Origin of the sequence: Kocuria sp. JC486 (assembly GCF_011602805.1) — a bacterium.
Classification (GTDB): domain Bacteria; phylum Actinomycetota; class Actinomycetes; order Actinomycetales; family Micrococcaceae; genus Kocuria; species Kocuria soli.
In genome coordinates, this window is sequence record NZ_JAAOZS010000022.1 from 1 (window position 1) to 42,935 (window position 42,935).

At 66.3% G+C, this 42,935-nt stretch carries 39 protein-coding genes and 1 pseudogene; 21 read left to right on the forward strand and 19 right to left on the reverse strand.

Features of this window, described 5'->3' with window-relative positions:
* Nucleotides 1-252: 252 nt before the first annotated feature.
* A complete protein-coding gene (locus tag GWK18_RS10665; protein ID WP_245193214.1) occupies nucleotides 253-885 on the reverse strand; it encodes a YoaK family protein in 633 nt (210 codons plus the stop codon).
* 176 nt (nucleotides 886-1,061) lie between these two features.
* On the opposite strand from GWK18_RS10665, the gene GWK18_RS10670 reads away from it, so the two are divergent.
* The 15 genes from GWK18_RS10670 to GWK18_RS10740 all read left to right on the forward strand — a co-directional run bounded on the left by GWK18_RS10670 (nucleotide 1,062) and on the right by GWK18_RS10740 (nucleotide 17,959).
* Entirely contained in the window at nucleotides 1,062-2,183 is a 1,122-nt protein-coding gene (locus tag GWK18_RS10670; RefSeq protein ID WP_166835177.1) for an acetamidase/formamidase family protein, read from the forward strand.
* Entirely contained in the window at nucleotides 2,180-3,826 is a 1,647-nt protein-coding gene (locus tag GWK18_RS10675) for an AtzH-like domain-containing protein (RefSeq protein ID WP_209280940.1), read from the forward strand. Before GWK18_RS10670 ends, GWK18_RS10675 begins: the two co-directional genes overlap by 4 nt.
* Nucleotides 3,827-3,996: 170 nt before the next feature.
* Complete coding sequence (uraD, locus tag GWK18_RS10680; RefSeq protein ID WP_166835179.1) at nucleotides 3,997-4,866, forward strand: 2-oxo-4-hydroxy-4-carboxy-5-ureidoimidazoline decarboxylase; 870 nt, start codon at nucleotides 3,997-3,999, stop codon at nucleotides 4,864-4,866.
* 64 nt (nucleotides 4,867-4,930) lie between these two features.
* Nucleotides 4,931-6,340 carry a nucleobase:cation symporter-2 family protein gene (locus GWK18_RS10685; RefSeq protein WP_166835181.1) on the forward strand — a complete coding sequence of 470 codons (1,410 nt, stop codon included), beginning with the start codon at nucleotides 4,931-4,933 and terminating at the stop codon, nucleotides 6,338-6,340.
* A gap of 8 nt (nucleotides 6,341-6,348) precedes the next feature.
* Nucleotides 6,349-7,749: an allantoinase AllB gene (gene allB, locus GWK18_RS10690; protein ID WP_166835183.1), complete on the forward strand. Its 1,401-nt coding sequence runs from the start codon at nucleotides 6,349-6,351 to the stop codon at nucleotides 7,747-7,749.
* 137 nt (nucleotides 7,750-7,886) lie between these two features.
* Entirely contained in the window at nucleotides 7,887-9,071 is a 1,185-nt protein-coding gene (locus GWK18_RS10695; protein ID WP_166835185.1) for an alanine--glyoxylate aminotransferase family protein, read from the forward strand.
* Nucleotides 9,068-10,366 carry an allantoate amidohydrolase gene (locus GWK18_RS10700; protein ID WP_166835187.1) on the forward strand — a complete coding sequence of 433 codons (1,299 nt, stop codon included), beginning with the start codon at nucleotides 9,068-9,070 and terminating at the stop codon, nucleotides 10,364-10,366. The genes GWK18_RS10695 and GWK18_RS10700 overlap by 4 nt, the downstream gene beginning before the upstream one ends.
* Complete coding sequence (locus GWK18_RS10705; RefSeq protein WP_166835189.1) at nucleotides 10,363-11,205, forward strand: MurR/RpiR family transcriptional regulator; 843 nt, start codon at nucleotides 10,363-10,365, stop codon at nucleotides 11,203-11,205. The genes GWK18_RS10700 and GWK18_RS10705 overlap by 4 nt, the downstream gene beginning before the upstream one ends.
* Before the next feature lie 83 nt (nucleotides 11,206-11,288).
* Nucleotides 11,289-12,452 (forward strand): FAD-dependent urate hydroxylase HpxO, encoded by a 1,164-nt coding sequence (hpxO, locus tag GWK18_RS10710; protein WP_166835191.1) that lies wholly within the window; start codon nucleotides 11,289-11,291, stop codon nucleotides 12,450-12,452.
* Between the two features lie 202 nt (nucleotides 12,453-12,654).
* Nucleotides 12,655-14,256, forward strand: coding sequence for an NCS1 family nucleobase:cation symporter-1 (locus tag GWK18_RS10715; protein ID WP_166835193.1), 1,602 nt, complete (start codon nucleotides 12,655-12,657; stop codon nucleotides 14,254-14,256).
* A complete protein-coding gene (locus GWK18_RS10720; protein ID WP_348535931.1) occupies nucleotides 14,253-15,017 on the forward strand; it encodes an aspartate/glutamate racemase family protein in 765 nt (254 codons plus the stop codon). The genes GWK18_RS10715 and GWK18_RS10720 overlap by 4 nt, the downstream gene beginning before the upstream one ends.
* Before the next feature lie 145 nt (nucleotides 15,018-15,162).
* Entirely contained in the window at nucleotides 15,163-15,891 is a 729-nt protein-coding gene (locus GWK18_RS10725) for an alpha-ketoglutarate-dependent dioxygenase AlkB (RefSeq protein ID WP_166835195.1), read from the forward strand.
* A 73-nt stretch (nucleotides 15,892-15,964) separates the two neighbouring features.
* Nucleotides 15,965-16,519: a flavin reductase family protein gene (locus GWK18_RS10730; protein ID WP_166835197.1), complete on the forward strand. Its 555-nt coding sequence runs from the start codon at nucleotides 15,965-15,967 to the stop codon at nucleotides 16,517-16,519.
* A gap of 114 nt (nucleotides 16,520-16,633) precedes the next feature.
* The gene (locus GWK18_RS10735) at nucleotides 16,634-17,242 is read left to right on the forward strand and encodes a flavin reductase family protein (protein WP_233568897.1); all 609 of its coding nucleotides are present in this window, start codon (nucleotides 16,634-16,636) and stop codon (nucleotides 17,240-17,242) included.
* Nucleotides 17,243-17,410: 168 nt separating this feature from the next.
* The gene (locus tag GWK18_RS10740; protein WP_123826643.1) at nucleotides 17,411-17,959 is read left to right on the forward strand and encodes a YceI family protein; all 549 of its coding nucleotides are present in this window, start codon (nucleotides 17,411-17,413) and stop codon (nucleotides 17,957-17,959) included.
* Between the two features lie 367 nt (nucleotides 17,960-18,326).
* Here GWK18_RS10740 and GWK18_RS13485 read toward each other — a convergent pair whose 3' ends face one another.
* Entirely contained in the window at nucleotides 18,327-18,812 is a 486-nt protein-coding gene (locus tag GWK18_RS13485) for a cell division protein CrgA (RefSeq protein ID WP_233568898.1), read from the reverse strand.
* Between the two features lie 210 nt (nucleotides 18,813-19,022).
* Between GWK18_RS13485 and GWK18_RS10750 the strand changes: the two genes are divergently transcribed.
* Complete coding sequence (locus GWK18_RS10750) at nucleotides 19,023-19,661, forward strand: gamma-glutamyl-gamma-aminobutyrate hydrolase family protein (protein WP_166835199.1); 639 nt, start codon at nucleotides 19,023-19,025, stop codon at nucleotides 19,659-19,661.
* Between the two features lie 108 nt (nucleotides 19,662-19,769).
* On the opposite strand, the gene pknB is transcribed toward GWK18_RS10750, so the two are convergent.
* The 9 genes from pknB to GWK18_RS10795 all read right to left on the reverse strand — a co-directional run bounded on the left by pknB (nucleotide 19,770) and on the right by GWK18_RS10795 (nucleotide 32,274).
* Nucleotides 19,770-22,001 carry a Stk1 family PASTA domain-containing Ser/Thr kinase gene (gene pknB / locus GWK18_RS10755; protein ID WP_166835201.1) on the reverse strand — a complete coding sequence of 744 codons (2,232 nt, stop codon included), beginning with the start codon at nucleotides 21,999-22,001 and terminating at the stop codon, nucleotides 19,770-19,772.
* A gap of 2 nt (nucleotides 22,002-22,003) precedes the next feature.
* On the reverse strand, nucleotides 22,004-23,983 hold the full coding sequence (locus tag GWK18_RS10760) for a protein kinase (RefSeq protein WP_166835203.1): 1,980 nt from the start codon (nucleotides 23,981-23,983) through the stop codon (nucleotides 22,004-22,006).
* Complete coding sequence (locus GWK18_RS10765) at nucleotides 23,980-25,419, reverse strand: penicillin-binding protein 2 (RefSeq protein WP_166835205.1); 1,440 nt, start codon at nucleotides 25,417-25,419, stop codon at nucleotides 23,980-23,982. Before GWK18_RS10765 ends, GWK18_RS10760 begins: the two co-directional genes overlap by 4 nt.
* Nucleotides 25,416-27,128 carry an FtsW/RodA/SpoVE family cell cycle protein gene (locus GWK18_RS10770; RefSeq protein WP_166835207.1) on the reverse strand — a complete coding sequence of 571 codons (1,713 nt, stop codon included), beginning with the start codon at nucleotides 27,126-27,128 and terminating at the stop codon, nucleotides 25,416-25,418. Before GWK18_RS10770 ends, GWK18_RS10765 begins: the two co-directional genes overlap by 4 nt.
* Entirely contained in the window at nucleotides 27,128-28,711 is a 1,584-nt protein-coding gene (locus GWK18_RS10775; RefSeq protein ID WP_166835209.1) for a protein phosphatase 2C domain-containing protein, read from the reverse strand. Before GWK18_RS10775 ends, GWK18_RS10770 begins: the two co-directional genes overlap by 1 nt.
* Before the next feature lie 3 nt (nucleotides 28,712-28,714).
* On the reverse strand, nucleotides 28,715-29,209 hold the full coding sequence (locus GWK18_RS10780) for an FHA domain-containing protein (RefSeq protein ID WP_123826651.1): 495 nt from the start codon (nucleotides 29,207-29,209) through the stop codon (nucleotides 28,715-28,717).
* Nucleotides 29,210-30,052 carry a DUF3662 and FHA domain-containing protein gene (locus GWK18_RS10785; RefSeq protein WP_166835211.1) on the reverse strand — a complete coding sequence of 281 codons (843 nt, stop codon included), beginning with the start codon at nucleotides 30,050-30,052 and terminating at the stop codon, nucleotides 29,210-29,212.
* Nucleotides 30,053-30,243: 191 nt separating this feature from the next.
* Nucleotides 30,244-31,461 carry a phosphoglycerate dehydrogenase gene (gene serA, locus GWK18_RS10790; protein WP_166835213.1) on the reverse strand — a complete coding sequence of 406 codons (1,218 nt, stop codon included), beginning with the start codon at nucleotides 31,459-31,461 and terminating at the stop codon, nucleotides 30,244-30,246.
* Nucleotides 31,462-31,488: 27 nt separating this feature from the next.
* Entirely contained in the window at nucleotides 31,489-32,274 is a 786-nt protein-coding gene (locus GWK18_RS10795; RefSeq protein WP_245193215.1) for a hypothetical protein, read from the reverse strand.
* Between the two features lie 82 nt (nucleotides 32,275-32,356).
* Between GWK18_RS10795 and rlmC the strand changes: the two genes are divergently transcribed.
* On the forward strand, nucleotides 32,357-33,544 hold the full coding sequence (gene rlmC / locus GWK18_RS10800) for a 23S rRNA (uracil(747)-C(5))-methyltransferase RlmC (protein ID WP_166835217.1): 1,188 nt from the start codon (nucleotides 32,357-32,359) through the stop codon (nucleotides 33,542-33,544).
* Here the strand turns inward: rlmC and GWK18_RS10805 are convergent.
* The 3 genes from GWK18_RS10805 to GWK18_RS10815 form a co-directional block, all read right to left on the reverse strand.
* On the reverse strand, nucleotides 33,530-34,264 hold the full coding sequence (locus GWK18_RS10805) for a hypothetical protein (protein WP_166835219.1): 735 nt from the start codon (nucleotides 34,262-34,264) through the stop codon (nucleotides 33,530-33,532). The genes rlmC and GWK18_RS10805 overlap by 15 nt on opposite strands.
* A 176-nt stretch (nucleotides 34,265-34,440) precedes the next feature.
* Nucleotides 34,441-34,860 carry an SRPBCC family protein gene (locus GWK18_RS10810; RefSeq protein ID WP_166835221.1) on the reverse strand — a complete coding sequence of 140 codons (420 nt, stop codon included), beginning with the start codon at nucleotides 34,858-34,860 and terminating at the stop codon, nucleotides 34,441-34,443.
* 84 nt (nucleotides 34,861-34,944) lie between these two features.
* Nucleotides 34,945-35,817, reverse strand: coding sequence for a VOC family protein (locus GWK18_RS10815; RefSeq protein WP_166835223.1), 873 nt, complete (start codon nucleotides 35,815-35,817; stop codon nucleotides 34,945-34,947).
* An 80-nt stretch (nucleotides 35,818-35,897) separates the two neighbouring features.
* Here GWK18_RS10815 and GWK18_RS10820 point away from each other — a divergent pair, with 80 nt between their 5' ends.
* Genes GWK18_RS10820 through GWK18_RS10830 form a run of 3 tightly spaced genes read left to right on the forward strand, consistent with a single transcriptional unit; the run spans nucleotide 35,898 to nucleotide 38,331 of the window.
* On the forward strand, nucleotides 35,898-36,419 hold the full coding sequence (locus tag GWK18_RS10820) for a MarR family transcriptional regulator (RefSeq protein ID WP_166835225.1): 522 nt from the start codon (nucleotides 35,898-35,900) through the stop codon (nucleotides 36,417-36,419).
* Between the two features lie 53 nt (nucleotides 36,420-36,472).
* Nucleotides 36,473-37,483, forward strand: coding sequence for an ATP-binding cassette domain-containing protein (locus tag GWK18_RS10825; protein ID WP_166835227.1), 1,011 nt, complete (start codon nucleotides 36,473-36,475; stop codon nucleotides 37,481-37,483).
* Nucleotides 37,484-37,530: 47 nt separating this feature from the next.
* Nucleotides 37,531-38,331, forward strand: coding sequence for an ABC transporter permease (locus GWK18_RS10830; protein WP_166835229.1), 801 nt, complete (start codon nucleotides 37,531-37,533; stop codon nucleotides 38,329-38,331).
* 254 nt (nucleotides 38,332-38,585) lie between these two features.
* On the opposite strand, the gene GWK18_RS10835 is transcribed toward GWK18_RS10830, so the two are convergent.
* From GWK18_RS10835 to GWK18_RS10845, 4 genes are read right to left on the reverse strand one after another with little or no spacing between them, the layout of a single operon-like run.
* Entirely contained in the window at nucleotides 38,586-40,166 is a 1,581-nt protein-coding gene (locus GWK18_RS10835) for a TIR domain-containing protein (RefSeq protein ID WP_166835231.1), read from the reverse strand.
* A gap of 5 nt (nucleotides 40,167-40,171) precedes the next feature.
* Nucleotides 40,172-40,651, reverse strand: a complete 480-nt coding sequence (locus GWK18_RS13205; RefSeq protein ID WP_245193216.1) for a hypothetical protein — start codon at nucleotides 40,649-40,651, stop codon at nucleotides 40,172-40,174.
* Nucleotides 40,648-41,025: an HIT domain-containing protein gene (locus GWK18_RS13210; RefSeq protein WP_348535932.1), complete on the reverse strand. Its 378-nt coding sequence runs from the start codon at nucleotides 41,023-41,025 to the stop codon at nucleotides 40,648-40,650. The genes GWK18_RS13205 and GWK18_RS13210 overlap by 4 nt, the downstream gene beginning before the upstream one ends.
* A 49-nt stretch (nucleotides 41,026-41,074) precedes the next feature.
* Complete coding sequence (locus tag GWK18_RS10845; RefSeq protein ID WP_166835233.1) at nucleotides 41,075-41,560, reverse strand: TIR domain-containing protein; 486 nt, start codon at nucleotides 41,558-41,560, stop codon at nucleotides 41,075-41,077.
* A 181-nt stretch (nucleotides 41,561-41,741) separates the two neighbouring features.
* Between GWK18_RS10845 and GWK18_RS12950 the strand changes: the two are divergent.
* Nucleotides 41,742-42,017, forward strand: a pseudogene (locus GWK18_RS12950) (transposase); the annotation flags it as partial.
* A gap of 39 nt (nucleotides 42,018-42,056) precedes the next feature.
* Here the strand turns inward: GWK18_RS12950 and GWK18_RS10855 are convergent.
* On the reverse strand, nucleotides 42,057-42,845 hold the full coding sequence (locus GWK18_RS10855; protein WP_348535933.1) for a transposase: 789 nt from the start codon (nucleotides 42,843-42,845) through the stop codon (nucleotides 42,057-42,059).
* Nucleotides 42,846-42,935 lie beyond the last annotated feature (90 nt).

Sequence of the window (42,935 nt, forward strand, 5' to 3'; positions counted from 1 at the left end):
CTAAGGCCCATAGCGCTGATGGTACTGCACTCGTAAGGGTGTGGGAGAGTAAGACACCGCCGCAACACCACGCCACACCACACGGAAAGCCCCACCCACCAGGACGGGGCTTCCCTGCATCCCAGGACTCCCACAATCCAGAGACGGGGCCCCGTGTCTCGACCACAGAGAGAATCAGGGACGAGGTCCCGAAAATCGTGTATTCCCGGCCACGGAATACCGTCACGGGCCAACGTGTATGTCCTTTCTTCCTCAGGCGTCCCTCCCTGTGACGTGCCCAACCAGTGCACATACGGTGACGATGCAGCCCGCGACCACGAGCCCTGCTCCGAGTCCGAGCCAGAGCAGGAGGAGTGCTCCCGCGGCCGCGCCGGTGAGCATCAGCGCTATGGTCGCCACGCGGCGGGGGTTGTCCTTCCCGGTTCCGCCGGCCAGTTTTGAGTCTGCGGCGAGTCCCGTGATCGTGGAGGTGATGACCACGGTGGTGATGTCCTTGACTCCAATGGTGCGCGCCGCAGCCGCCTGTGCGCCCATGACCATGCCCAGAACGCCGGTGATGCCGCGCAGACAGGCGCTGGGTGGGGTGCCCCACAGCAGGAGGAGGATGCCCAGGGCGAAAGTGATTAGGCCGACAAGAGTGAGGACGACGGTAGTCCTCGGAGCCCAACCAGTCGTGAGTTGCCGCAGGACGCGGCCCGTGACGGTGGCGCCGACGAGAAAGCCACCGAATGCGACCAGCGGACCGATCACGGGAAGTCCCTCGGCGCCCATCAAGCCCATGCCCAGGATCACGACGTTGCCGGTCATGTTGGCGGTGAACACCCGGTCCAGCCCCAGGTAGCCCAAGGCATCGATGATGCCCGTGGAGAATGTGAGGCAAAGCATCAGTACCAGGTGGGTGCGTGATGTGTTCGGTCTGGCGTTTGCCGGTGGTGGCGCTGTGCTACTTCTTCCTGTCGCGTTCAACGTGTCGTTCATGGTTGCTGAGCGTATGAAACGTGGATTTCCGGCTGTCTCGTGCCGGTAACACAGGGGTAAAAACTCCTACCTACGGTGACGTCATGACATTTCGTGGACTCAGACCGGAGGGCACGCCCAACGGTGGTGCCGCGATTTTGCAACCGTGGTCGAGGCTGGAGGGTGCACTGGACTACGTGCCTGCCGAAGCCGAATCGGTGTTCTGGGGGAGGCTCCCCGGTGGGGTCGATCCGCCAGTGTTGACGGTGGATTCCGGGCAGGCCGTCACCATCGACACCTTGAGTCACGAGGGGCTGCTGGCCGATCAAGGCAGCGACCCCGTCGAGTTTTTCGGGCGACACGGTGTTGACCCTTCTCAGGTCCTGGAGGATGCGCGGCTGCTGGTGACAAAGCGTCGTCGTGCAGGGAAGACGGATGGTCCCCATGTTGTGACCGGGCCGATCCAGGTGCGGGGTGCGCGACCGGGTGACGTCCTCCGGATGACTCTGGAGAAGGCCACCCCCAGAGTCCCCTATGGGATCGTCTCCAACCGCCACATGCGCGGGGCACTGCCCGGGGAGTACCCCCGTGGGCAGGCGACCGTGAGTATTTTTGCGGACTTGGATCCTGAGGATCCGGGTACGGCACGCATGGCTCTGCGGGACGGCGGGCCGCCCGCGGTCAGGTTCCCCACTGCACCGTTCCTGGGAATCATGGGTGTGGCCACACCGGGGGATCGGTTGCACAGTGTGCCGCCGGGGGCTCACGGCGGAAACATCGACATCAAGCTGCTCACCGAAGGCGCCTCCGTTCTGGTGCCGGTCCAGGTACCCGGTGCGATGGCTTATGTGGGAGATCCCCATTTCGCCCAGGGCGACGGTGAAGTGGCACTGACCGCCTTGGAAGCATCCCTTCGTGTGGTTGTCAGATTCGAGATCATCGGCCCCGAAACAGTGGCTCGCGAGTTCGGTGCGTTGATCTCCCCCATGGTGGAGACTCCGGAGCTCCTGGTGCCCACGGGACTGGACAGCGATCTTGACGAGGCCGTGCGGAAAGCGGTGCGCAACGCAATCAGTCTGCTGGTGACCCGGTTCGGTATGAGTCCGGAGCACGCGTATGCGTACCTGTCGGCGGCCGCCGACGTGAACATTTCCCAGGTGGTCGACCTCGTGACGGGGGCGCACGTGCGAATCCGCAAGAACGACTTCCGGGAGGTGGCGGGGTGAGCCAAGATCGAGCGCCCGTACTGGGCGGCAGGGATGACGACGACCTCATGGACCGCTTCTGGGCCTACGAATCGGCGTTGATGAGCAACGACACACACGCCATGGCAGAGCTGTCCGAAAACTCAGCAGAGACCGTCCGCGGTGATGCAGCGGGCCTGTTGGTGCGGCACGGAACCATCACCGCGTTCCGTGCCAACCGTGGGGGAGCGCCCGCTCGATCAGTCCTGGAGATCCACCGAAGGAATCTGGCACCGGGTGTTGTCCTGCTCATCGCCGTCACGCAGTCACCCGACGGTGGGCGGGGGCAACAGACACAAGTGTGGCGACGCTCGGCTGAAGGTCCGTGGGGGGTCAGTGCTGCACACGTCTCGACACCCGCGCCCGCCATGGACACCCGGATCTGGCGTGTTGTGGGGGATCCCCTCGTTGGACCCGAGACCGAGCCGTCGTCGGACGGTCGAGGCCGGGAAGCTTCGCCCCCGCTGGCGGGTTGTTCCGTTGCGGTCAAGGATCTTTTTGCCGTTGCGGGTCACCGCATCGGAGCGGGGAGCCCGGCATGGCTGGCTGAGGCCGAGCCCGAGGCCCGGCATGCCCCCGCGGTGCGAGCACTGTTGGCGGCGGGAGCCCATGTACGTGGCCTGGCCAGGACCGACGAGTTCGCCTATTCGCTGGCCGGCACCAACACCCATTACGGCACACCCCCCAATTCCTCGGACCCGCACCGGATCCCCGGGGGATCGACGTCCGGTTCGGCCTCCGCCGTGTCCTCGGGGCAGGCGGACATCGGCCTGGGGACGGACACCGGCGGTTCGATCCGCGTGCCTTCCGCCTATCAAGGCCTCTGGGGGCTGCGCACCACCCACGGTCTGGTCAGTCGGGACGGGGTTCTGCCATTGGCCCCGAGCTTTGACACCGTCGGGTGGGTGACCCGGTCCGTCGACTTGCTGTCCCGGGTGACGCGCACCATGGTGCACGGTGCGCGCAGCCGCGGTTGGGACAAGGAGCCCCAGCCCGCCGACGGTCCGTTGGTCCTCCTGGAAGGACTATTGAAATTGGCCGACGACGACGTCGCGCAAGCTGTACGCAGCGCTTCCGACGCTGCGGGGGCCAGGTCGGACACGGGTCCCTCGGCCGCCCAGGGACAGCGGTGGCGCAGCGTGTTCCAGTCCGTACAAGCCGGTGAGGCCTGGGCCCAACACGGAGAGTGGATCGATGACCACTGGGACCGGCTGGCCCCGGACGTGGCGTCGCGATTTGCGGCCGCACGGGAGCAAACGGCCGATTCGCTGGCCCGGGCCCGTGTGGAGGCGGGAGCCGCACGTCGGTCCATCAGGGAACTGGCCGCCGGCCGGATACTTGTGCTGCCATCAGCCTCCTCCGTGGCCCCGTTGCAGTCCCAGGCCACGGCCGGGGGTCATTGGATCGAGGCTGCGCGGGCAGCGACGATGGCATTGACCAGTCTGGCGGGGCTGGCGGGACTGCCGGTGGTCTCCGTCCCTGTTCGAACGGCCGACGGCCTGCCCTGTGGATTGAGCCTGATCGGCCCGGAGGGTTCAGACGAGTCCCTGGTGCGACGCGCAGCTGAGTTGTGGGGCGATGAAACCTCAGTTTCATCCACGCACGACCAGAGGTCATTGGGGTGAGTGTCCTCCTGTACCGCCTCTGGTGTGCGTGAATGCCCCCACCTGGCGCCTTCAAGGATCGGAAACCTGGCGGATACAGTCAGGCAATCCGCCCGAAAAACTGGCTTCCTAGGGTGCTTTCAACGGGGCTGAAACGAAAGTTGCAGCCAAGGATACAGCTAGGGGACCGCATGGATCTGAGGACCTTCAACAGCGCAGATGAAGCTGCGGCCCGGCAGGTCCTGAAGGCCTGCGCGGACGTTCCGCGGTGGATCTCCGGGCTCCTTGCGCAACGTCCTTTTCCCTCTGCGGAGCACCTCTACGGGCGGGCCCTGAGCTTGGCCGAATCGTGGAGCGCGGACGAGGTCGGTGCCGCCGTGGCCGGGCATCCGCGGATCGGATCACGTCGCCTCGCGTCGTCGTCCGGCCCGGAATCGATGGCCTTCTCGGCAGACGAACAGAGCGGCATGAGTCGGGAGGATCGAGCGGCGTGGGCGGAGGCCAACCGTGTCTACGAACAGAAGTTCAACCAGATCTTCCTGATCCGGGCCGCAGGCCGAAGTTCAACAGAAATGCTCCAAGAACTCGAACGGCGTCTGACCAACGACCCCGCCACGGAATCGTCTGTACGGGCCACCCAGTTACGTCAGATCATGCTCTTGAGACTGCAGAAGTCGGTCACGGCCACCCAGGCGGACGGGGCCGGGGCAGGCGGTGAACTCACCGCCCGACAGCGATCTTTCGTGACCACCCACGTCCTGGACACCACGGTGGGTTCGCCTGCATCCGGCATCACCGTCCACCTGTTCGGCCCGGACGGGGAGCGGCTGGGCCAGGGCGTCACGGACCCCGAGGGCCGAATCAACCACCTTGGCCCCAGCGCCCTGGCCGGTGGTGTCCACCGCCTGGTTTTCGACGTACAGGACTACTGGCGCCACCGCGACACCCCTTCCTTCTTCACCAAGGTCGACCTGGCATTCGCCGTCGAAGAAGGCCAATCGCACTACCACGTGCCGTTGCTGATCAGTCCCTGGTCCTTCTCCAGCTACCGCGGTAGCTGAACACCATCACCCCCACGCAAAGCGGCCCGTACCGCACCGGAAGCACCCCTTGGAAGTTGGTCCCATGAGCACCACCACGCAAGAGCCCACCACTGCCCAGGCGCCTGAAGACGAACGTCTCCCGCTGGGGCGAACCCTTCTGTACGGGTTCCAGCACATTCTGACTATGTACGGCGGAGTGGTGTCCGTGCCCCTCATCGTGGGCGGGGCGGCGGGTATGTCCACAGCAGAGGTGGGGCTGCTGGTGGCCGCCGCACTGTTCGTATCGGGCGCAGCAACCGTCCTGCAGGCGTGGGGGCTGCCGTTCTTCGGTTCCCGGCTCCCGCTGGTCCAGGGAATTTCCTTTGCATCGGTCTCCACCATGACGGCGGTGGTCAGCGGCGACGGCGGCATCCAAGCCGTGTTCGGTTCCATCCTGGTCGCCGGACTCTTCGGACTGGTGATCGCACCCGTGTTCTCCAAAGTCGTGCGCTTCTTCCCTCCCGTGGTGACCGGGACCATCATCACCGTCATCGGTATCTCGTTGTTGCCCGTGGCCATCCGGTGGCTCATGGGCAACAACGTCCAAGATCCTGACTACGGGTCCGTGCACTTCATTCTCCTGGGCGCATTCACCCTGGTGGTGACCCTGTTGTGTTCCCGAGTCCCGGCAATCTCGCGAATGGCCGTCCTGATCGGCATCGTGGTGGGCTCCGTGGTGGCGGTGCCCTTCGGGTTGGCCGATTTCACCAAAGTGGCCGACGGTGCAGTCTTCGCACTTCCGCAGCCGTTGGCCTTCGGGACGCCGACCTTCCAGGCGGGGGCCGTCATCTCCATGGTCATCGTCATGCTGGTGATCATGACGGAAACCACGGCGGACATCCTGGCGGTGGGGGAGATTGTGGGCACCAAGGTTGACTCGCGGCGGGTGGCTGACGGGCTACGGGCGGACATGCTTGCCTCGACCCTGGCGCCCGTGTTCAACACGTTCCCCGCCACGGCCTTCGCCCAGAACGTCGGAGTGATCGCCATGACCGGCATCAAGTCCCGGTTCGTCGTGGTGGCCGGTGGCGGCATGCTGGTTCTCCTGGGTCTACTTCCGGTGTTGGGCAGAGTCATAGCCTCCGTCCCCTACCCCGTCCTGGGGGGGGTCGGCATTGTGCTCTTCGGGTCCGTGGCTGCATCAGGGATCCGAATGCTGACCCGGATCGATTGGGCCAAGAACACCAACCAGTTGATCGTGGCCACATCCATCGCCATGGGCGTGATCCCGATCGCCATGCCCACTTTCTACGACGAGTTTCCGGAGACCGTGGCCACGGTTTTCGACTCCGGGATCTCAGCCGCGGCAATCACCGCCTTTGCGTTGAACCTGCTTTTCCACCATGTCATGCCTGCCTCCTCCCACAAGGTTGACGACCGGCGGCACCTGAGTTCGCCCGCTGAATCTGCTCAGACGGTCGAGGTCGAGGGTCCGGAGGGAGACCGCCCGTGACGATGAGCATGGCTGACGATCAGTTCTTCACGGACAAGCTCGGAACGCATGTGCGGACCGTCGTGGCCGAGGCAGCGGTACTGCCGCAGGGCGTGCGCCCGGCGCTCATCACCATTGACGACGACGGACGGATCGGGTCCGTGACCGAGCTCGAGGCGGTGACGCGCGCGCAGCGGGAGCACGCCGACCTGGTGGTGGCCGGAGACCTGACTTTGATGCCGGGCGGAGTGGACACCCACGTCCATCTGAACGAACCGGGCCGCACGCAGTGGGAAGGCTTTGCCACGGGGACGCGGGCGGCGGCGGCAGGTGGAGTCACCACGGTGGTGGACATGCCCCTCAACTCGATTCCGCCGACCGTCTCCGTCGACGCCCTCGAAACCAAGAGGAGGGCCGCTCGCGGTCAGCTCACGGTGGACACGGGCTTTTGGGGCGGCGCGACGCCGTCGTCCCTGGGGCAACTCGAGAGCCTCTGGCATGCCGGTGTCGCCGGCTTCAAGTGCTTCACCGCGGATTCGGGTGTGCCGGAGTTCCCTCCCCTGGACTCGGACCAACTGGTGACGGCGATGCGCGAGATCGCCGCCTTCAACGGGCTGTTGATCGTTCACGCGGAAGCCCCTGAGCACCTGGTCGCCGAACCCGCTGCGTCGTCGAGGTTCCTGGATTTTGTGGCTTCCCGTCCCGAACGTGCGGAGGTGGAGGCCATCCGCACCGTGGTGGAGGGCGTGCGCCGGACCGGATGCCGCACCCACATCCTGCACCTGTCCGCGGCGGCCGCGCTCGACCTGGTCGCTGACGCCAAGGACGAGGGGCTGCCCCTGACGGTGGAAACCTGTCCGCACTACCTGACGTTGGACGCGGAGACGGTTCCGGATGCCGCTCCACAGTTCAAATGCTGTCCACCGGTGCGCGACGCGGGAAACCAGGAAGCGCTGTGGGAAGCCCTGGGGCTCGGCGTGATCGACGTGGTGGTCTCTGACCACTCGCCGGCCACCGCGGCCGAGAAGTCAGCCGGTGGCGGCGACCTCATGCGCGCCTGGGGTGGGATCTCAGGACTCCAGGTCGGTTTGAGCCTCACCGTCTCCGCGGCCCTGTCCCGGGGGTTAACACTCGAGGACGTGTCGCGGTGGACCGCACGGGGCCCCGCTGACCTGGCAGGGATGTCAGACCGTGGGCGCTTGACACCAGGTGCCTCCGCCGACTTCGCGGTCTGGGACCCAACCCATGAGTGGACGGTGGAGGTCAACCGGTTGGAGCACAAGAACCCCATCAGTGCTTATGACGGGATGCCTCTGAGGGGCGCTCCGGTGCTGACGATTCTGCGCGGCGCGGTCACCTCCGTGCGTGACCGCGAAGGTGCCGTCCTGACCCCGAGGCCCGGGGGACGGGAGATCCTCTTGAGGCACTGAGCTCAGCACAGTCACCGAGTCGACCACGCACCCGAACGGGTACAGGAACACGGGCAATGCCGCGTGCTCACACCAGGAGGAACTCTTTGCACACCATTCACCGGCAGGCGCCGGTCAACCCACCCCAGCGTCTTCTGATGGGCCCCGGCCCGATCAACGCCGACCCGCGGGTCACCCGGGCGATGTCCGCAGCGCTGGTCGGGCAGTACGACCCCTGGATGACTGACTCCATGAACCAGACCATGTCCCTGTACCGGGAGGTGTTCCGGACCGCCAACGAATGGACGTTCTTGGTCGACGGAACCTCACGCGCGGGCATCGAGGCGGCACTGGTGTCCCTGGTGGAGCCCGGGGAAACCGTTCTGGTCCCCGTTTTCGGTCGGTTCGGGCTGTTGCTCAAGGAGATCGGTGAGCGCATCGGCGCCCGGGTGGTGACCGTGGAGGTCGAATGGGGGCAGGTCTTTGACGCCGCCCGGCTCGAGGACGCGATCCGCGCGGAGAAACCCGCCGTGGTGGCAGTGGTCCAGGGCGACACCTCCACCACCATGAACCAGCCGCTGGAGGAGTTGGGAGCGATCTGCGACCGACACGGGGCCCTGCTCTACGTGGATGTGACCGCTTCCTTGGGCGGAAACCGGCTGGAGACCGATGCATGGGGGTTGGATGCGGTGACCGCGGGCCTGCAGAAGTGTCTGGCCGGGCCGTCCGGCTCCGCGCCGATCACGCTTTCGGAGGCGGCGGTGGCAAAGATCCGGTCGCGGCGGCACGTGGAGGCGGGGATCGCCGACGGCAGCTCGGCCGGACCCGGGCCGGTGATCCGCTCGAACTACTTCGACCTGGCCCAGATCATGGACTACTGGGGTCCACAGCGGCTGAACCACCACACGGAGGCGACGACCATGCTCTACGGGGCGCGGGAATGCGCTCGCCTCCTGGTGGAGGAGGGCATGGACGCTGCCGTGGCCAGGCATGCCCTGCACGGTCAGGCGATGGCTGCGGGCCTTCGGGCCATGGGCCTGGAGCTGTTCGGCGATCAGCAACACCGGATGAACAACGTGATTGCGGTCAAGATCCCCGACGGGATCGACGGTGACGCGGTCCGCTCCGGGTTGTTGAGCGACTACGGGGTCGAGATCGGAACCTCGTTCGGCCCGTTGCACGGTGTGGTCTGGCGCATTGGGGTCATGGGATACAACGCGCGGCGTGAGGCCGTGCTGACCACGCTCTCGGTGCTCGAATCCGCTCTCCGGACGGCCGGGGTCCCCGTGGTCAGTGGCGGGGGCACCGGTGCCGCGCTGGAGTTCTACCAGGAGGCGGCGTGAACAGCTGCGATCAAGCTCAGGCCCACCAGGTCATGGACCGGTGTGCTGAACTGGCCACGATTTCCGTCCTCTCGGACGGCATCGAACGGACCTACCTGACGCCCGAACACGCCAAGCACAATGCGCTGGCTGCCGAATGGATGCAGGCTGCGGGGCTCACCGTGCGGGTCGACCCGGCGGGAACGCTGATCGGCAGACTCGAAGGTGCCCGCCCCGGGCTACCCGCACTCGTCGTCGCGTCCCACTTGGACACGGTGCCGGATGCAGGACGCTACGACGGGATCCTGGGGGTTGTCTCAGGCATAGCCGTTGCCCAGCGGCTTCGGTCCCGAGCCGGGGAACTGCCCTTTGCGCTGGAGGTCTGCGCCTACGGGGACGAGGAAGGTGTTCGGTTCGGGGCCACGTTGTTGGGGTCCCGGGCGATGGCCGGGACCTGGGACCCCGAATGGCTGCAGTTGGAGGACCGCCACGGCATCCGGCTGGAACAGGCCTTCCGGGACTTCGGACTGGACCCCACGGAGGTCCCCACCGCGGCCAAACCTGCCCAGGACCTGGTGGGGTACCTGGAACTGCACATCGAACAGGGACCACTGCTCGAGGCGGCGGACCGGCGTCTGGGTGTGGTCACGGCCATTGCCGGAGCGCGACGGTTCGCCATGCAGATTCACGGGGATGCCCGGCACGCCGGGGGTACGCCCTACGACCGGCGTCGGGACGCCTTGGTCGGGGCCGCCATGGCGGTCCAGACGGTTGAACGCATCGGACGCGAATCGGGTGTGATCGCCACGGTGGGCCGGCTGCAGGCCCACCCCGGGGCCGTCAACGTGGTCCCCGGGTTGGTGGATTTCTCCCTGGACCTCCGTGCGGCGGACGACCTCGCGCGGGACCGTGCATGGGGCGAGATCCTGGCGGAGATCGAGACGACGTGCGGACGGCGTGGGCTGGAGCTGACCGTGGAGGAGATCCACTCGGCTCCGACCGTGACCTGCGCACCATGGCTCATGGATGCCGTGACCGAGGGCATACGCAGCACGGGTGATCAGTCCCCCATGGAGATCTGGTCCCGGGCAGGCCATGACGCGATGGCCATGGCCGCCGTGACCGATGTCGGCATGATCTTCGTCCGGTGCGAAGACGGCATCAGCCACCATCCGGGCGAAGCGGTGCTCCAGGACGACGTCGCGGCGGGGCTCGACGCCTTGGAAGCGGCTGTGTGGGCCGTTGCCCGTCGGGTGGAGATCGCCGCAGGCGACCACGCTTCCACACCGGAGGATCATGAGGAGGGTCTGAGATGAAGGCGAGCATTGCTGAGCGCATCACCGCTGGATATGCGGAGCTGACACCACAGGAGCAGCGGGCAGCGGACGTTGTGATGGCGCACCTGGACGATCTGGCCGTCTACTCCTCCGCGGAGCTGGCCGAGGTGGCCGGTGTGTCCCGGGCGACCTTCTCGCGGCTGTACCGACACCTGGGTTTTGAATCCTCCCAAGAAGTCAAGTCCTTGGCACGGGAGCGTCGTGCCCAGGGTGTTCCGGTGGCAACCGTCGAGGGGGAGCGGGCACCCGGTGACATCTTTGACGGTCATCTTCGGGACGAGCACCTGAACATGGCCGCCGCCTTCGGGCCGGAGAACCGCACGCACCTCCCGGCGGCGGCCGCTGCGGTGGCCTCCGCCCGGCGGGTCCTGGTTCTGGGGTGGCGCAATTCTTATCCGGTTGCCCTGCACCTGCGCACTCAACTGCAGCAGATCCGCGACGGGGTGGCTGTTGCCCCCACCCCGGGGCAGACGGTCGCGGAGGAGTTGACAGGGCTCGGGCCGCAGGACGTGGTGGTCGTGCTCGGGTTCCGACGTCGTCCCCGGGGATTCGAGGAGGCCCTCAAGGGCTGCGCGGAAGCACAGGTACCGCTGATCTTGATCGCGGACCCCAGCGCGCGTCACTTGGCGCACCACGCCCGGCACTGGATCGAGTGCCCCGTGGGGCGCTCCGGAGCCTTCGACTCATACGCGGCGGCCTTCTCCACGGTTGCCTGGCTCGCGGACGCCGTTCTGGCCGCGGGCGGGGCAACGGCTGCCGGTCACGTGGATCGGGCCACGGAGCTGTTCGAAACCCTCCGCGAGCTCGATCTGGGCTGAGCGCTGTTGCGCCCACGCGTGGAAACAGCTCGCCGTCGTGCACGGCGGAAGACACGAAAAGACTCGGGAAGACAGGAAGACACGTGAAGGTCATTGTCATCGGAGCAGGAATGGGTGGATTGTCGGCGGCGATCGCGCTGCGCAACGACGGTCACGACGTCGAAGTGTTCGAGAAGGTCCGCTCCATGCGGCCGGTCGGGGCGGCGATCTCGGTGTGGCCCAACGGGGCCAAGGCCCTCAACTTCCTGGGGTTGCGCGACCAAGCGGCGGCCTTGGGCGGGAACTTGCGGCGCATGGGGTACCGAGACGGCGTGACAGGGGAAGAAATGTGTCACTTCTCCATGGACCCACTGATCGAAAAGGCGGGACAGAAGCCGTATCCCATGGCGCGGGCTGCGCTCCAGGACATGCTGCGCCACGAGTTCGGAGTGGATCGAGTACACCTGGGCAAATCCTGCACGGGCGTGGAAGAGACCGGCGGCGTGGTCAGGGCGTTCTTCGAGGACGGCAGCACTGCGACGGCGGACCTGCTGATCGCGGCCGACGGCACCCACTCGCGGCTGCGGTCGTACGTCTTGGGGCATGAGCGCACCCGCCGGACCTACCGGGACTACGTGAACTTCAACGGGCTGGTGGAGATCGACCCGGTCATAGGCGCACCTGATTCCTGGACCACGTACGTCGGCGAAGGCAAGCGGGTGTCGGTGATGCCCGTGGCCGACAACCGGTTCTACTTCTTCTTCGACGTTCCACTCCCGGAGGGAACCCCCGATCGGCAGACGGAGAGGGTGGCGGAACTGCGTGAGCACTTCGGGCACTGGTGCCAGCCCGTTCAGCGCCTCATCGCCGCACTTGACCCCGCGAGGACGAACCGGGTGGAGATCGCTGACATCGAACCATTCGACCAATGGGTCCGTGGGCGGGTTGCGTTGTTGGGTGATGCCGCCCACTCGACCACCCCGGACATCGGTCAGGGGGGCTGCCAGGCCATGGAGGACGCAGTGGTCCTATCCCTGGCGCTGAAGACTTCCACCATCTCCGTCGAGGACTCGCTGCGCCGCTACCAACAGCGCCGTGCACATCGGGCGGGAGAGTTGGTGCTGCGCGCCAGGAAACGTTCACTGGTCACGCACGGAGCGAACCCGGAACAAACCGCCGCGTGGTACGACGAGCTGCGCCGAGAAGACGGGGCCACAATTCTGGACGGGATCTTCAAGAACGTCGCGGGTAATCCTCTGGATGCATGACGTGATGGAGGTTTCGGTGCGGTCGACCTCCGACGCACACCGCGGATCTCGAGGAATGTGAGGCCTCGGTTGCGGAGATTTAACACCGGTCACGGTCTCAGACATTTGGGTGAAACACTCATTGCCTTGACTTGAGGGGTAAGAAACACCGGTTTCGCGACTGTGTTCACAACGGTCACTGTGCTTCACGAAAGGCCCCACCATGAGCACCACAGAACCGCCTCGGCCGACCACGGTCGAGATTCAAACCGAGACCGCCGGTGGCGCTGTGGACACCTCCGTCCTCAGGCGCCGGAACTTTGATGAACGTCTGACCAATGACGACCTTGCTCCGTTGAAAGAGCAGAAATGGAACTGGTACAACATTTTTGCCTTCTGGATGGCGGACGTGCATTCAGTGGGTGGGTACGTCACCGCGGGTTCGCTGTTTGCCCTCGGGCTGGCCTCTTGGCAGGTCTTGATCTGCCTGATCGTGGGCATCCTGATCGTTCAGGTGTTCGCCAATCTGGTCGCTCGCCCCTCCCAGCAGGCTGGTGTGCCCTACCCGGTGGTGGCGCGGTTGGCCTTCGGCGTCCGGGGAGCCAACATCCCCGCCATCATTCGCGGTCTGATCGCCGTGGCCTGGTACGGCATCCAGACCTATTTGGCCTCCCACGCACTCGTCGTCGTGTTCCTGAAGTTGTGGCCCGCCCTGGGCCCGTACGCGGAGGTCCAACAGCACGGATTTGCGGGTCTCTCCACGCTCGGTTGGGCTGCCTACGGGGTGTTGTGGGTGGTTCAAGCCTTCGTTTTCTGGCGCGGTATGGATTCGATTCGCCGTTTCATCGACTGGGCAGGCCCCGCCGTCTACGTGGTCATGTTCGCCCTGGCGATCTACCTGGTCGCAACAGCGGGGTGGTCCAACACCTCCTGGACTCTCGGCACTGTCGAGTTCACCGGCTGGGAAGCGCTGCCGGTCATGGCGACCGCAACGGCGCTGGTGGTCTCCTATTTCTCCGGCCCGCTGCTGAACTTCGGTGACTTCGCCCGCTATCCCAAGACGTTTGGTGACATCAAGCGTGGGAACTTCTGGGGGTTGCCCGTGAACTTCACGTTGTTCGCGCTCCTGACGGTCACCACGGCCGCAGCCACGGTGCCCGTCTACGGCGAATTGATCACGGACCCCGTCGAGACGGTGGCGCGTCTGGACAGCGTGTGGGCCACGCTGTTGGGGGCACTCACCTTCACCATCGCCACCGTCGGCATCAACATCGTGGCCAACTTCGTGGCGCCGGCCTTCGATTTCTCCAACGTGGATCCGCGCCGCATCTCCTGGCGTACCGGTGGGATGATCGCCGCGGTTGGATCGGTCCTGATCACCCCCTGGAATCTGTACTCGAGTCCTCAGCTGATCCACTACACCCTGGACACCCTGGCGGCGTTCATCGGTCCGCTCTTCGGGATCCTGATCGTGGACTACTACGTCATCAAACGGGGCCGGATCATGCTCGACGACTTGTTCTCCATGAGTACCAACGGTCGGTACTGGTACCGCAGCGGGGTCAACCCGAACGCCGTGGTGGCCGTCATGAGTGCAGCCGCCGTGGGGTTGGTTTTCGTCCTGGTCCCCGGAATGGAATCCGTGGCTGCTTTCAACTGGTTCATCGGGTGTGCCCTGGGTGCTGCTGTCTACGCGGCAGTGTCCCTGTGGGGGCCGTGGCCCGAACGGCCGTCGGTTGACGACGACCAACTGCCGGTGGATCCGTTCCTGGCCCGTCAGGATGACGCCGCGTCGATGTCCGGCGAGCAGGTCGGGCAACCGTGAGCGGCGACACGGGCCGTCGCATCCTGGTCATCAATCCCAACACCACCGAGGTCATGACGGATGCCATCGGGGCAGCGGCACGCACAGCCGTGGGTGCCGGGACGTCGACCCGGGCGATCTCACCGACCATGGGCCCGGCCTCGATCGAAAGTCACTACGATGAGGCGCTCGCTGTCCCCGGGCTGCTGGAAGTGGTTCGGCGGGCTGTCGCGACGGAGTCGGCCGACGGATTCGTGATCGCCTGTTTCGGGGATCCCGGTCTGGACGCGGTCCGGGAGGTCGCGGCCGGTCGCCCGGTGGTGGGCATCGCCCAGGGTGCCATGCACATCGCCTCGCTCACGGGCCGCAGTTTCGCCGTGGTCACCACCCTCTCCCGAACCGCCGGTCGGGCTTGGGACCTGGCCGCAGCGTTCGGTTTCGACCGCAGGTGCGTGTCCGTGCGGGCCTGCGAGATCCCGGTGCTGGACTTGGACGACCCGTCCTCTGACGCGACGACGCGCATCACGGAGGAATGCCACCGGGCGGTTGTGGAGGACGGGGCCGATTGCGTGGTCCTCGGATGTGCAGGCATGGCCGGGCTGTGCACGCGGATCCAGTCGGAAGTGGGCGTGCCCGTGGTGGACGGTGTTGCCGCAGCGTGCGGTCTGGTGGAGATCATGCTTCGGATGGGGGTTCCGGGAGCGGCACGCGGTGAATTCGCCGAACCGCGGCCCAAGTCCTACTCCGGACTGCTCTCCGGGTTCTCGCTCCCTGGTCACTAGCCCGGGTGGTCGCCGTCCCCGATGGTGTCCCCGCACCCAATGGTGTCGCTGCGCGGTTGTATCGTGACCGAGAACGAGGCGGTGTCCGGTCCTGAACTCAGGATCGATCGCGACGTTCCGCAGGTTCGGGAAGGGAGGGGAAACGATGCGTCGGCCATCTTTGTTGCGCGGCCCGGGCGGCCCTGAACTCTTCACCGTGGACAGGCACGCGCGGGAAGTCGCTCCCGGCGCCGTCCACGTGCCCGACTGGCTGACGTTGACCGAACAGCAGGAACTCGTGGAGGCGACCCGCCGGTGGTGCACGGGCGAAGCGAGCCTGCGCCACCACCAGCTGCCCGGCGGCGGTGTCATGTCCGTGAAATCCACGGTCCTGGGTCGGCGTTGGTCCGAGGGTCGAACCGGTACCCGTCCGAGCACACAGACCTCCGCGGTCCTCCCGCAATCCCTGACCCGCTTGGGTACGGCGGGCGTGACTCGGGCCTACGGGCGTGACTCCCCCGAAGCGGTGACCTTCACTCCCACCACTGCTGTCGTGAACTTCTACGGTGGTGATGCCAGGATGGGCATGCACCAGGACCTCGACGAGTCAGGTCCGGATCCGATCGTCTCTGTCTCCCTGGGCGATGCCTGCGTGTTCCGGCTGGGCAATGTGGAGAACCGTGGGCGCCCGTATCAGGACGTTGAACTGCGCAGCGGAGACTTGCTGGTCTTCGGCCGCAGCTCGCGGTGGGCATTTCACGGGGTACCGGCTGTCAAGGTGGGTACTGGTGATCCGGCCCTGGGGATGCGCCACGGCGGTCGGATCAACATCACGATCCGGAGCACGAGTGACGTTCGGACCCGACCTGACCGGAGCCGACCTGACCTGACCTGAGTCGACCGCCGACCGTGGCAGTCGGCATCGGGCGGCGGGGGGGAGCACGGGCATCGGAGATCATGGAGGCGGTATGGAGCTCGAAGGACCGGCAGACGGCTGGGTGGAGAGCACGTCCGGGAGGAGTTTCGAGGACCGATATCGCGTATTGGCCTCGGAACTCGCCTCGGGCGTTGCGATCGTGTCTGCTCGTCACAGGGGTCGAGACCATGCAGTCACGGTCACTGGTTGGTTGGACGTCTCCTGGGATCCTCCCACCATGGCGGTGAGCCTGTTCGACGAAGCGCGCATCTGCGAGGCCGTCGAAGGTTCCGGGACCTGGGTGCTGTCCGTTCTCGCGCGAGACCAGGAGGGGGTTGCCACGTGGCTGGCTTCTCCCGGCAATCCTGTGGAGGGGCTGCTGAACACCGTGGCGTTCCGTCGTGCTGAAAGCAGTGGTGCGCCGGTGATTGACAGGTGCCTGGCGTGGTTCGAGGTCCGCACGGAGCAGGTGCACTCCGCAGCAACTCACCGAATCGTGATCGGCCGGGTCGTCGCCATGGGGCGGGGTCGGGCTCCGGGTGACGCTCGCCAAGCAGAGCAAGATCCGCTGGTCCACTGGTCGCGGTCCTTTCACGGTTTGCGGTGAGCGTTGCCCCTTGCGACCGTCTGTGACGGACCAACTCGACAATGCATGGGTGACATTGCCAGACTCGTTCGAGCGCCTGCGGGCTGGGGTCCTGCTGCGCGGAAGGAGGGGGTCATGACCGAACCGTCACGTACCGCGGCGGAGCCACCCGCCGGAAGTGGTGGTCCGAGCCACCCGTTGGCCGATTACGTGGTCCCTTCGCGTGACATGGGAGACCTGGCTGTCAAGAAGACGGAATTCAGCTCGGTGTTCGGGGATCACCCGGCAGGGGTCGCCGTCCTCACGGCGCGTGGGCCGGAGGGCCCCGTGGGGCTCACCGTTTCCTCCGTGTCCTCGGTGTCGGCGGAGCCGCCGATCATCGGTTTCTCCTTGCATGCTGGCAGCGGTTCGGCAGCGCTGGTGGCCCAGGCTGACTCGTTGCTCGTCCATCTTCTGGACGCCCCTCACATTGCTTTGGCCAGAGCCTTTTCCACCCACGGGGCGCCGCGTTTCGGCGACGCCATGGACTGGGAGTGGTTGCCCACGGGCGAGCCCTTGCTGGCGGGCGTGGGGCGAGTGCTGCGCGTTCACCCGCTGGTCAGAATCCAGGCGGGGCCGGCCCTGGTGTTCAACGCGGGTGTGACGCAGGTTCTGGGTGCCGAGGCCAACGGGGCACCACTGGTCTACCACCGGCGGCAGTTCCACAGTCTCTCGGGCGGTTCCGCCCTCGACTACTCGATCTGAACAGGACGTGTCTGAGGTCACGTCACATTTCTGCACAATTAGTTGACGCATCACCTACCGCGTCCTAATGTAAGTGACACATCAACTAATTGGTGTCGCGCCGGTGCCAACCACCGCTCCACGACATCTTCGACGTAGCAGCCCGTAGGGCTCAGAAGGAGAGACATCATGAGCACGCTTGATCGCCTGGTTCCCGGTACCTGGACTTTCGACCCCGCCCACTCGGAGGTCGGCTTCACGGTCCGTCACGCCGGCATCTCAAAGGTCCACGGCGTGTTCAAGGACGCCGAAGCGTCCCTGAACGTCGCCGAGGAGCTGGAGAACTCGGTCATCGAGGCCACCATCCAGACCACTTCCGTGGACTCCGGCAACGCCGATCGCGACGGCCACGTCCGTGGCGAGGACTTCTTCGACGTCGAGAAGTACCCCACCATGACCTTCAAGTCCACGGGCTTTGATCTGGCCGGCGGCGAGGGCACCATCACCGGTGAGTTGACCATCAAGGGCGTCACCAAGACCGTCGAGCTCGAGACCGAGTTCAACGGCGTCGTCGTGGATGCCTTCGGCGTGACCCGTGCAGGCTTCGAGGCCAAGACCACCATCTCCCGTAAGGAGTTCGGCTTGACCTGGAACGCTGCCATCGAGGCCGGTGGCGTGCTGGTTTCGGACAAGGTCGTCATCAACCTGGACGCAGCCTTCACCGCACCGCAGGCCTGAGTTCGGCGTCGGGTTCCGCCCGAGCACCCGCCCGGTGGTTTCCGGGCAAAGATTGTGGCCCCGCACCCTTCAAGGGTGCGGGGCCACAATTCGTCCAGGGGCCCGCTCGGTGCGTCTCAGGACAGGGCTCGGGTCAACCACCACACCAACGGGACGAGCACCAGCAGTCCGAGGGCGATGCGCCGGAGCCGGACTTCGAGTACGGCCGGGCTCAAACGGCCCTTGCCAGCCCGATCGCCGCTACGTTTGTCCTTCGCGATCTCGTCCTTGAGGGGGGCCGGTCGGGTGCCCCGCGCGTCATTGCCTTCCGGGGACGACGGAACCGACGGGTCTACGTGTTCCGACGGGCCAGTGGGATCGTGGGCGTTCAACGCCACCTCGTGGTCATGACCAGGCCGACCATCATCAAGCCGATCCCCACCGCCACGTTCCCGTAGCCGATGGAAGGGATCGGCCACGAGTAGTCGAGCAGGTACCACACGATCAGCCAGAGCAGGCCGATCAGGATGAGGCCGAACATGATGATCTTGTACCAGGCGGCGGTTTCATCGGTTCCGGGCCCGGTGCTGCGTGCCCCGCGGGTGATCTCGTCGGCGAGGTCCTCCGCCATGTCGTCGCGCTCAACCGAGTCATCCGCAGAGTCCTGGGGGGCGTCCTCGCCCGAGCCCTCCTTGGCAGTGGAGCGCTTGGTGCCGTTGCCCGTGTGCTGAGACCGCTCCCATTCCTTCCGCCGGTGCTCCGGCAAGGCTTCTGCCGCCAAGCGGGTGAGCTCGTCATCCACCTCCGGACGGGGATCGGGGTCCTCCGTGACGGTGCGCTTGCGCCCCAAAAGGCGCTTCTTGGGCTCGGACACTACGGGGACTCCTCCTGCGTTGTGGCAGCCCCACAGCTTGGATGGATGCATCGGGGGACTGCCGCATGCGACGACGACGGCCCCCATCCTATCGCCAGCCACCTTCACGTCCGCCGAGTGGGTCCTGGGCGGGCGCCGGGGACATCGGAGAAGGTCTCACGGCAGTAGGGTTGGTTCTCGAAATCCTTCCAGTTCACCCAGGAGGCCACCGTGACCGTGAAGATCCTCGTCGTCGACAACTACGACAGCTTCGTCTACACGCTCGTCGGCTACCTCCAGGAACTCGGCGCCGAAACAACGGTGGTACGCAATGACGCGGTTGACGATGCCGGTGCCACCTCCCTCGCCAACGAGCACGATGGAATTCTGCTCTCGCCGGGCCCCGGAGCCCCCGCGGATTCCGGCGTGTGCGGCTCGATGATCCGCCATGCCGAAGTGACCAGCAAGCCGTTGCTCGGGGTCTGCCTGGGGCACCAGACGTTGGCGGAGATCTACGGCGGAACCGTGGCCCACGCGGTCCAGCTCATGCACGGAAAGACATCGGAAGTCCTCCACGAGGACACCGGGGTCTTCGAAGGCGTGCCCTCGCCTTTCACCGCCACCCGATACCACTCGTTGAGCGTGGTCCCGGAGACCGTGCCGGATTGTCTCCGCGTCACGGCTCGCACCGACGACGGTGTGGTCATGGGGCTCAGTCACAGGACTGCTCCGTTGCACGGGGTGCAATTCCACCCGGAATCCGTACTGACCCAAGGCGGTTATCGCATGTTGGGCAACTGGCTCGAGCTGTGTGGCCTGGACGGGGCCGCCGCCCATTCGGACCAACTCTCCCCGCTGATCTCCCGCTGACCTTCTTCCGATCTTCGGCCTGACGAGAACTGCCCGCCGCTTCGAGTGAAGCAGCGGGCAGTTCTCTACGGACCCGACCGGAGTCGGGCATCCCACGAAGGGACCGGGTCAGTTGTCGTTGGAACTGCTTGAGGAGTTCCCACCGGCCTCGGCGGCTGCGGCATTGGAGCCGGAGGACCCGGAGTTCCTGCTGCTGCTCGAGTTGCTGCTGGACGAGGAACCCGCGTTCGAGCTGCTACCGCTGTCCGAAGACGAGCTGTTCGAGCGCGTCGGGGCCTGACTCGGCTGTTCCTTGGTCGGCTCCGGCTCCTCGGAGGGCTCCTCACTGGGCTCTTCGGAGGGTTCCTCCGACGGCTCCTCGCTGGGTTCCTCGGAGGGTTCCTTCGACTCGTTGTCTGAAGGTTCCGCCGACGAACTCGGCCGCGAGCTGCTGCTCGACTCCGACGGTGACGGCTCGGCCGTCGGCGTCGGGGTGGCTGCCACGCTGATCGTGATCGTGGTGCCCTGGTCGACGTCCGTACCGCCCGCGGTGGACTGGCTCAGGACGGTTCCCGCGGTCGCCTCGGAGGTCTCCGCGGTCACGACCTGGACCGGCAGTTGCACGTCCCCGCCTTCGATCGCGGCCACGGCGTCGTCCCGGGAGAGCCCGACGACGTCGGGAACCGTGACCTTGCCCGTGGACAGGACGATGTCCACCTTGCTGCCGCGGTCCACCTCCTTGCCACCTTCCGGATCAGTGGTGACCACCAGGTCGCGCGCGATCGTCGGGTGGTTCTCACTGCGCGTCTTGCCGACCTCGAGCCCCGCGGCGTCGAGCATCTCACGCACATAGCTCTCGGACTGGCCCGAAAGGTCCTTGGGCACCTCGACCTTCTCCGACCCCTCGGACACCGTGAGCGTCACACTGGACCCGGATTCGACCTCCGTGCCGGAGCCCGGATCCGTGGAAATGACGTCGTCCTCGGCGACGTCGTCGCTGTTCTCGTGGACGATCTCCGTGGTCAGGCCCAGATCGCTCAGCTCGGCTTCGGCCTCCTCCTGGGACATCCCGACGACGTCGGGGACGCTCACCTCCGACGGTCCGCGCAGCAGGAAGAACGCGGTGGCGGCGGAACCTCCCAGGAGCAACAGAAGCAGGAGCGGCAACAGCCACACCCGGGTCCGGCGACGCCGGTCCTCCGGATCCCGCTCCTTGCCGGACCTGGCACCGGCGGGGGCCACGTCATTGCCCCCGGGGGGCGCGAACAACGAGCCTTGTGATTGGTTCTGGGCGGACGGCGCGGAGGAACCCGCACCACTTCCAGCGGCGTTCGCCGCGGTTCCGGCGGCACCTGCCGCCCCCGCAGCGCCGGCAGCACCCGCTGCGGCTGAGATCGGGAAGACCGGAGGAACCGCGCGCGTGCTCTCGTCGTCGTCGCCGGTGGAGGACATGCCGGCCGTCGTCTCCCCTGCAGCGGGGGCGATCACGGTGGTCGCGTCCACGTCTGCGTTCTTGCGCAGAGGTTCCAGCGCAGCCTTCATCTCCGCGGCCGACTGGAACCGGTCGTCACGTGCCTTGGAGAGGCCCTTGGCCATGAATTCGTCGAACACCGCGTGGAGGTGCGGTGCGAGCTCCGACGGTGCGGGCGGGGCATCCCGGACGTGCTGGGCCGCGATGTCCACGGAGGCCTCACCGACGAACGGCGCGCGGCCGGTGAGCATCTCGAAGAACACACAAGCCGCCGAGTACAGATCGGAACGGGCGTCGACGTTCTCGCCACGGGCCTGCTCCGGTGAGAGGTACTGGGCCGTTCCCAGGACCGCCTGGGTCTGGGTCAGTGCAGCCTGGGTGTCCTCCACGGCGCGGGCGATGCCGAAGTCCATCACCTTGACCCGACCGTCCGGGGTGATGACCACGTTGGCGGGCTTGATGTCCCGGTGGACGATGCCCGAGCGGTGGCTGTAGGCCAGTGCGTCCAGGATCCCGAGCATGGCATCCACCGATTCGCGCGGTGACAACTCACCTTCGCGGATCAGCTCCCGCAGCGTCCGCCCCGGGACGTACTCCATGACGATGTACGGGCAGGCGACGTCGGAGGGCTGCTGCGGAGCGATCTCACCCGTGTCGTACACGGACGTGATGGTGTGGTGGTTGAGCCCTGCCACCGCTTGGGCCTCGCGCTGGAAGCGTTCCTGGAACGATTCGTCCCTGGCCAACTCCGGCTTGAGAACCTTGATGGCCACCTTGCGACCCAACCGCCGGTCCGTGGCGACGTAGACCGTGGCCATGCCGCCGCGGCCGATCATCTCGCCGACTTCGTACCGGTTGTTGATCACAGGGGGAATGGGTGACTGCGCCATGGTCAGCCTTCCGTCGTCAGAGCGCCGTCGGCGGCAGAGGTGGGGGCACCTGCCGGGGCAGCGACGTTCGATTGGTCTGAGGTGGACTGGTCGGTGGTGCTCCGGTCATCGGATTCCGCCGAGGTCTGGGTGGAGGAGGGCTCCGAGGACTGAGAGTCCGCCGAGTCCTGCTGGGTCTCGGTTCCGGCCCGGGTGTCCCCGGTGCTCCCGGAGGTGGCGTCGTCGGTTGCCTGCCCGCTGCGCTCGCCACCCGCGGAGGTCTGCGACGCCTCCGGGCTGGCCGACGGGACCACATCCAGGTCGATCGTCGAACCGACCTCGACTTCCGATCCCTCGTCCGGCGTCGTGTCGGTTACGGTACCGGGATCCTCGGAGGAGTTCTCGTCGTAGTAGACGTCGATGTTGACCCCCAAGGCGGTGACGTCGTCGATCACCGTGTCCATCTGGTTGCCGACCATGTCCTCAGGCAAGGCAACGGTTTCAGGGCCGGTGGAATGGGTCACCGTCACAGTGTCTCCCGTGTTGACCGTGCCCGTGGGGGACACGGCGGTGACCTGGTCGCTGGGTGTCTCGGCGTCGGCCTCGCCCACGACCTCCACGTCGAGTCCCATTGCGTTGAGTTCGCCGACCACGGTGTCCACGTTGCGTCCGATGTAGTCATCGGCGTTGATCTCAACCGTGGTCGGGCCATCGGTGCCGGTCGCCTGGGCGGTCGAGGTCGAGACCGTGCCGCGCGGTGACGGCTCCCCGGTGGAACCGAAGTTCTGCAACGCAAGGTAGATCACGGCCGCCAGAAGTGCCGCGATGACGATGCCCACCACAATCACGGGCCACAGTCGTCGGCTCGTCTTTCCGGTCGAACTCGACCCCACGGCAGGCCCACCGTCGGCGGGAGTCACCGGTGAAGGGTTGTTGGGCACGGGCACCGGGGCGCCGGCCGCCGCCTGGGAGGCAGAGTTGCCGGCGTCCTGCTCGGCCGAGATCCGCATCTCCGCGGTCGAGGCACTCGGTGCGGCTGCTGCCGCAACGCCCAGGGCGGCAGCGCCCGAGACGCGGTCCGAGATACGGGTGTCGTCCCCGCGGGTGTTCAGCGCCTCTGTAGGCGCGTCGTCGAGGTCCAGGAACTTGCGCATGCCCGGAACAGCATTCGCCGCACCCGCCAGGTCGCCGCGACGGATCGAGTCCACGGCACCGGCAAGAGCCCCCGCCGTGGAGGGCCGGTCGGCGGGATCCTTGGCGAGCATGGACATGATCAGTGCCCTGGCCCCGTCCGGTACGGAGCCGGGCAGCGGCGGCGGGGGGTCGTTGACCTGAGCCAATGCGATGGCGATCTGGGATTCCCCCGTGAAGGGGCGCCGGCCGGCCAGGCATTCGTAACCGATGATTCCCAACGAGTAGAGGTCCGAGGACCCCGTTGCCGTCTGACCCGTCGCCTGCTCGGGTGCGAGGTACTGGGCCGTTCCCATGACCTGTCCGGTTGCGGTCAACGGCACCTGGTCCGCCACCCGGGCGATACCGAAATCGGTGACCTTGACCCGCTTCTCCGGGGTGATCATCAGGTTGCCGGGCTTGACGTCCCGGTGCACCAGGCCCTGCGCGTGGGCCGCGGCCAACGCACGGGCGGTCTGGCCGATGTAGTTGAGCACGTCGTCGACGGGCAGCGTGCGGTCGCGGTCGATGATGTTGGACAGCGGCTCACCGGGAACCAGCTCCATCACCAGGTAAGCCGAACCGCCGTCCTCCCCGTAGTCGTAGACATTGGCCACACCGGGGTGGTTCAACAAGGCCGTGTGCCGTGCCTCCGCGCGGAATCGCTGGAGGAACGTCGGGTCGCCCGTGTACTCCTCCTTGAGGATCTTGACGGCGACCGTGCGGCCCAGGACCTTGTCCTTGGCCTTCCAGACCTCACCCATGCCGCCGATCGCGATGCGTTCGGTCAGCGCGTACCGCCCACCCAGGACGGTCTTCGACGACGGCCTCATCCGTTCAACACCGCCTCGAACATCTGCTGTCCGTTGGAAACCGCGGACGAGCTCTCACCGACGGCCACGTCGTCGTACACGACGGCGATCGCGACCTGGGGGTCGTCCGCGGGGGCGAAACCGGTGAACCAGGAGTCATTGGTCCCCGAGGAACCGATCTCGGCGGTGCCCGTCTTGCCGGCCACCGAGTACCCGGGCACGGCCGCACCGTTGGCGATGCCGTTGTCCACGGAACTGACCATGAGGTCCGTGACGGTGTCCGCCACGTCCGTGGAGGTGGAGCGCTGCATCTGCTCGGCCTGGAAGCTGTCGATGACCGACAGGTCGGAGGACCGGACCTCCTGGACCAGCTGGGGACGCATCAGCACACCGTCGTTGGCGATTGCTGCTGAGGTCATGGCCACCTGGAGGGGAGTGGAGCGGACGTCGTACTGCCCGATAGCCGACATCGCCAGGCTGGCATCATCGAGGTCTGAGGGGAAGGTCGACGGGGTCACGGACAAGGGGATGTCCAGTTCCTGACCGTAGCCGAAGTTCTCGGCCGTCTCGCGAATTTTATCCTGGCCCAGGTCCATTGCGATCTGCGCAAACGGGGTGTTGCAGGAGTTGTTCAAGGCGAACTCCAGGTCCGCCTCCGTGCGCTGCGTGCAGTTGCCACCCACGTAGTTCGGCAGCGTGGTGCTGGTGCCCGGCAGTTCCAGGTTCTGCGGGTTGGGGATCTCGGTGTCCGTGTCGTAGTCGCCAGATTCCAGTGCCGCCACGGTGTCGATGATCTTGAACGTCGACCCCGGGGCGTAGAGGTCCCCCGAGATGGCCCGGTTCGTCATGGGCTGGGCCTCGTCGCTGTTCAACCGTTGAGCGGCCTCGATGACCCCGGCGGAGTCGTGCGAGGACAGGGCGTTCGGGTCGTAGGACGGCGAGGAGGCCATCGCCAGGATCCTGCCGGTGTCCGGTTCGATCGCCACGATCGAACCCTTCTTCCCGGCCAGTAGGTTGTAGGCCAGCTCCTGGAGCTCGGGATCCACGGTCATCTCCACGGAGGCCCCGGAGGGTTGATCACCGGAGAGGGTGGACATCACACGGTCGTAGAACTGACTGTCCGAGTTTCCGGAGAGCTGCTCACCCATCGCGTTCTCCAGACCCGTGGAGCCGTAGACGGGGGAGAAGTACCCCGTCAGCGGCGCGTAAGCCTCCGCATTGCGGTATTCGCGCTGATACGCGTAATCACCGTCGGCGGGAACCGAATAGGCGATCTCGTCTCCACCGGCCAGGATCGGGCCGCGGTCCCTGCCGAACTGCTCGTAAAGGGTCCGCGTGTTCCAGGGGTCCGCGGCCAGTGAGCGCTGCTGGAAGAACATGATGGAGGTCAGGGCCAACAGCAGGACGGCGAAAATGGCGACCGCTGCCATCCAGACGTGACGAATGGCTCGATTCACGATGTGGCCCCCTTCCACTCGTTCGGCTGCTGGTTCGTCGGCTCGGTCTTCGGCTCATCGAGGTCCGGCTCGTCGACGTCGGGGTCGTCGTCCGGGGCCGGCTTCTTGGGCGCGTCGTCGGCCCGGTCCGTCGTCGGGACCGCGGTCGCGTTCTTGCGCTCGTCCTCCGCTTGACGGGCCTTACGCTCCTCGCGCTCCTTGCGCGCCGCCTCCTGGCGGGCACGACGGCGTTCGGCACGTTCGGCGCGCTCGCTCTCCAGCATCTCTGCTCGCTCGTGCTCCTCGCGTTCGTGCGCCTGGAACTCCGCGATGTCCTGATCGCTGGCCGGGCCGGTCACCACGGGACGTCGAGCCGAATGGGAGATGGCCAGCAGCAACGCAGCGATGATCCAGTTGGACAGCAACGACGAACCACCGGCGGACATGAAGGGGGTGGTCAGACCGGTCAGCGGGATCACGCGTGTGACGCCGCCGATGACCACGAAGAGCTGGATCACCATGATGGAGGCCAGACCGCCGGCCAGCAGCTTGCCGAAGGCGTCGGGCGTGCCCAGAGCCGCTCGGAAGCCGCGGGAGACGAGCAGGAAGAACATCATCAGGATGGCACCCAGGCCGACCAACCCCAGCTCCTCGCCGAAGGCCGTGATGATCATGTCCGAGTTCGAGTAGGACACCAGGTCCGGGCGTCCCTGCCCGAGTCCCTGGCCGAACAGCCCACCGGAGGCCAGTCCGAAGATGCCCTGGACGATCTGACGGGAGCCACCGACGGGGGCGTCGTAGATCGCGGGGTCGAAGGCATGCCACCAGGCGTCCAAACGGGCGGCCACGTGACCGAAGGTCTGTGACGCGACCACACCGCCCGCGGCCACGAAGATCAGGCCTAGAACGATCCAGCTCAAGCGGCCGGTGGCCAGGTACAGCATGGCCACGAACAGCCCGAAGAACAGGATCGCGGTTCCCAGGTCACGCTGCAGGACCAGAACCCCGATGGAGACCAGCCAGGCGGCGAACATCGGAGCGAGATCCCGGAAGCGCGGTAGACGTACGGGGCCGATCTTGGGGCCCGCCAGCAGGATGACGTCGCGGTTGGTCGAGAGGTACCCGGCGAAGAAGATCGCCAGCGTGATCTTGGCGATTTCTCCAGGCTGGAAGGTTCGGCCGCCGATGGAGATCCAGATCCGGGCGCCGTTGATCTCGATCCCCAGACCGGGCAGCAGCGGGAGGACCAACAGCAGCGCGGAAGCCAACAGGGAGATGTAGGTGAAGCGCCGCAGTCTGCGGTGGTCCCGGAGGAAGACCAACACCAGGGCCGCTGCGAGCACACCGATGGCGGTCCACAAGACCTGATTGGTCGCGGCCGTCGCGTCCATGAGCAGATCGATGCGGTGGATCATGGCGATCCCCAGACCGTTGAGGGCCACCACGATCGGAAGGATGTAGGGATCCGCGTACTGCGCCCGGAACCACATCACGGCGTGCAGCACCAGCCCACCGGCGATCAACACCGCAGCCGCCCGGTACACGTGACCGGGGGAGGCCATGGCCTGTTCCGGGTCGATCAGGACGTTGGCGCCGATGCCGATGGCCCAGGCGACGAACAACAGGACCAGCTCGGTGATCCGTCGTCGTCGTTGAACAGGCCCGGTGGAGGTGCTGGTGGCCCGCACCGGATCGGTTGCGGGCGTCCCTCGGGTGGGAGCGGCGGTCATCAGCGATCACCGTCCTGCGGGGGTGCTGCGGGGGTCCGGCTGGAGTCGGGCGACGCGTTTGTCTCGTCGTCCTGGCCGCGGTCGGGGAAGCTCACGGTCCCCGAGTCCTGGGGCGAGGGCGTGGCACTCTCGGAAGCCTGGTCCGAGTCCTCGTCACCCGATCGCAGACCGTCCACGATGCTGCGTGCGTGCTCCAGGTCATCGGCGGTGATGGTGTTCTCCACCCGGTTCCTCGAGTACGAGGACAACTCGGAGACCTCGACGTCGGAGGTGTCCTCGATCCGAGAGAGCTGGATCGGTCCCAGGCTCTGGGAGACACCGTTGTAGATCGCCACCCGACCTTCGGACTCACCGACGTAGTAGCGACCCTGGATCCAGTTGCTCGCTGCCATGCCGCCCACGACCAGTGCCGTCACGGCCAGCACGGAGACCACCGCGGCGATGATCCACCCCGTACGACGGCGCCGCGAGCTTCCCAGCGCCTCGTCGACCTCCGCCATGTCGGCCAACTGCTCCGCGGCCTTCGTGCGCAGCAGCGTGGCGCGGCGGGCCATGGCCGAATCACTGACGGTCGGGATTCGGCCCGTCTGGGTGGCATTGGCGGCGGCACCGACCAGGACGTGCGGGTGCGCGTCCAGACCTTGCCGGAGTGCCGCGGCCGAGGACGGCTCGTTGGACGCGGCGTCGTCGGTGTCCTCGGTGTCCGCCTCCGGAGTTGGTTCGGCCCAGGGCATGCCCGGCAACGGGTCCTGCCGGGGCGTCTCCGGGTGCCCGGACTCGCTCAACTCGTCCGAGGTCAGGGCCTCCTTCGGGTCCGGCACGGCACCACCGGCGGGATTGCCGAGGGACGGGAGGTCTTCGGAGTCCACGACCTCCAGGACCACAACCGTCACGTTGTCCGGCGCCCCACGTTCCAGGGTCAGGTCCACGAGTGATTCGGCGATCTGGTCGAGTTCCGAGTCCATGCTCAACACGCGCTGGATGGTCTCCGGGCGCACGACGGCGTTCAGGCCGTCGGAGCACAGCAACCAGCGTTCCCCGGGCTCGGCCTCCAGCAGTTCGGACTCGAGTTCCGGGGAGGCGTCCACGTCGCCGAGGACGCGCATGAGGACGTTGCGGTGCGGGTGGGTCTCCGCCTCTTCGGGTCGCAACCGACCTTCGTCGATCAGACGCTGGACGAACGTGTGGTCGGTGGTGACCTGTCGGAACTCGCCGGAACGCAGGCGGTAAGCCCGGGAATCCCCGATGTGGCACAGGGAGATGTTCTCCCCGTCGATGATGATCGAGGTCACCGTGGTACCCATGCCGCCCAGCCGCGGATGCTGCTGGACCAGTTCCGCCAGGTTCTGGTTGGCGTTCTGGATCTCATCGGCCAGCACGGTCCGGGCGTCGCCGTCGTACCCGGTGCGGTCCAGGTGGGTCAGGTCGATCACTGCCGAAGCGGAGGCCACGTCGCCACCGACGTGCCCACCCATGCCGTCGGCCACGACGGCCAGGTGGTGACCCGCGTAGGCGGAGTCGTCGTTCTTGGAACGCACCTTGCCGACGTCGGAGCGCGCGGCGAAACGAAAAGCTAAGGGCATGTATCAGGCCCTCAGTTCCAGCACGGACTTGCCGACCCGGAACGGCCGACCGGCCTCCACGGGGACGGCACGGGTCAACCGCTGTTCATCGATGTAGGTGCCGTTCGTGGACCCGAGGTCCTCGAGGAACCAGCGGGAACCTTGCGGGAACAGGCGGGCATGGCGCCCGGAGGCGTAGTCGTCCTCGAGCGGGACGGTGCACTCCGGGGAACGGCCCATGAGCACGGGTGCGCTGCCCAGCTGGTAGGAGCGGCCGCCCGTGGGGCCCTGGAGGACCAGCAGGGTCTGCGGCAGCTGGCGCGCCGGCTGCTGCTGGACGGGGGCCGGGGTCTGCGGGGCCTGGTTGGCACCGGCCTGCGCCTGCGCGCCGCGGCCGCGGTTACGCCGACGGCGGTCGACGGCCAGGTCGCGGCCTTGGGACAGGACGATGCCCAGGATGAACACCCACAGCAGGGCCAGGAACCCGTACCGGAGCAGTGCCACGGTCAGTTCAGACATTCAGTGGTTCCTCCTCGGGGCCACCAGGCGGAAGACGATGCGGCTGCGACCCATGGAGATCACGGAACCGTTGACCAACTCGGCGCGGCCGCGCACGCGCTCACCGTCCACGTGGGAGCCGTTGGTGGAACCCAGGTCGACCGCCAACCAGTGATCGCCCTCGTGGCGGATCTCCAGGTGGCGGCGGGACACGCCGGTGTCCTCGATGGTGACATCGGCCTCCGCCGACCGTCCCAGCACCACGGACTCGGCGTCCAGGGCGAGCCGGTGACCGTCGATCTCGAGCACCGGGACCCAGTGCTGAGGCGTGGTGGTCGGGTGGGACCAGTCCTCGCGGTAAGGGTCCCCGCCACCGAAATCGGAGCGGTGGGAACCACCGTGGGCGGAGGGGGCGCCGTTGTAGGCCGGGGCCGACCGCGGCCGGGGGGTGCGCCGTTCGTCGGCGCGGTGGGCTGCCGCCGTGGGCTCCTCGGTGCGTTGTGCGGAGGAGGAGATCACGAACTCACCGCGTTCGACGTCGGGGTTGCGGGTGAAGGACACCCGTACCGCGCCCTGCAAGGTGTAGGTCTGGGAGCGGGCGTGTCGGATGACCACCTCGCACAGTTCCTCGGCCAGGGGCGTTCCCCATTCTTGGGCGCGCGGGAAGTCCTCGTCGGAGAATTCGACGACGAAGACGTTGGGTGCCATGGTGCGGCCGGCGGAAATGGTGAAGGACTGCTCGTCGAGCTCGCGTCGCAAGGCGCTGGCGATCTCGACGGCTTCGATGCGCTTGCGTGAACCGGTGGAGAACGCGGTGCGCACGACGCGTTCGATCCCGCGTTCAAGATTGTCCAGGAAACCCAAGCGCCCTCCTTCCGGTCGTCCTGCGGGGGTCCGTGGTCGCGGCGCCCCGGGGGCACCGCACGTCAGACACCGCCGGGCGGCGATGTGCTCCCAGGATAGTAGACGGTCACCCTGATGCCTTGTCGGGGAGAACCTCCACGCGAACTCCGAGGACGCGGGTGGCCGGAGACCGGGCCCACCCGCGCGTGGATTCAGCAGTCCTGACCCACGCAATCGCCGATCGTGCCGAGCCGGCGGGTGGCCGACAGGGCCATGATCTCGCTGACCACGTTCTCGTCAACTCCCGAGGAGCAGTCGGTCACCAGGTAGCCCGTGGCGCCCTCCGTGACCAGTTGCTGTCCGTCCACGTTGACGCCGTGTTCGGAGAGCACCGTGTTCACTGCCGTCAACACGCCCGGCACGTTGTCGTGCACGTGCAGCAGCCGGACGCCGGACTTGATCGGGTGCAGCTGCATCTGGGGGAAGTTCACGGACAGGGAGGTGGAGCCCTGCTCGACGTAGTCGATGAGCTTGGAGGCCACGAAGTGCCCGATGTTCTCCTGCGCCTCCGCGGTGGAACCACCGATGTGCGGGGTCAGGATGACGTTGGGAATGCCCTGCAGCGCAGAGGCGAACGGCTCGCCGGAGGCCTTGGGCTCCTCCGGGTAGACGTCGATCCCCGCGCCGGCGATGTGCCCGGAGTTCAGCGCGTCGCGCAGTGCCTCCAGGTCCACCACGTGCCCGCGGGAGAGGTTGAGGAACAGGGTGCGCGGGTGCATCTTCTCGAACTCGGCTCGACCGATCAGTGCGCGGTTGGAGGCGCGGCCGTCCACGTGCACGGAGATGGTCTCGGACTTCTCGAACAGCTCGTCCATGGAGCTGCACTTCTTGGCGTTGCCCATGGGCAGTTCGTCGCGCACGTCGTAGAAGTAGACCTGCATGCCCATCAGCTCGGCCAGAACGGAGAGCTGCTTGCCGATGTTGCCGTACCCGATCAGGCCGAGGGTGCGTCCACGGACCTCGTGAGCGCCCTTGGCCGACTTGTCCCACTCACCCTTGTGCATCGCGGCGTTCTTGTCGGTCAGGTGACGGGCCATGGAGATGATCTCCCCGATGGCCAGCTCCACAACGGAACGGGTGTTGGAGTAGGGGGCGTTGAAGCACGGGGTGGCCGATTCGGAGGCCGCATTCAGATCGATCTGGTTGGTTCCGATGCAGAACGCGCCCACTGCCATCAGGTTGGGGCGGGCCTCGAAAACGGCTCGGCTGACATTCGTCTTGGACCGGATTCCCAAGAGGTCCACGCCGTCCAGGGCTTCGATCAACTCGGCTTCGTCCAGTGCCCCCTTCCGCGTCTCGACCTCGACGCCGTGACGGCGGAGGATCTCTTCGGCATCGGTGTGGATGTTCTCCAGGAGCAGCGCTTTCACGCCTTCGAGTCTAGACCGGGCGATGTTTCAGTCGCGAAGATCGATGTCGAAGACCCGCTTCACCGCTGTCACAACGTGACGCCCGTAACGCTGTCCGGACGGGGTGGAGGAGTACGGGAGGAACCGACCCGGGTGATCGGGGTGGGTGATCTTCCCGTGCGTGGGCCCTGAGGTCACGACGACGAATCCCGCCGCACGCAGACGGGTCAGCAGTTCGCGCTGGTTGGTGGGGTAACGCGTACCCCGGCCCCCGGAGGCCGACCGTCCCGAACCGGGTTCCTCGGGCAGCGGCTGGTCCGGGCGGCGGGCCAGGGCCCACCCGGCGCGGTAGATGCCCACGATCTGGGCGTCCGAGCGGCGGATCTGTACGCACAGCTCACCGCGGAGGAAGTGGTCCGTGCGGCCCAGGTCGGCGGACCAGGAGTCCTCGGGATCCTCGACGACTTTCTGGAGGTCCGCCAAGGTGGCGTCCCAGGCACCCACGACGTGTACCGAGTCGTCGGGAGCGTTCAACACCAGCCCGTCACCGGTCGGTGTCGGCCGACCGGAGACCACGGAGTAGAGAATGTCCCGATCGGTGAGGGACCGGGCGGTGTTCTGTTCGAGTGCCGCTTTGATGCGGGCCGCCAGTTCCTTCCGGCGCCGGAGCTCGTGTTTCCTGGCCTCCTCCGTGGCCTGTGCCGGGCCGGGCGCCGTCGTCGCAGTGGTCCGGGGCTCTGCGGGAGGCTGATTGGCGGCGCGGGCGTGTTCCTTGGCGGCTGCGGCGTGGTCCACCGGGCGGACGGTCAGGGCCGGGTCCGTCCGGCCCGTCATGACCGCCGGGGAGGGTACAGGGGCCCGGCCGGGGCGTTTTCCCGTCATCTTGCTGAACTCCCCTCCCGGTAGGCTCTGGGCCGTGCGCTGCCACTATCACGACCTCGGACTGTGCCATTCGTGCACGTTGATCGATCAACCCTACGCGCAGCAACTGGCCGGGAAGGTGGACGGAGTCCGGGGGCTCCTGGCGGCAGCTCGCAAGGACCTGCACGACCTGCAGTGGTTGGACCCCGTTTCAGGGCCGGAGGCCGGCTTCCGGAACAAGGCGAAAATGGTGGTCGCCGGGACCGTGGCCGAACCGACCCTCGGCATTCTCGATCCCGTGGGCCGGGGCGTGGACCTGCGCGACTGCCCCCTGTATCCGCCCGCGGTGACGGCAGCGCTGCAACAGGTGGCGCGATTCGCACGGGACCTCCGCCTTCTGCCCTACGACGTCCCCAAGGGCCGGGGCGAACTCAAACACGTCCTGCTCACCGTGTCGCCCCGCAATGAACTCATGCTGCGCTTCGTGCTGCGCTCGCAGCGCCAGCTGGACCGGATCCGCGAGCACCTGCCGGTTCTGGAGGCCGGACTACCGGACCTTCGTGTGGTCTCGGTCAATGTGCAACCCGAACACAAGGCTGTGTTGGAAGGCCCCACCGAGATCCTGCTGACCCAGCAGGAGAGCCTGCTCATGGAGGTCAACGGGATTCCGCTGCACCTGCGGCCCAGATCCTTCTTCCAGACCAACACCCATGTGGCTGCGGCGCTCTATCGCCGTGCCGCGGCTTGGGCCGACGAGGTCGCGCCGACCGAGGTCCTTGACCTCTACTGCGGGGTGGGCGGATTCGCCCTGCACCTGGCCGGGGCCGGGCGGGACGTGGTCGGTGTGGAAGTGTCCGAGGAAGCCGTTGCGGCGGCTCAGCGCAGCGCTCGCGAACTCGGTCTTCCCGAGCGTGGTCCGGGTTCGGCCCGTTTCGGGGCCGGTGACGCCACGGCGTGGGGAGGTCCGTCCGACGACGACGGCGGTGTGAGTGACCCGCTGCTTCAGAGCGGGTCCGGGCGGCTCGTCGTCGTCAATCCGCCGCGCCGCGGGCTGGGGGAGGAGCTCAGCGGCCGACTCGAGAACAGTTCGGCCACGGACCTCATCTACTCGAGCTGCAACGCGAAGACCATGGCGCGCGACCTGGCGCGGATGCCGTCCTGGCTCCCGGTCGAGGCGCAACTGCTGGACATGTTCCCGCACACGGGCCACTACGAAGTGGCCATGCGTCTAGAGCGACGGTAGGTACAGAGCTGCGCCTTCCACGAAGTCGCGGAGCTTTTGGGAGGCGGTGATGACGTAGGCCGCCTGCAGATTGTTGAAGTGCGGGTTCTCGACCAGGGTCATGGTGTAGAGCTGGTCGTCCTTGAAGGGGGCCAGCAGTCCGCGCAGGCAGTCCTGGATGTCCTCGCGTTGGAGCAGGACCCACGCGCTGCGGTGGACGCGCTGGAGGACGCGGATGCCGTCCACGAGTTCCACGAACGGGTCGTCGTCCGACGTTCCGGCCGTCACGGACAAACGTCCGTCGTCGATGCCGGTGAGCACGCCGATGCACAGGAGCAATTCCACGGTCTCGCGGTTGCCGCTGATCAGTGCCTCCTGCAGGACTGCGTCGACTTCCGGCGTGGTGTCGCGGGCCGCACGGGGCTGGGGGCGCAAGAACGAGCGTGTGCGTCCGGGGGCTTCTGGTTCTGGGGTTTCGCGGATCTCGTAACGGAGTACGTAGGACCCCGGCACTGTGGGGTTGAGGGTGCAGACCACCGGCGACGGTTCGTCAGAGGGCGCGTCCTCACCGGCGCCGACGACCAGAAGCACGTTGGTCATCTGCGCGGCGGCCTCAAACGCTTCCCTCGCCAGGTCGTCGAAGACCACGCGCGGCTGGCGGTGCACCGTGCGGTACTCAACGAGCACGGAATCGAAGGCCCGAACTCCCGGGGGCGGGGACGGGACGGAGAAATTGGACATGACGGGTTCCTGACAAGGGCAGCGGGTAGGCACGGCAGAGCCTTTGCCGTCGCGAGCAACTGCATGGCAGTGCAGTCGCCTGGCGGTCAATATGATGTCGCGTCAATCATTGGCCTACATGCTGCCGTGAGCGCGTTACGGCCGTGACCCCTCATGTGTCGACACAGCTTGTGACCTCAGGCGATCGTGCCGTTCGGTGCTGCCCCGTCCAAGAGCCCCTTGAGGCGGCTCAGATCCGCTTTCACGGCCGCCGCGTCCCCCTCGAAATCATCAGCGGTCCCCTGCGGCCCGCGGAACAGGGTGAACACGACCTCGCTCCCGGTGTCATTGCGCAGAACCCGCAGGGGATTGTGGGTGACCGAGCCGCCCGGGAGTACGACGTCATGGTCAAGAATGCCGTGCTCGACCGGACCCACGAAGCGGACCTCCACCGCCCCCATGGGCGAATCCGTCAGCCAACGCCCGTCCTCGTGCCGGATGCCGTTGCTGAGCCCTGCGGCCCACTGAGGGAGGTTCGCGGGATCGCCGGCAAAGTTCGCGACGACGTGTGGGGCAGCGTTGATGGACTGGGAGATGTGAACGGCGGGCCAGGTCATGCGGCGAGCCTAGCGTTCCGGTGTCATGCCCGGAGTGTGGAGGTGTCCCGCCGCTCGGGTCTGAGCGGCGGGACACGTCTCTGTTCACGCCTGGGTGGACACCTGAACCCGGTTGAGCCAGGGGTCTTCGAAGGCCAGGGTGGCGCCGTCGTTGCGGGTCGCGACGCCGTAGTGGCTGAGTCGCTCGTCGAGCTCGCCCATGTCGTCGCTGGACGGGAGTTCCAGGCGGACCGTTCCCAGGCCGAGCGACTTGGGGCGAGGGCCCGCGCCTGCGCTGTTCCAGGTGTTCATCGCCATGTGGTGGTGGTAGCCGCCGGCGCTGACGAACAACGCCTGGGTGCCCTTGGTGGCCGTCGTTTCGAAGCCCAGCTGGTCCACGTAGAAACGCTTGGCGTTGGCGATGTCTCCGACCTGAAGGTGGACGTGTCCCACCGTGGCGGCGCGCTGATGTGGCTCCTCAACGGCCTGTTCGTTCAGGTGGTCACGCATGAAGGCATTGGGGTCCAGCATGAGGCTGTCCATCTCCACGCGCCCGTGGACCCAACTCCATTCCGTGCGGGCGCGGTCCCAGTAGAGTTCCACCCCGTTGCCTTCGGGGTCCGAGAAGTAGAACGCCTGGCTGACCAGGTGGTCCGCGCTGCCGATGAACGTTCCGGGGTAGCGGGTGGCCACGCTGTAGATGGCTGCGGCGAGGTCGGCTTGGGTTTCGAACAGGATTGCGGTGTGGAACAGGCCTGCCTGGCGGCGTGAGGCGTGCTTGAGTTCGGGGGCCAGCTCCAGGATCACCAGGGGGAGGTTGTTGCGTCCCATGACCACGCGGGTGGGGGTCTCCGAGATCACACTGAGGGTGATGGCGTCACGGTAGTACGCGGTCATTGCGGTGAGGTCGCCGACCAGCAGGGTGACAGCGCCCATCGAGGTGTCGGCAGAGAGAAGTTCTGCTGTCTTGGTGCCCATCGGGGCCTCCTGATCCATTGGTTGTTGCTTCAACCAAAAGCTAGCGCGGTATGGTTGTAGCGTCAACTATCAGGAGTGAGATGGATCAGGAACCTTGGCTTGACGCCGGTGAGCTGGCGGCATGGGTGCGGCTGGCTGCGGTCATGGAACTTTTGCCGGGGGAGTTGGACTCCCAGCTGCGGCGTGACGCCGACCTGCTGCACTTCGAATACTTCGTGCTGGCGATGCTGTCCGAGGCACCCGGCCGGACCTTGCGCATGACCGAACTGGCAGCGCTGACCACCGCGACCTTGCCTCGGCTTTCACACGTGGTGCGCAGACTCGAAGACCGCGGCTTCGTGCGCCGGACGCCGTGCCCGGAGGATCGGCGTGCCACGAATGCCACCCTCACGGACCCCGGGTGGGCGAAGGTTCAGGAAGCCGCACCGGGGCATTCAGCCGCGGTGCGGCGCCTGATCTTCGACGCGCTGACGCCCGAGCAGGTAGGTCAGTTGCGTGAGATCGCCGACGCCGTTCTGGCGCGTCTGGATCCCGGTGCGGACAAGGCTGCCGTCTACACGCGGTACGACGGCGGCGGTGACGGAACCGCCCGGAGCGGTTAAGATGCTGCCACGTTGGGCCATCTGCGTTTTTCACCGAAAGGTTCACCCACGGCATGAATCTGCCCACGACCGAACAGGACCTTGCCGTCAAGACCGACGGCCTGGTCAAACGCTTCGGAGCCACCATCGCCGTCGACGGAGTCGACCTGAGTATTGCCCGCGGGGGCATATACGGAGTCCTGGGACCCAACGGGGCCGGCAAGACCACGGTGATCCGCATGCTGGCCACGCTGCTGCGTCCTGATGCCGGCCGGGCGACAGTGCTGGGGCACGACGTCGCCGCGCAACCTCGCGAGATCCGGCAGAAGATCGCGTTGACCGGGCAGTTCGCGTCGCTGGACGAGGACCTGACGGGGATCGAGAACCTGGTGCTCCTGGGCCGACTGTTCGGTTTCACCGCCAAGGCGGCCAGACGACGGGGTGCTGAACTGCTGGAGGCCTTCGGGCTCTCGGATGCTGCGGACCGTCAGGTCAAGAACTACTCGGGAGGCATGCGGCGTCGTCTGGACATTGCGGGGTCGCTCATCGTGACACCGGAACTGATCTTCCTCGACGAACCCACGATCGGGATCGACCCACGCAGCCGCAACCAGGTCTGGGACATCATCCGGACACTCGTGGGCGGTGGTACCACCGTCCTGCTGACCACGCAGTACCTCGAGGAGGCGGACCAGCTGGCGGGCCGGCTGGCCGTGATTGATCACGGGCGGGTGATCGCGGAAGGAACGCCCGGAAAGCTCAAGGCCCAGGTCGGTTCCGGCGCCCTCAAGGTGCGCGTCATACACCCCGAGGACCGGGGCCGGGCGGCGGAGATCATCGAGCGCTCACTCGCGGTCGACGTCGTTCAAGAGGCCGATTCCTCAGCACTGAGTGCCCGGCTCGAATCCGGGCAAACGGCAGCGGCGGCGCTGGCTGCGCTCGAGGAGTCCGGTATCGGCATCGAAACCTTTGCCCTGGGGCAGCCCAGCTTGGACGAGGTCTTCCTGGCATTGACGGGCAAACCCGCGCGAGAGGCCGACTCCAACGACACCGACGCCTCCACTGAATCTGAGGAGACACCGTGACCGCCGCTCGCGAGCCAGGCGCCCATGTCCCGACCGCAGGAGGGGGCATGATCGCGCACGTGCTGCTCCCTGACGACCGGAGGCCCGCGCCGGCGGGGGCGTTCAGCGCCTCCCTGACCTACGGGTGGCGCGCGCTGCTCAAAATCAAGCACATCCCGGAGCAGCTCTTCGACGTCACGGTCTTCCCCATCATGATGACCGTGATGTTCTCCACGATCTTCGGGGGCGCCCTGGCTGGTGGCGTGGGGGACTATGTCCAGTGGCTGATCCCCGGGGTCTTCGTGCAGACGTTGATCATGATCACGATGTACACCGGCCTGACCCTGAACCGGGACATCTCCAAGGGGGTGTTCGACCGCTTCCGCTCACTGCCCACGTGGCGTCCCGCGCAATTGGTGGGAGCTCTCCTGGGGGACCAGGTGCGCTACACCATTGCCGGCGTCATCATCCTGGTGGTCGGGTTCGTGATGGGCTTCCGGCCGGAGGGCGGACTGCCGGGTGTGCTCGTCTCGTTCGTCCTGCTGCTGGTCTTCAGCTTCTGCCTGTCCTGGGTGTGGACCACGGTGGCGCTGTTGGTGCGGACCGAACAGGCGGCCATGGGCGTGTCCATGTTCATCCTGATGCCCTTGACGTTCGTGTCCAACATCTTCGTCGATCCCGCAACCATGCCCCGCTGGCTGCAGGCGTTCGTGGAGGTCAATCCCGTGAGCGTGGTGGTGGGGATCATTCGGGACATGATGGGCGGCACCTACGACGTCGGACGCCTGGCTCTGGTGCTCGTGTACTGTGCGGTGCTGCTGGCCATCTTCGGCCCGATCTCCATGCGACTCTACAACCGGAAGAACTGACCGCGTCCGAGGCCGGTTGCTTGGAGCCGGCCGACCACACCGTTTGGTGTCGACCACACCGTGTAGATGCGGTGTGGTCGACACCAAACGGTGCGGTCGGGCAGGGACGACAGAACCCCCGGGCCCTTGGGGCTCCGGGGGTTCTGTTTTGTGACAAGTCACATGGTGGATAATTCACATAATCCCCTGACCAGCGAAGTCGCTAAGGCCCCGGTGGCCTCGCGTACATAGCGCAACATGGGTTTTGTACAGCCTCAGGCTGCACCTCGAACGAGCCGTGTGGGAGGTGGATCGTCAACGCCCGAAATGCTCCATGGTGTGGACGTCCGCACACCCGGATCTAGGCGGTCGGGCAGGTAAGCCACGAAGGCTGTCTCGTCCGCTGGCCGGACCTCGAACTCCCTCGGGTGCTCAACCCCCAGCGTCACGTCTTCCAGGGACTCGCTGACGCCAGAGAAGACAGCGTGGGGGTGGTAGATGACGAATGGGTCCAGCGGGACCGGGTGGCCAGCGACGGTGATCCCGCTCCCGGGCATGACGATGTCCAGAGTCCCCTCGTCAAGCATGGACGCGGGATCAATGTCAGACCGTGCGACCCCCCGGTACACCTTCCGCGGCACAGGGGCTGCGAGCCCCTCAAGCATCAACCTGATGGTGCGTATCCAGAGCCGCTCGTAACTCTCGATCTCCTTGGGCATGGGGAAGTAGACGCCCGTCTCCCGTTGAATGACTGCGAGGTCGTCGGCGGCCTCGTACACCATACGGAGGGCGGTCAGGTACTCTGCGTCCCGATCTCCCGCAAAGCCCCCCACCTTGGCGAGGCTCAGCCCGTCGAGGACAATCTCTGCTGTGTGGGCATCGTGCAGTTGCAGCACCGTCCCAACGCACCGTCGGGTACTATCGGGGCTCAGACTGTCAAGGTGAAGCCGCGTCGTGACCGTGCCATTGGTTCCTTCCGTGAAGGGGACGCAGGCGATCACGTCCAAGCCGGACTCGAATCCGACCTCCAGCGCGCTTCCCAGCCGCCCCAGGCCAGCGTGGGTGACGATGCCCTCAAAGGAGCCCATTAGACGATCTTGGGGGCCGTAGAAACGCAAACCAGCTGGCTTCCCCTCCAAGTGAGCCAACCCGGAGGCTTGCAAGATCACACGGTTAGCGCCGCCGAGAGCTGAGACGCCTCCCTCTGTTTCGACGACGATCTGCTCGCCGGGGACCTCAATCGGCTGGCTAGTGCCGAAGTCAAGGGCGGAGCGGATGTCCTCAGGACGCTGACTTGCTGGGCGAGACAGCAGGTCTGCAAGCCCAGCGGCATCGACAGCGGGTAGGGCAGAGCCAATCCCGTCAGCCGAAGCAAGCGTCTCCACGGCGAACGTCCCTCCTCCGGAAGTCTCCATCGCCTGCGAGCGGGGCTCGCGAACGCCGAGCGCCACAAGTTGGGCGTATGCAGCCTCAGCAAGGCGCTCGGGCGTGAACTCCTCGGCCTTCAGATAGTGCCAGCCGCTGTCGAGGCCGGGGACCGCGCTGTCGTCAAAGCGCACTGGGAGGAGGTAGGGCGATCCCCTCTGTGTCATCTCGGTAAGGATGGCGCGACGTTCGTGTCGCGGCCACTGCTTGTCGACGTAGTGCTCGGAGATGAACATGAGCACCAGGTGGGAGCCTTCGGCGTAGATGCGCGGCAGTTCTTCCGTGTGGTTCTTGCCCCATAGGTCAACGGCATGGTCGTCGTCGTAGAACGTCTTGACGTCGAGTGCCTTCAGCGCCTGGTTGACCGCCCGCACATAGTCGCGTTGCTCCCCAGCGAAGGACAACGCCACCTCATAGGTGTAGGCCGGCACGCCGCTCACCTCGCGACGACGAACACGACGACGCCGACCACGAAGAGCAAACCGTAGAACGGGGCGATGGACCAGGAGCACCACACCCGTCGACCAGGAAACCACTTTTGCATTCGGCCCTTGGCACGGCCCCACGGCGTGGAGTGAGCGGGGGTTGGGTCGAGCGCATCCTCGATAGCGAGGGAGAACAGGGGCACTGGCCGGGTCTTCCTCGCCACCGCGTCGTAGAGAGCGCGGTACCCCTGCTCCTGCCTCAGGTAGTTGGCATCGAGGAAGGCGAACAGAACCACAGACAGAAGCCCCAGAAGTGCGACGGACACGGTGTTCTTAGTCAGTGCGTAGCCGTAGGTGGCCGAGACCACAGGCAGCAACCAGCCCTTCGTCGCCGAAGACGCCGCTGACATGCGCGTCACCACGGCTTGGATGAAGTCCAGGTGCTTGCGCAAGTCTTCTGCGGACGCCGCGCTCTCGTCGTTGCCAGTCACGCGCGCAACTCCTCCCGGCAAGCGCTTCGCAGTCGCTCCCAGGCGTCGTCCTTCTGCTTCTCTGAGTAGTGGGTCTCAGGGGGCCAGATGCGGCCCACCGCATCATTCTCCCAACGAGGCACGATGTGCACGTGGAGATGGAAGACAGTCTGCGTTGCTGCCTTCCCGTTCGACTGGATGATGTTCAAGCCCTCCGGGGTCAGTGTGTCCTTGACCACCCGCGAGAGACGTGTGGTCGCCACTGCGATCCGCTCAGCCGTCTGCTCGTCCAGGCTCCAGATGTTCGCAACGTGCTCACGGGGAACCACCAGCGTGTGGCCCAGAGTTGCTGGCTCCAGCGGGAAGAAGGCGACGACGTGCTCGTCTCGGTACACCTCGCGAGCGTCAGGGTCCTCACGCTGGACGATCTCGCAGAAGGGGCAGTCAGGCTCGCTTGTAGGCACTGGCCACCCAATTCGTGAGATTTGCACTGATGTTGGCGTAGACGCTCTTGCTGTCCCAGCCACTGGGGTTGTAGACGGGCACATGATCACCAACGGTGCCCCCTCCCTTCAGGGCAACCTTGGCGAAGGGGTTTTCGCCGTAGGGGTCGGTATAGCCGTTGCGGTCAGCCAGTCCATGGATGCGGACCCCGACCAAGGGCTTGTGGTTGTCCCAGGCGTACGCGATCTCGTGACGGACCCAAGGACGGGATGCAGTTTCCGCACCGATCAGCACCACGACCGCAGCCTTGTAGGCCATCTGATCTTTGATCCACTTCTGGATCGCCGCGTCACCTTGACGCCTCACCTGTTCCCACTCCTGAGCGTTCAGGAGTGGCTGGCCGTCCAGCACACCCATATTCCTGACCTGTTGGACGCGCCACGCGTCACGGTCGTAGTGGAACGAGTAAAAGACCGACTTGGCCATCACCACTCCCTTCGTCGCGAGTTGAACTGCTCGCTGAGCCCGCCATCATTCTCCATGACTTGAAGTGCGACCGTCGAGCCGCCGGAAGAGCCGGTGAGCCCTCTCACGCGCTGGGACTGCCGCACCGATAGGTGACATCTGATCTGGCTTGCCCGTTGGGCGGCCTGGAAGGATGTGCACCATGCCCGCTCCCTACCCCCAGGAGTTCCGCGAAGACGTCGTGCGAGTCGCCCGGTCCCGCGAGGACGGCGTCACCATCGCGCCGCAGATCGCGAAGGACTTCGGCGTCCACGAGATGACGCTCCACAAATGGATCCGCCAAGCCGACATCGACGACGGCAACCGCCCCGGGAAGACCCGTGAAGACTCAACGGAACTACGCGAGCTACGCCGCCGGAACCGGCTGCTGGAGCAGGAGAACGAGGTCCTGCGTCGCGCCGCGGCCTACCTGTCCCAGGCGAACCTGCCGGGAAAAGGACGCTTCTATGCCTTCGTGTCAAGCCATCCGCGTCCGAAGTTCTCGGAATAGAGACCTGCAGACGTAGCGTTTGAGGCATCGTCGGATCTCGCGCTTGGAGAGCCCTTCGGCACGCCGGCGCTCAACATATTCTCTGGTGGTGGGGTCGTAGCTCATCCGCGTGCGGACGACGACGTCGACGGCACGGTTGAGTTGCCGGTCGCCCGAGCGGGAGAGTCGATGGCGGCTGGTGTTGCCCGAGGAGGCGGGCAACGGGGCTATGCCGCCGAGCGCGGCGAAAGCCGCTTCAGAGCGTACCCGTCCGTGGTGTGAATACGACGACACCAGGATCGCTCCTGTGACAGCGCCGACCCCCGGGATGCTCTGGAGGCCGGGGGCGAGGCTCTCGGTGAGCACGGATAGCGCCTGGTGGTTCTGCTGAAGTGACTTGGTCTGCTCGATGATCGATTTGGCCAGCCTTCGTGCCTCGTCTCTGAAGACTCGCTGTGATGGTTCATCTCGTCCGGTGCGCCAGGCCGCGATGGTGGCGATCTGCGCGTCGGTGAGCGGTTTGCGCGCATCGATTCCGACGTCGGTGGTGCGCAGGAGTGCGGTGAGCGCATTCTTGTTCGCCGTACGTTGCTGATCAGTCAGTGACCGGCTCGCCAGCAACACGCGGAGCGCCGCGCGGTCACCAGAGCGACGTGGCTGAGCAAGTTTCTCGGGATCCGTGGAGAGCGCCGTTCGAGCTGCTGCTTCTGCATCCAGCGGGTCTGACTTGCCGGTTCGTGCTCGGGAACGGCGGTAGAGAGCTCGGATCTCGGCCACCTCTATCCCCTCGGCTAGATGTACTTCCCCGGCAGGTTGTGAACACGCGGGGTAGATGAAGGCCTCCGGGCAAGATGTGGGTTACCACAC

Bases quoted from the DNA above. Each gene is read 5' to 3' on its own strand.
- GWK18_RS10795 (WP_245193215.1), bottom strand. From the start codon at position 32,274: ATGACGGGCCGGACGGACCCGGCCCTGACCGTCCGCCCGGTGGACCAC.
- GWK18_RS10695 (WP_166835185.1), top strand. From the start codon at position 7,887: ATGGGCCCCGGCCCGATCAACGCCGACCCGCGGGTCACCCGGGCGATG.
- GWK18_RS10815 (WP_166835223.1), bottom strand. From the start codon at position 35,817: ATGGGCACCAAGACAGCAGAACTTCTCTCTGCCGACACCTCGATGGGC.
- GWK18_RS10805 (WP_166835219.1), bottom strand. From the start codon at position 34,264: ATGTCCAATTTCTCCGTCCCGTCCCCGCCCCCGGGAGTTCGGGCCTTC.
- GWK18_RS10845 (WP_166835233.1), bottom strand. From the start codon at position 41,560: ATGGCCAAGTCGGTCTTTTACTCGTTCCACTACGACCGTGACGCGTGG.
- GWK18_RS10705 (WP_166835189.1), top strand. From the start codon at position 10,363: ATGAAGGCGAGCATTGCTGAGCGCATCACCGCTGGATATGCGGAGCTG.
- GWK18_RS10685 (WP_166835181.1), top strand. From the start codon at position 4,931: ATGAGCACCACCACGCAAGAGCCCACCACTGCCCAGGCGCCTGAAGAC.
- pknB (WP_166835201.1), bottom strand. From the start codon at position 22,001: ATGGCGCAGTCACCCATTCCCCCTGTGATCAACAACCGGTACGAAGTC.
- GWK18_RS10830 (WP_166835229.1), top strand. From the start codon at position 37,531: ATGATCGCGCACGTGCTGCTCCCTGACGACCGGAGGCCCGCGCCGGCG.
- GWK18_RS10670 (WP_166835177.1), top strand. From the start codon at position 1,062: ATGACATTTCGTGGACTCAGACCGGAGGGCACGCCCAACGGTGGTGCC.
- GWK18_RS10775 (WP_166835209.1), bottom strand. From the start codon at position 28,711: ATGCCCTTAGCTTTTCGTTTCGCCGCGCGCTCCGACGTCGGCAAGGTG.
- GWK18_RS10725 (WP_166835195.1), top strand. From the start codon at position 15,163: ATGCGTCGGCCATCTTTGTTGCGCGGCCCGGGCGGCCCTGAACTCTTC.
- GWK18_RS10740 (WP_123826643.1), top strand. From the start codon at position 17,411: ATGAGCACGCTTGATCGCCTGGTTCCCGGTACCTGGACTTTCGACCCC.
- GWK18_RS10825 (WP_166835227.1), top strand. From the start codon at position 36,473: ATGAATCTGCCCACGACCGAACAGGACCTTGCCGTCAAGACCGACGGC.
- GWK18_RS10780 (WP_123826651.1), bottom strand. From the start codon at position 29,209: ATGTCTGAACTGACCGTGGCACTGCTCCGGTACGGGTTCCTGGCCCTG.
- uraD (WP_166835179.1), top strand. From the start codon at position 3,997: ATGGATCTGAGGACCTTCAACAGCGCAGATGAAGCTGCGGCCCGGCAG.
- GWK18_RS10810 (WP_166835221.1), bottom strand. From the start codon at position 34,860: ATGACCTGGCCCGCCGTTCACATCTCCCAGTCCATCAACGCTGCCCCA.
- GWK18_RS10735 (WP_233568897.1), top strand. From the start codon at position 16,634: ATGACCGAACCGTCACGTACCGCGGCGGAGCCACCCGCCGGAAGTGGT.
- allB (WP_166835183.1), top strand. From the start codon at position 6,349: ATGGCTGACGATCAGTTCTTCACGGACAAGCTCGGAACGCATGTGCGG.
- GWK18_RS10730 (WP_166835197.1), top strand. From the start codon at position 15,965: ATGGAGCTCGAAGGACCGGCAGACGGCTGGGTGGAGAGCACGTCCGGG.
- GWK18_RS10715 (WP_166835193.1), top strand. From the start codon at position 12,655: ATGAGCACCACAGAACCGCCTCGGCCGACCACGGTCGAGATTCAAACC.
- GWK18_RS10770 (WP_166835207.1), bottom strand. From the start codon at position 27,128: ATGACCGCCGCTCCCACCCGAGGGACGCCCGCAACCGATCCGGTGCGG.
- GWK18_RS10760 (WP_166835203.1), bottom strand. From the start codon at position 23,983: ATGAGGCCGTCGTCGAAGACCGTCCTGGGTGGGCGGTACGCGCTGACC.
- GWK18_RS10665 (WP_245193214.1), bottom strand. From the start codon at position 885: ATGCTTTGCCTCACATTCTCCACGGGCATCATCGATGCCTTGGGCTAC.
- GWK18_RS10820 (WP_166835225.1), top strand. From the start codon at position 35,898: ATGGATCAGGAACCTTGGCTTGACGCCGGTGAGCTGGCGGCATGGGTG.